The following is a 56,036-nucleotide window of genomic DNA, read 5'->3' on the forward strand; positions in this document are numbered from 1 at the left end:
AGGAACTCCTGCACACCCTCCGGAAGCTGTGGCCGACCACGCTGCTCCTCAACCGGGGCGGTGCCGATCTCTCCACCCGCGCCAAGGACATCGAAGACGGCCTGGCCGATGTGGTCACCGTCGGCACCATGGCACTCGCCAACCCCGACCTCGTCGAGCGCGTACGCTCCGGCGCACCCCTGAACACCCCGGACCCCGCCACCTTCTACGGCGGCGGCGCGACCGGCTACACCGACTACCCCACCCTCGCCGCCTGACGAAGGACCGCGCGTCCGGGCGAAATCATCGCCCTCGCATGCCTGGAACAGGCCTACGCCGCACGGTGGTGACGACCCGAGGAGTAGCGGGCCGTCACCACCGCGCCCGTAGGCATTCCCCTCGCACCTTCGAGAGGGAGACACACCGAAAAGAGCATGCGGTTACTGGAACCATGGGCAAGAAGGAGGTCCGCCCGGGCTGCCAACTGCGCCTGGTCCAGGGCGATTCGACAGCCCTTGCTGACAACGGCGCCGACGGCCCGCACCGTGCCCGTGTCGTGGAAATGGACGTTGCTGATCCCGCGTGACGCGGCCAAGGAGTCCGACGCTTCGACGACTTCCACCACCACATCGGCCTGTCTGAGGCGTCCCCAGTGACCGTTTCCGGAAGTTGATCTCGGCCGGCATCCCGAAGGCCGTCCCACTGAGCCAGTGGGGCGAAGCATACGTACTCGGCCCCGAGGGTCCCGTCCGGAGAACCGGCACCCGAATGGCCTGCTGATCGTAATATTACGTACATCAGGTCATGGATTAGGCTTGACTGCGAGGCATCGGCCTTACGGAGCGAACGGAGGATGCTCGTGGTGCGCTACGCCAAGGAGCACAAGCAGGCGACGCGGCAACGGATCATCGAGACGGCGGGCCACCGATTCAAGCAGGACGGCATCGACGGCTCGGGCATCTCCACCCTCATGTCGGATGCCGGGCTCACCAACGGAGCCTTCTACGCCCACTTCGCATCCAAGGACGACCTCGTCGCCAACGTCGTGACCGACCAACTGCGCACACAGGTCGCGGGGTACGGCACTCTGCGGCCCGGCCGCCAGGGTCTCGAAGACCTGGTTCGCGAATACCTGTCGCCTGAGCACCGGGACCACCCCGGCGACGGATGCCCCTCCGCCGCGCTGCTCGACGAGATCAGCCGCTGCGGGGACGAGACGCAGCAGGCTTACACCGACGGCGCACGAGACATCGTGGACGAGATCGCCGCCCGCCTGAAGCCTGCGAATCCGCAGTCCGCCCGGGGCAAGGCCATCGGGCTCTTCACCATGATGGTGGGCACGTTGCAGCTCTCCCGAGCCCTCTCCGACCAGAAGTTCTCAGACGAGGTCCTGGCGCAGGGGATCGAGAACGCCCTCTCCTTCATGCGCTGAGGAGCACCGTTCACGGCCTCGCACAACGCCGCCGAGGGCAACGGCCGCGAGGCTGGAAGCCGCCCGATGCGACACGGCCAGCGGGATCACGATCATCGCGGACGGCGGCCATCCAAGGGAAACGCCATCGCCCGCGCCACGAGGCTCGTCCCCGCGTCGACCACGCCCTCGCCCGGCCGACGGACGGGGGCGGCCGGGCGTCCACCAGGCCCCCCGTCTCATACGGCGACCGCACTCATCATGAGCGCCCTGAAACAGAGCTGAACCGGCCGGGGCCGGCTCGTCGACCAGCAGCCGTCGAGGGGACCGGGCTGCGACATGGGCACGGAAACAGGTCCCCCGGTGGAGATCGCCGGAACGGACAGGCGTTCGGCGAGGGACCGAGCCTGCATTCCCTTGCCTGCTCCAGGTGGGCCGATCAGTACGATGCGCACGGGTTCGTTCTCCTGGCTGTGGATGGGGACGGGCGTGGTGAGTTGATGGTCGAGGCGGCGCGGTCGGCAGGCGGACCGAGCCCCCGCCCGGGGAGCCAAGGCACGTACTGGCGGGAGTCTCGGGTGACACGACGACGCCGACTGGGCCTTCGCGATGCATGTGAGCGCCGTTCATCCGGGCAGCACCGCCGCCCTCGTCGGCTGGTCGTCCTCGCGCTCGCACTGTCCGACTCGGCCGGCGAACCGAGCTATGGCTCCGGGCCGGACCGCTTGGTGCGCGAGGCTCAGAGCCTGTCGGGTGGCTGGTTGCGCTGCGATGAGGTCCTCGACGGTCTTGGCTCGGGCGGCGAGCGGCAGCACGATCAGCAGGGGCCATCCCCGCATCGGCCCGCTCGCCGTGGTCCCCGTGCTCTGCAACCGGACCAGCAGCCCAACGAGGTGCGCAGCGGCGCGACGAGCGGCATGTGTACGACTTCGACGCTGCCGTCGGTCACCTTGATGGCGGTCTCGTAGTCGATCGCGTACCCCGGTCGCGGGATCCCGGCGGCCCACTTCTGCGCGTTGGCCATGGAGTTGTCCGGGAGATTCTCGTGGTCCAGGTGCGGGAAGATCGAAAAGTCGACCATGCCCAGCGCACTGTCGCCACCGGTAGGGGGCTTCCAGACGTAGGACTCGGTGAAGTCCTTCCCGACGCTGGGGGCCATCACCATGCTCCCGGCGCTCGCTCCCACATAGACCGTCTCGCGCAGCGACGGCAGCAGGTCGGCCAGCCCGGACTGCCGCATCCAGTGACACAGATACAGGGCATCGCCGCCACCTGCCAGCAGGACGTCGGCCTCTCGGACCGAGGGGAGCCACAGCTCCTAGCCGAGGCTGGGCAGCGCGGTGAGCTCCAGCACCCCCAGCGGCTTCCAGCCCACCTCGCACAGGGAGATGACGGATCGTCCACTGATGAACCGCCGTGCCGAACCGATGCCGCCGGGCATGGCATACGCCGCGGTGGGAATGCACAGGGCGTTGGCCTCGGCAACCGGTTTGCCCAGCAGGTCGACCAGCCCGTCGTGGATGCTCGCGTTCTTGATGCCGGCGGATGTGAGAAGAAGCCGCACGACACCTCCCGATTCGAATGCGATGAAGCGGTCTGACATACAGACCTGGTACCACCGCGAAACTCATCGCTGCCAAACAGGATCCAGCTCCCGCCACAGGCCGCTTGCCGCGCAGACCGGCTCGGGCGCTTGCAGCACGCGCGAACAGCGGCGGGTTCCGGCGAACGCCCCGTGGCAGGCGATCACCTGGTGCCGATCACGCCGCCGACAAGGGCGAGTACCGCGGCCACCGGTCACACCAGACCCCGTGACCAGCGACTTCAGGATGAGACGACCTCAGTCGACGACGTCGCGCTTATGGTGCGTCCTCCGTGGCCGTGTGAGCTCTCACTCGGCTGGGGCGTCGGCAATGCGTGTCGGCGGCTGCTGAGCGCCCGGCGCGCCTGCCGAGCACCGAACCGGCGGTGAGGCCGGAGCCGCCGGGGTAGTTGAACCAGAAGAGCCCGCCGACGAGTTCGCCGGCTCCGTAGAGCCCGGGGACGGGGCGGCCGCTCAGGTCCAGCACGCGCGTGTCGGCGTCGATCCGCAGCCCGCCGAAGGTGAAGGTGATGCCGCAGGTCACCGGGAAGGCGACGTACGGAGGAGTGGTCAGCGGCTGGGCCCAGTTGGACTTGGGAGGGCTGATGCCCTCGGTCCGGCAGCCGTCCTTGACCGTCGGGTCGAAGCGACCGGAGACAACGGCGGCGTTGAACCGCTCAACCGTCTCCACCAGCCGGCCCTCGTCTATGCCGAGTTCCTTGGCCAGGCCCTCCACGGTGTCGGACTCAACCCTGGTGATGCCCGCCGAGGCGTACTCCTCGGGGCGCAGCAGCGGTGCGGACGCCGCGTCGAAGAGCTGGTAGGCGACGCCTGCCGGTTGCTTGAGGATCTCGGCACCGTACTTGGCGTAGGTGTAGTTGCGGAAGTCCGCTCCCTCGTCGACGAACCGGCGCCCCTCGGCGTTGACTACGATGCCGAACGGGTAGCCGCCGCGCGTGAGTTGGTTGGTCAGCTCCCGGTCGCCGGTCGCTCGGGCTTGGCTGTCCCAGGCCACCGCGTGGCAACCGCTCCAGTGGCCGTAGGGTTGCGCGCCGGCCGCCAGGGCCATGCGGATGCCATCGCCGGTGTTGTGCGGGGTTCCGCGCACCAGCGCCAGGTCCCAGCCCGCGCCCAGGTAGCCGGCCCGCATCTGCGGGTTGGCCTCGAAGCCGCCGCTGGTGAGTACCACGCCGCCGGCCTCGATGCGCTGCCCGTCGGCGAGCATCACGCCGCGGACGGACCCGTCGGATCCGGTCGCCAGGCCGGTGACGGGGCTGTCGAAGCGGACTTCGATGCCGCTGCGATCGGCGGCGGCAAGGTGCTGGTCGATCATTCCTTTGCCCCCGCCGACCACGCCGACGGCCAGTCCGCCCCAGAACCGGTAGCGCCCGTCCACCTCGTAAGCCTGCCGGTGGAACATAAGCTCGAATCGCAGGCCGAGGCTGCGCAGCCAGGTCATCGTCTCGCGGGATTCACCGACCAGGATCCGGGCAAGTTCGGGGTCGGTCCTTCCCTGGGTCACCCGGGTCAGGTCGGCGAGAAAGTCGTCGTCGGTGTAGGGGGCGAGGTCGACGCGTCCTGCGCGGCCCGCGGGAAGTGGCTCGACCAGCGAGGTGAGGTCGGTGAGCCCGCCGTGGCTGGTGCGCATCGCCCCGGCAGTGAAGTAGGAGTTGCCTCCTGCCCACTGGCGGGGGGCCTTCTCCAGCAGCAGCACCCGTGCTCCCTGCTGTCGGGCGGACTGAGCCGCGCTGAAGCCGGCGTTCCCGCCGCCGACCACGACGACGTCCCACTGCTCGGTCATGTGTACTCCCACGGGTTCGGACAGCAGTTGCCCGGATCGGAGATCCTTTCGGGGCTGGGGCGTACGGGTCAGGGGCTGTGTGCGTACGCGACCGCAGCATGGATCTCTTTCACCAGGACCCGGTGAGGGGGTCGACGGCTGTGCGGCCCGCCTGCCGGTCGGTACGACGATGCGCCAGCAGCGCCATCAGTACAATCGAAAGAAATTGAAGCTGCTTTCACAAATGGTTAAGGCGGTGGTGATGAGCTTCGACGTACGCCGCATGCTGGTGCTCGCCGAGGTGGCTCGCCGGGGCTCCATCACGGCGGCCTCGATCGCCCTGAGCTATACGCCCTCGGCGGTGTCCCAGCAGATCAGCAGGCTGGAAGCGGAGGCCGGGCAGCCGCTGATCGAGCGGCACCCCCGGGGCGTCACACTCACCGAGGCCGGCCGCACTCTGGCCGAGCATGCTGCACGGATCGATCGCCAGTTGCGGGCCGCACGCCGATCCCTCGATGACATCGCGGGCCTGCACAGCGGGACCTTGCACATCGGTACCTTCCCCACCATCGCCGCATCCCTGCTGCCCCGCGTCGTGCGCGCCTTTCGCACCCGGTACCCGCAGGTTGAGCTGGCCGTGCACAGCGACCGCAACGCCGGCCTGATGGACCTCCTCGAGAGCCGGGAGATCGAGCTGTCCTTGATGTGGGACTACCCGTGGCGGCGTCTGGACGAGACCAACCTCGATGTCATCCATCTGCTGGACGACCACACCTGCCTGGTCGTCGCCACCAGCCACCCGCTCGCCGCCCGGCACTCCGCCGGTTTTGAGGAGCTGGCCGAGGAGAACTGGATCGTCCGGGGCGATCACCCGGTCGCCGAGCTGCTCAACCGTAGCTGCCGTGCCGCCGGCTTCGAGCCGAAGATCGCCTACCGGGCACACGACTACCAGGAGGCCCAGGCCATGGCGGCGGTCGGCCTGGGCATCACGCTCGCCCCCAGGTTCGCCCTGGCCGGCCTGCGGGATGACGTCACCACCATCGACCTGGGCCCCGCGGCCCCGGTTCGCCGCATCCTGCTCACCCGGCTGCGCGACACTCCACCGACACCGTCAGCCAAGGCCATCGCGGAACTGTTCATCGAGACCGCCGGGACCCTGTGTGCATAGACAGGCGTTCCGCGGTGTGACTGCCGGCGACGGCGGCCGTCCCGCGGGGCATGCCCAGGAGCCGTGGCCGCCGAGCTGCGCGAGCGGACGCAGGAGCAGCCGCAGGCGTCGCCGTTGAGGCCGGCATTCCCTCCAGCGCCAGGCGGGGACGGCCTTTTCACTGGTGAGGTATGGCGTAGGCGACTCCGTGGGAGTGGTGGCCTGTCGTGGCGTCGCTCCCAGGACGTCGAGGATGCCGTCGGTTGTCGCACTGCTGGAACAGCGCGAGCTCGCTCCCGTCCTCGAGTCGACGGGGTGCGGGAGGAAGTCGACCGCATCCAGGCCGCCGAGGCCGAGGGTGGCAACACCGCCGACTCTTCTCCCACTCCAGCGCCCGGGCCAGATCCTGATAGCGCTGCCGCCCCTCCGGCACATCCGTCAGCTGGACCAGCACCGCGAAGTCGGCAGCCGACAGTTTCGACTGCGTCTGCAGCAAGCGGGACAATCGGCCCCCGAGCTTCTCGTGCAATCGGACCTCACCGGGAAAGGAGCTCACGCGCGTTGACAACCCCGGCCCTCATGGGTGCAGTGATGCTGATTCTTGCCGCTGTACCGAGCATCCGCCGACAGAGGAGTATCGCAATTGAAACTAAGTGGACATTTTTGGGCGATTAACGCTACGCAGTGAGTAGTCGCACTCGCTGTCGCCCTCTCCGGCTCCCCCGAGCGCGAACCGAATGGCCGCACCATGCGGCACTCCACTCTGGCCGACCAAGGGCTGACATAACAGGGCTCTGACCAGCCTCTTTACGGCAATCCTTCCGCCTGAAGGAAGCCGCCGCACGCGGGACGAGGGCACCCCGCCGACAGGGACGGGAACTGCCATGCCGCACATCACCGCTTTTGCCAGGAACCAGTGGTTCATGGCCGGTGACGGAGCCGGCCTTCCGGCGAACACCCGTCTACTCGACGGTGCTGCGCTCAGGTGCTGAGGCAGGGCACCGGCCTCACGTTCCACCCGGGGTTGTGATATGCGTCGGGGAACCCCGCCAGGGTGACGGGGCCCGCCTCTCGCGTCAGATCCGCCCGCCGGTCAGACGAGTGATCGGACCGTGCGTGCGGTGCCCCGCGCGGCGGCCTGCCAGGTATGACGTGGCACCCAACGCGGAAAGGCCCGCACCCACGCCGGCGGCGAGGAGCTTTCGATGGGCGATGATCGTCCAGGCCGTCTTGGCGAAGGCCACGGCCTGGCCCGAGGCGGCGATGACGGCCTGGCGGCCGGCTTGGACACGCTCGGCCGCGCTGTGCCCGACCGCGGTGGTCGTCTCGGCCGTACGCCCGGCCGCGTCCGTGGCTGCTGACGCCACGTCATCGGTCTTCTCGGCTGCCTGGTCTGCTGCCCGCGACGCCGGAGCCGTCGCCTTCGCCGTGGCCCGCCTGGCCTTGGAGGCCGCATCCCGAGTAGATACGGAATCTTGATTGGCGCCGCTGTTCGATTGATTCATGAACTTCGCGTTGCCGCTTGTTTCATCGGCAAACACGTTCTGCCAAGACGGCATACGCCGACCCCGGGCAGACCCGGTGCACGATCCCCGGTCGCCCCCTGAGCACCACAGGCCACTCGCAGGTGAGAAGCGTCGAGGAATCCGCGGTCGTCGCCGGCTCCCGCGCCAGACCTCGAATGCGCGCTCTCCGGCGGGACAACGCTGCCGCGTTGCCCCTCGGGTGAGCCCTGCGGAGCCCGCATCACTCCGACATTTGCGGGCTGCGTACGAAGCCTCTGCGCCCGGCACACGCACCGTGCGCATCCCGGAGCCTCACCGGACCGGGAGCGCGGCACCACGCGACCGGCGCCGAAGCAGAGCAGGCCTGTGAACCCGTCGTTCACCAGACTTTGCGATGTCTCGTGAGACACACTGGCGGTCTCCCTCTCGCGTGGCGTGTGCCCTGTCGACGCGGATCACGATTGCTGATCGGCGGGCGGCTGACTCAGGGACTGCAAGCCGGAGGTCGCGACGCCGTGGTGTGGCGCTTGGCCTCGGCGGTGATGATCTGCAGTGCTTCGGCGATGCGGTCGTGGTGGGTGCGGTGGGAGACCACGCACACGCGCAGGGTGTAGCGGCTGTCGACAATCGTGCTGGAGAGCACGATGCGCCGGTGGCTGTTGATCCGCTCCAGCAGGCGGCGGCTTGCCTCGCCGGCCCGCTCGACGCCGGCCCGGCTGCCGTCGGCGGGGCGGAGGCGGAAGATCACGGTGGACAGGTCCGGGCGCTGCGGGACCTCCAGCTCCGCGACGCCGGACAGCGTGTCGTGGACGTGTTCGGCCAGGTCGAGCTTCTCGTCCAGCGCCTCGCGGAAGGCGTCCACCCCGTGCAGGTGCAAGGGAAGCCAGGCCCGCACACCGCGGATCTCGTGGGTCAGCTCGGGCCCGAGCCGGCCGGAGTCCGGGACGCTCCCCGCCGCCCCCATGTCCTGAAGGTAGCTGCCGGTGCCGTCGTGCGCGGCGTGCAGGGCGGCGACGTCGCGGACGACCAGGGCGCCGGTGCCGAACGGCATGAACAGGGTCTTGTGCGGGTCCAGGGTGATCGAGTCGGCCTCCTCGAAACCGGCGAGGCGCTCTGACCCGCGTGCGGTGAGCCGGAAGAAGCCTCCGTAGGCCGCGTCGATGTGGAGCCACACGTCCTCGCGGCGGGCCAGGTCGGCCAGCTGAGGCAGCGGGTCGACGGTGCCGGTGTCGGTGGTGCCTGCGGTGGCCACCAGCAGGAACGGCCGCAGCCCGGCTTCCCGGTCGGCGCGGATCATCGCGGCGGCGGCGTCGGGGTCCATCCGCAGGTCCGGGGTGTGCGGCACGGTCCGTATGTGGGCGGCGCGGATCCCGGCGAGGCGGGCGGCCTTGGCGACGGAGTGGTGGGCGAAGGCGGTGGTGTAGACGGTGCCGCCGGCGAGATCCTCGCCGAGCCGGTGGTGGCGGGCGGCGACCGTCGCGGAGAAGGTGGCCATCGAGCCACCGCTGGTCAACAGGCCGCCGCTGCCCTCCGCCAGGCCGCACACCTCACGGGCCATCCAGCGGATGACACTCTCCTCCAGCGCGGCGAGGGCCGGGGCAACCGAGGCCAGGCCGCCGTAACGGTTGACGGCACGGTTGTAGAACTCGGCGAGCGCGGCCGAATACAGACCGCTGCCCGGGATGTACGCCAGGTGTCCGGGCCCGGCCGTCTCCAGAGCACAGTCGGCGGCCTCGTCCAGGCGCGCGAGCAAAGCCTTCAGGTCACCGCCCCGGTCGGGCGGCGGTGCCAGGAAGGACTCCACCAGCTCGGCCTCGGCCTGCGGCGACAGGGGGCTGCTCGCGGGGCGGGCCGCGAGCTGGTCGGTGCGGTCGACGACACGGTCCAGGACGAGACGGCCCATCTCCGTCATCGCGGCGCGGTCGGGTTCCAGGGGGAAGGGGTGCATGAGGCAGTCCGATGGCGGTGAGAGGGGGTACGGAGGTGGCAGCGGGACCGGCTTCGTGGCCGCGGCGCGTGACCAGAATGCGCCGCCGAGCCCGGCACACGATGGCGTAGTGAGTGCCTGTACGGCGCCACGGTGCAGGATTGTTCGCCGATGTAGCCGATACGCTGCATTTCATGCCACGCCCCCTGTACGACCGCATCGACCGGGCGATCCTGGACCACCTCCAGCGCCACGGACGCACCCCCAACGTCGACCTCGCCGAGGCCGTACGCCTGTCACCCTCGTCCTGCCTGCGCCGCACCAAGGCGCTGGAGGAGGACGGGGTCCTGGCCGGCTACCGGGCCGATCTGGACCGCGAGCGCCTCGGCCTTGGGCTGACGGTGTTCCTCTCCCTCAAGGTCGAGCACTCCCGCACCACCTCCCAGGTGGTCGAAGAGGCACTGAAGGCGATCGACCACGTGGTCGCCTGCCATGTGGTCTCCGGCGACGCCGACTTCTTCGTCGAGCTCGCCGTACCGGACCTGCGCACCTTCGAAAAGGTGCTCACCGACCAGATCCTGGCGATCGGTCCCGTTCGCGACGCCCGCAGCACCTTCTGCATCCGCACCGTCATCGACCGCGGCCCGCTCCCTCTCAACTCCTGGCCCGCCCCGCGTGCATGACCGGACGCCACGGTTTACCTGAACCGCGGCGCGCGGACACGGAGATCCGTCGCTCGACCGCGAGATACAGACTTGTTCGCCTGGTCGATGACGACACGGGGCACATCTGAGTATCTGGAGAACCGTCCCACTTCGGCTCGGCGGCCAACACGGCTCAGGTCGGCGAGTCGCGGGGGCGGTCGCCGGCGGTTCCGGCGGCGTCCACGTCACCCGGCATGCCTTCCGCCGGGCGCCTGCCGCGTAGGGGTGCCACCGCCCGCACGGCGGTGTGGGCCACAGCGCCTCCCCCGGCAGCGGGCAACGCCGCAAGATCAGACGACGACCGCGGCGGCTGCTTCCGCGCCCGCCTAGCGATTGACCGCTCGCATCCCCGCCTCGTCATACCGCTCCCCCGCCGCCTCGGGCAGCTCCGCGTCAATGCGGGCCAGGTCGTCCTTGCTCAGCACGATGTCGACCGCGGCGGCGTTCTGCTCCAGGTAGGTGCGGCGCTTGGTGCCCGGGATCGGCACCAGGTCCTCGCCCTGGGCCAGCACCCAGGCGATGGCCAGCTGGGCCGGGGTCACGTCCTTCTCGGCGGCGATCTCCTTCACCTTTGCCGCCAGCCGCAGGTTCGCCTCCAGGTTGGCGTCCTTGAAGCGCGGGTTCTCGCGGCGCCAGTCGTTCGCGTCCAGCTCGTCCGGCGAGGTGAACCGCCCGGCGAGAAAACCGCGGCCCAGCGGCGAGTACGGCACGAAGCCGATGCCCAGCTCCCGGCACGCGGGCAGCACCTCCGCCTCCACGTCCCGCGACCACAGCGAGTACTCGCTCTGCACGGCGGTGACCGGGTGCACCGCGTGGGCGCGCCGGATGGTCTCCGCGCTCGCCTCGCTCAGCCCGATGTGCCGCACCTTGCCCTCGGCGACCAGCTCGCCCAGCGCGCCGACCGTCTCCTCGATCGGCACGTTCGGGTCGACGCGGTGCTGGTAGTACAGGTCGATGTAATCGGTCCCCAGACGCTGCAAAGAGCCGTGGACCGAGCTGCGGACGTGCTCGGCCGAACCGTCCTGCGGGCCGACCGTGCTGATGTCGCCGGGTACGGCGTCATCCATCCGGTAGTTGAACTTCGTCGCGATCACATACGCGTCGCGATGCCCCCGGATCGCCTCGCCGACGAGCGACTCATTGGTGAGCGGCCCGTACATCTGCGCGGTGTCGAGGAAGTCGATGCCAAGGTCGAGAGCGCGCCGGATGGTCGCGATCCCCTCCTCCTGATCGGTGGATCCGTAGAAGGCGGACATGCCCATGCACCCGAGCCCGATGGCCGATACCTGGAGGTCCCGCAGACTGCGCTTCTGCATACCGTGTCCCAGCCTTTCCTACACACACGTTGGTCGATCGGACGCCACCAAGCCCCTCCTCCATCTGGCGACGAATTCCGCCGCCCGGCATCCTGTGGGGCCCACCGGACGAGGGGCTTGGTGCGCCACGGTGTCTGCGACGCTACGACTTGGAGCGCACTCGAACGCAAGTCAGCCGTCCGGGCGGGCCGGCAACCCGAACAGACGTGCAAGGTTCGGCTTCAACAGTCGAACACCGACCAGCAGATGTCGTTGCGCAACCGCTGGTCATCAAGTACGAGCTCGCGGATCGCCTCCGGGAGCTGTTCGCGCTGCCACCGGCACTCGAGGCGTCCCGCGGTCTCGCTCTCGCCTTGCGGTGCCGCTGCACGCACAGCCTTGATCGCGTAGGCAGCCGCGCCGAGCTCGTGCGCGGCGACGTGGGGGACGGCCCCGGCCTGGCCGGCGGCGTACGCGGCATGCCGTGCCGCCCCACTCAGGTCTCTGGCTGCGCCCATCGCATGGCCACCCGCCGCGCGAGCCTCCATCATCTTCACCTCGCCACGCACCCAGGCCCGCGCATGCTCGATCGCCTGGCGTGGTCGCGGGTCCCGGGGCCGGGCCGACGCGAAGAGGCCAAGGACGTGCTCTGCACACGAGGCAGCCCAGAGAGCGAGGAGATGGTGATCCGCATCGGTGAGGGTTCCACCACGGCGGATCGTCACGAAACGAGGGTCACGGACCTTCGGGAGGATCATGACTTGCACTCCTCTTGCGTCTTCCCGGTCGGCGTCTTGGGACAGTCGGTCAGGCGCTGCATGGCGCCAGGGTCAATGGAACACGACGGTCGTTCAAGAAGCCGGGACGGGGAGGTGCGGCTCAGGTGTCCGGGCTGGCGTGCATGCGGGCGGTGAGCAGGGAGCGTTCGGGCGGGTTCGCGGCCGACATTGCTGGTCAGGCACAAGGTCGTCAGTCAGCCAGGGCCGAGGCGAGTTCTTCGGTGGCGTTGACGAGTTCGGCATCCCGCTCATTCAGGAGCCGTGGGATGGCGCCGCTGTGGGCATGCACGGCGCGGCGGGCCGCGTCTTCCCAGGCGACGTAGTCGCTGTGGCCGCGGCACGCTTTCGGGTAGGCGGCGGCCGCGGTCTCCCACTGGTGGGCCCCGGCGATGTTCCGCAGCAGGTGGAGGATTTGGGCCCGGCAGGTCACCTGGGGGCGCTCGGCGAGGTCCCACAGGAAGGGGACCGTGACGGCTGTGGCCTGGTCGACGACGAAGCCGTACTGGCAGATCCGGTTGCCCAGTCTCTCCAGAGCAGTGTGGGCGGCGGCCGCATCGCCCGAGGCGAGGGCAGCGAGCAGGAAGGGGATGGCCGCCGCGGAGCCGGTGGCATCCTGGAGCTCGCGCCAGGGCACGTGCGAAACGTGCCCGAGTGTTGATGCCGGCGGGTCGTGTCTCACCCGGCTGCTCATCGCTTCAGATCTCAGCGCTGTCCTGCCCGGCGCCGCGTCGGGTGGACAGCATGGCCCAGACGGTCTTGCCCGTGGGGGCGGAGCGGGTCCAGCCCCAGTGTTCGGACAGGGCCTCCACGATATGCAGACCGCGGCCGTGCTCGTGGAGCGAGCCAGTCGTCCGCGGGCAGATGGGCAGGGTGCTGCCCTGGTCGGTGACGGCACATACCAGGTGAGCGGGGCGCACGGTGAGCTTGAGCCACACCCCGGGCTCGCCCTCGTCGGTGGGACTGCCCGGCCGGGCGTGCAGCACGGCGTTGCCGACCAGCTCGGAGACGATGCTCAGCGCATCGTCGCGGCAGTGGTCCAACTGCCAACGGCTGAGGGCGCCTTGGGTGAAGGCACGGGCCTGAGCGCACTCCTGGTCCGTGCCGGACAGACGCAGGGTCGCGGTCGTGGGTGCGCCGCGCAGCGGCGCGACAGGGGGTGCGGTCCGATCCGGCGTGCTCACAGTCGGGCCGAGCCTGGCTGCTTGGTGCGCGGACAACGACACGGCGTCTCCTGAGGTGACGTCAGGACGGGGCGTCAGCGTGGCGGTTGACGCCTTGGCTATTATCCACGCCGACAGCAACTTCGTGCAATTTCACGGGAAATTGCGCGAGTCGAAAGGGAACACCGGCGCCGTGCGCGTCGGCCTGCACCCACGGGGCGACAGGCCGGCAGTGTGGCGGAACACCTGCAAGGAGACTGCCGTGCCGTCAGCTCAGAACGGGATGCGGGCGAGTTCACTGGGCGTGAACTGGATCAAGAGCCGCCACAGCAACGCCGAAGGCAACTGCGTCGAGGTCGCCGCCCTGGCCGGCGGAGGCGTCGCCATGCGCAACTCCCGTGACCCGCACGGGCCGGCACTGATCTACACACCGGCCGAGGTGGCCGCTTTCCTGGCCGGCGCGAAGGACGGCGAGTTCGACCACCTCGTGTGACGCGGTCGCCGGACATCCGATTGTGCCGACGCATGCGCCTGCAGGCTGCGCAATGCGATAATGCAGCCTGTTGTCGCCTGTCCACCGGGAGTCAGGATGCCCTCCGAGTCACCTCGCATCTCCCGCCTCGAACCGTATCTGCATCGCACCGAGCCCGCTCCGACCTTGCTGAAGATGCTGGTCGGGGTGCAGCTCGCGGGTATCCGCGAAGACGCCGGTCTCGCACAGGAACAGGCAGCCCGCGCCGTGGGGTTCAGCCCGGCGAAACTCTCACGCATCGAGGCGGGCAAGGGCCGCCGCCCTCCCACCGAGAACGACGTCCGAGCCCTCCTGGATCTGTACAAGACGGAGGACTACGAGACATCGGTGCTGCTGCAGCTGCTGCGGCGCGCCGGGGAACCGGGATGGTGGCAGCGCTTCGACAAGCGACTGATGCCCGAGTGGTTCGACCGGCTGGTGGGCCTGCAGGAAGCCGCGGAAGCGATCCGTACGTTCGAGATCCAGTACGTTCCCGGACTGCTGCAGACTCCGGCCTACACCCGCGCCGTGGTCGAGCGCGGCCTGCCGACGGCACCGGCCCGCGAGGTCCAGCGCCGCGTCGAACTCCGCACGCGACGACGGGAGTTGCTGCAGCGCGCAGACGCGCCCCAGCTGTGGGCGGTCATGGACGAATCGGTGCTGCTACGCGTCCTGGGCAGCCGTGAGGTCATGCGCGAACAGCTGGAGCACCTGGTCACGATGGCGCAGCTGCCTCATGTGACCGTCCAGATCGTTCCCTTGGACGTCACGAACGCCTCCGCACCGGCCATACCCGTCACGTACCTGCGCTTCGGCGGCCTCGACCTGCCCGACATCGTCTATCTCGAACACATCAGGAGCGCCACGTTCCTGGAGGACCGCGACGAGACGGAGGAGTACCGGGTGGCGCTGGACCGGCTGGCCGACGAGGCCCTCAACCCTCGCGAGTCGCTGGCCCTCCTGCGCGACACCGCCGCTGGGCGGTACCCGGCAACGTGATCTCCGCCTATGGCTACCGGATTCGGCCCACCCCGCCGAACTCGATCCACTCCTGGGTGAGCTGACGCGGCGCCACGTCGCTGTCCGGCCTCCAGGTGGACACCTCCACCAGGCCCGGCTCGAGGATGTCCATGCCCTCGAACCACTCCGCGACGTCCTTCTCCTGCCGCACCCGGCCCCAGTGCCCCTGGGTCGCCTGATCCATGAAATTGGTGACGAAGTCCCGCACCTCCGGGTCCTCGCTGACCAGCTGACACATCACCAGGTAACTGCCGGGGGCGAGTTGTTCGGCCACCCGCCGCACCACCGCCGACGGCCCTTCGCTGTCGCTGTCCGGAATGCAGTGGAACACCGAGTTGAACAGCACCGCCACGGGCTGTGAAAAGTCGATCAACCGCTGGGTGTCGGCGTGGGAGAAGATCGCGTCGGTCTCGCGCAGGTCCGCCTGAATGACGGTGGTGCGCTCGTTCTGCTCCAGCAGGGCCCGGCCATGCACCAGGACCATCGGGTCATTGTCGACGTAGACCACACGCGACGCAGGGTCGATCCGCTGCGCCACCTGATGCACGTTGTTCTGAGTAGGCAGCCCGGACCCGTGGTCGAGGAACTGGCGCATGCCGTACTCCTGCGCCAGGGTCCCGACCACCCGCTGCAGAAAACGCCGGTTGTTGAGGGCCAGTGCCCGCGTGCTGGGCACCACCTTGTCGAGTTCCTCGCAGGCAGCGCGGTCGACGGCATAGTTGTCCTTGCCACCCAGATAGTGGTCGTACATGCGAGCGGCCGTCGGAACCGTCGCGTCAATCTTCGTCGACATCCGCTTCCCCGACTCCATCGTCTCCCCCACTCCCGCGCCGTACTCGGCGCACCTGCACGCCAGGCAATACATCCTAGAGACACCGCACTTGGCCAACCACCCACTTGATCGAACCTCTCACCGCCACGGCTCCGCCCGCACATGGTGTGCGGCCGTGGCGCCGTCCCGCGGGGTGGGGCTCCTCGGGTCGCCATCCCATTCGAGGGTGAGATTTCGAAGTTCTCCGGCGTCAATTGCGCGAAGTCCTCGACAGGGAAGGGCAAGTGCCGTCGGGCGTCGCATCCCCTCCCTCCGGAAGTCGACGGCCCCTCATCCCGGTGAACCGGTGCTACTCAGCCGAGGCGGTTGAGGAGCCATGTCACCGCCCACCGCACGAACGCACCAAACACGGCGGCCAACGCCACCTTTCCCGCCTTGCCCGCGATACGGCGAGGCTTCCCGGACTCACGCTCAGGCTCGCCAACTCCCTTAGTTATCCCGAGTGTTGTGTATGTATAGTTGAGTGCATGGAGTTGCTGCGCATGTCGAAGGCTGCGAAGCGGCTCGGGATACACCCAATGACGCTTCGTCAGTGGGCGTTGGACGGAAGAATCCCGTTCACGTGGGTCGGCCGTGAGCGCCGGTTCTCCTCGGTGAACGTGGAGAACATGAAGCGCGGCAGTGACTCCTCAACTTCCCGTCCGCGCCTGGAGTTGCTGTATGTGCGCGTCTCGGGCTCGTCCGGGCAGGAGTCCTCTCTGGAGGCTCAGGAGACCGAACTGCGGGGCACCTCTACGGGCGACATCGTCAAGGTCGTGAAGGATCGCGGCTCGGGTCTGAAGGAGAACCGGCCGGGCCTGAACCGGGTGTTGGCGATGGTGTCGGACGGCTCCGTGACTGTCGTGCGTGTGACGCATGAGGATCGACTGGCCCGCTTCGGTGTCGGCTGGCTCAAGCGACTGTTCACTGTGTATGGCGTCACCGTGGAAGTGCTGTACCCGAAGAAGCTCGGCGGCCGGGATGAACTCCTCGAAGACTTCGTCTCCCTCGTGACGACGTTCGCCGGGCGCCTGTACGGGATGCGTAGTGCGGAGAACCGCAAGCGACTGCTGGCCGAGTCCGGCCAGTGCAGCGACCAGGACCGTGCCGCGTGAGCCGGAAGCTGCCTCTGGCTGACGGCGAGACCTCCCGCACCGCGTGCGCCCGCGCCCTCATCCGCACGGGCGTGGACGAGAAGACCGGCGAACTCCTCACCGCTGCTGCTCTGATGGAGCGTGTGGGCTGGTGCACCGGCCTGGTGGCCCAGATGACCGGCACGCTGCTGGCCGAGCACTGGAACACCACCGACGTCGATGTCCTCGCAGCCGGGCAGGATGCGGGCGGTAGGAAGGTGCCGTCGAATGCGTGGATGGCGCTGCGGCGCCTCGGCTGGACCACCGCACCCGACGAGGGCGTGAAGGTCAACGACCGGATCGTCCGCATGGCCCAGGAGCAGGCCGGGCGCGCTTTGCGCTCGGTGAAGTGGCGGGCCGACGTGGTGGACGGTGTGCTGGCCGCATGGCCTGCCGACCCGAAGAAGCGCACCCCCGAGGAGTGGGACCACGTGCGGGCCGCGATACCGGGCGGTGAGTACCTGCCGTCCAGCATCATCCGTTCCCGCACCCGCCAGATCACTGCCTTCGAGCGTAAGCACGGGCGTCTGGCAGCCGACCTCTTCGAGCTGGAGCCCACCCCGCGGGTGCCACGCATGTTGCTGCTCGCCGCGTGCGACAGGCAGCAGGCCACCATCGAACGCTTGGCGACCGAGCCGACGAAAGCCCTCCTGCGGCTGCAACTCCCCACCCGGCCCGACCCGCAGATGTACGCGGACTGGACGTGGGTGGAGTGCCCAATCGCGCTGCCGCCCACGGTTCCGGGATGCGCAGTGATCCACCTGCCGACGCTGCGCATCGCGGGCGGCCAAGTACGCGCCGACCTCGCCTACACCCACCCCGTCCCCAAGACCCAGCGCACCGGGCACACGGTCGCGCTCGGCGTGGACTGGGGACTGAACACCCTCCTCAGCGCGGGCGCGGCCCGACTCCACGACGACGGACGTGCCACCGCCCTCGGCTCTGGAGCCCAGTTCCGAGCCGCCGGAGTGCTGGCCAAGCAGTACCGGCTGCGCCGCATCAGCGAACGCCTCCACGCCAAAACCGACCACTACGTGCGGCTCGCCGATCCCGCCCTGGACGGCAAGAACGCTGTGCTGGCGGAGGAGATCCGGCGCGTCTCGGAGCGCCGGTCCAACCTCAACGACGCGTTGGCGTGGGCTGGGGCCCGCTGGACAGTCGATCAGGCCGCTGCAGTCGGGGCCACGGTCATCTACCTGGAAGACCTTCGGTCGATGGAAGCTGGGGGCATGGGCCGCACCCACAACACGCGCATGTCCCAGACCGTGCGCGGTCAGATCGCCGACCGTATGCGGCACCTGGCAGCCGAGGTTGGCATTGCGGTCGTGACGGTGCCGCCGAGGAACACCTCGAAGCACTGCCCGCACTGCCTCACACCGCTCAGGCACCGCAAGGCACCCGACCGGCCCACCACGCCGGGCTGGAAGTGGGCCATCTGCCCCAGCCGTGACTGTGGCTGGCAGAGCGACCGCGACCAGGGAGCCTGGCGGCGGATCGCCGCACGCGGCCTCGCCCACCAGACCAAGACCGTCGTGGACCGCGCCAGCGGCACCATGGTGATCCGCAGGGTGGTGGACACCATGGAGGCCAAGGCCCTCATCACCGCCACCCCGAAGCCCAGCCGGACGGACCGGTCGAAGACTGGCCCCACTCGGCCGCGAACCAACCACCTCATGCCCAGGCGACGTGAGGTTCCCTCCCCGGTACGCCCTTCGGGCTGCGCCGGCCAGCGTCCGGAGGGACACGCACCAGCGGACCGGCGTCGGCTGCCCCGCGCAGCCCACCGGCACCAGGGCGTGACCACGATCAGCACACCCACCACCGGCCACCAGCCACGCGGAGCAGCACTCGGCGCGGGATTCCATCTCCACGCTCATGCTGCCCCACCACGGTGGGCAGAACCCGTGTCAGACCTTACGGTTCGCATAGGTTCGCTCAGCTGAACAGAGACGCTCCCTCATCCGCCCTCCATTCAGTGAACAAATGGAAACTCACTGACCAGGCTAAGGAAGGATCGGCAAAGACCGGCCGGGCCGGATACCACTCAACTCCCCGACTTTCTTGGCCACTTCCCACAAGTCCGACGTGTCTGACGCCGCGAACCTGTGGCTTCGGTGGGGGCATCCGTTCATACCCCGCGGACAGTGTGAGGCAGCGCGGGCAGGACGCTTCAGTGCCGGGTATGGCGTCGTCTGGTGGAGTCATGGCCGTGCCAGGCAGTCACCCCAGAGTGCGGCCAGCCGGGCCGGGATCTCGGCTATGGCGGCGCAGCCTTGAGGATCGCGTGGGAACCCGTCACCCGCTACAAAGGTCCATGCGCCGTCCTTGGCCTTGGTGAAGTACTTCTCCGTGCTCCCCTCGTCCTGGAGCTGGACCAGCTCGTTGTCGGTGGCGTCGGCCGTCGCGGTAAAGGAGGTCCCCGCGTAGAAGACGCCGTCGCACTCGCCGTAGTAGAAGGTGCCCTGGACCGGGGCGATGTGCACGAGGCCCGGCTGCGCTCGCTGGTACGCCTGGGTCACCGCGTCCTTGACCTCCTGCGGCACCAGCAGGGAACGGCACGTCGGCGACCCGGGTGAGGAGGGCGTGGCCGCCGGGTGGTCCGGCGCCGCGCTGGGGGTCTTCGACGTCGCCGTCGGCGGGGTGGTGGACGTGGCCGGAGTGGTCGGGCTCACGACCGCCTCGGGCGAAGGGGCCTCGTCGGAATGGCCGGTGACGGCGAAGGCACCTCCGCCTACCGCGGCCGCTACGGCGACGGCCAGTGCGACGGTGGCCATCCGGCGACGGCGCCGCAGGTCATCCCCGCGGGCCCGGATTGCGGCGGCGGGCCGGGCGCCGGTTCGTGCGGCGAGCTCCTCAGACCCTGCCTGGAGGATGGCGTCGAAGTCCTCAGTCATGGTGGTGCACCTCCTGGTCGGTGAAGCCGAGGACGTCGGTCACGGCAGTGGGAGCACTGCTGGGTGGAGAGAGGGCCGGTCGCACGCCGGGGGTCCGGGCGCCATCGCCCGGGCCGTCGCCTGCGATGTCGGTCAGATGGGGCGCCATCATGTGGCGGCCGCGTGACAGCCGGGCCTTGACCGTTCCCGGCGCGACGTCGGTTTCCCGTGCCGTCTCCTCGACGGACAGGCCGACCAGGTGATGCAGCACGATCGCCCGCCGTTGCTCGTAGGGGATGCGCCGCAAGGCCGCGACGATCGCCACGTAGTCGGGGCTGAGATCGGGGACCTGGTCGGGTATGCCGTGGCGGCGGTGGGCCGTGAGCCGGTTGACGGCCTTGCGCCACACGCTGACCCGGAGACGGCAGGCCACCGAACGTACCCAGGCCTCCGGGTCCGCGTAGCGGGACACCTTCTCCCAGTTCTGCCAGGCCCGGGCGAAGGCCTCCTGCACCAGGTCCTCGGCCTCGGCGAGGCTGCCCGTCATCGCGTACATCTGGCTGGTCAGCCGGCCCACATGGCCGGCGTAGAAATCATCGAAGACACGCGCATCACGCATTGCCCCCTCCACATCACAGTTTTGAGGGGTCGCGCCCTCACCACTTGTCACGCCCGAGGGGGGAGACAGGTTGCACGCCCGCAACCACACCGACCGCACCCGCACCCGCACCCGCACCCGCACCCGCACCCGCACCCGCACCCGTGAGCACCGCACAGGCCGAGCTACCCGCCGTCCTGTCGGCGACGGCTTGACGGTGAGCCGGCTGGGGCCGCAAGAGCAGGCGCTGTTCGCGCTAAGACCAACTCCATTCTGATCGATTGATCGCTATCATGGCCGCATCGCGCGAAACCGATCGTGCGAGCCCCCGCACGATCCCACGCGGGCGGCGCGAGCGACGCGGACGAGAGCGGTGGGGACATGCGGGAGCCGGCGCAGCAGCGGCAGGACCGGATCGCGGAGGTGGTGCGGGAGCGCGGCGTCGCGCGCATCACCGATCTCGCCGACGAACTCGGCGTCTCCGTCGTGACCGTGCGCCGGGACGTCGAGGAGCTCGCGCAGCGCGGGGAGGTGCGCCGCGGGCACGGGGTGGCGCGCTCACTGCGGCCGATGCCCGAACAGACCGCCTCCGGGAGCGAAGCGATCGCCATGATCGTGCCCGAGAGCAACACGTATCTCACCGAGGCCGTGCAGGGTGCGCGTGAGGCCGCGGAGAAGGCCGGTCTGCGGCTCGCCCTGCACATCACCGCCGGCTACGGCGGGGCGGAGGAGCGCCAAGCGGTGCACCAGGCCTTGGACGCCGGAGCCCGCGGACTGCTGCTGTCGCCGCACTGGCGCACGCAGGAGGAGGCCGACGCGGACCAGTCGTGGCTGTCCGATCTCGACGTTCCCACGGTGCTCGTCGAACGGCGCCCCTCGCGGACCAGCGCCATCTATTCCGTGGACTGCGTGCGCACCGACCACGCCTACGGGGTCCACCTGGCCCTCGGCCACCTGGCCGACCTCGGACACCGCCGGATCGTCCTGGCGGCGCGCGACGACAGCCCGACCGCGCGGGTCATCCGCGCCGAGTTCACCGCGCAGTCCGCTGCCCGGGGGCTGGCCAAGGGGTGCCGCGCGATTCTCAGTTCACCCACGGCGGGGCCCGATCCGCGCGTCGCCGACCCGCGGGCACTCGACCTGGCCGAGACGGTCGTAGACACCCGTGCCACTGCGGTGGTGATCCACAGCGACATGGACGCGCTGGTTCTCGTACGGGGGCTGCAGGCGGCGGGGATCTCCGTAGCCGGAGACTGCTCGGTGGTCGCCTACAACGACGTCGTCGCCGACATGGGTCCGGTCCCGCTGACGGCCGTCGCCCCGCCCAAGGCCGAGCTCGGCCGCATGGGAGTCGATCTGCTGCTGCGTCGGCTCGAGGCGGCGCGGGGCGGATTGCGTCCCGGTCCCACCCGTCACCTGGAGTTGCTGCCCGCCCTGGTCGTCCGGGGGTCCACCGCCTCGGCGGCCTCCTGATCCACTGGCGGTCGCCACCGTGGTCGTACCGCAGGCACGCCAACCTTTGAGCGTTTGGCCGTTTCAGTTTCTTTTGTTCGATGTATTGACGCCTTTTTCTTCGGCCGAACAGGATGCCCGTAACCCAGCAACGACGCGGGAGGGTGCATGCCTGGTCAACGACGCCCGGCGAACAGTCGATTGGTACGTACGTCCGGCGTGGCGCTGTTCACGGTCCTCGCCCTGCTGCTGACGGCCTGCTCCGCCTCCGGCGGCAGCACCGCTGCCACCTCCGGAGGGCCGGTCCACCTCACCTTCTGGTCGGCCCTGCGCGGCACCCAGGAGGTCGTCGACGAGTACAACCGGATCCAGAACAAGGTCAGGGTCGACTTCCAGCAGGTCCCCTCCGGCGCCCAGGGCGGCTACGCCAAGCTCAGCAACGCCGCCCGTGCCGGCAACGCCCCCGATGTCGCCACCATCGAATACCCGCAGCTGCCCGGATTCGCCATCGACGGCGTGCCCCGCGACCTGACCGGGCTGCTGCCCGACTCGGTGCGCCGCAAGATCCTCCCGCAGGCGCTGGACCTCACCACCCTCGGCGGGCACACCTACGCGGTGCCGGTGGACATCGAGCCGATGATGTTCTTCTACCGCAAGGACGTGTTCACCAAGTACGGCATCCCCGTCCCCAAGACCTGGGCTCAGTTCGAGAGTTCGGCGCGCAAGCTCAAGAAGGCCCAGCCGGGCTCCCGTATCGGCAGCTTCTTCACCAACGGCTCCCTGCACATGGCCGCCTTCGCCTGGCAGGCCGGCGGACAGTGGTTCAAGACCTCCGACGACACCTGGCGTATCTCCATGGCCGACGCCCCGACCCGCAAGGTCGCCGCGTACTGGCAGCACCTGGTCGACGAGGACCTGGTGCGCGTCGAGCCCGTGGACAGCCAGCAGTGGCGGGCCCACCTGCAAAGCGGCGAGACCGTCGGCTACACGGCGGGCGCCTGGGCGGCCGGCTCGCTGATGAACTCCACCCCCGACGGCAAGGGCAAATGGGCCATCGCCCCGCTCCCCCAGTGGGACCCGGCCAAGCCGTCACTCGGCACCCAGGGCGGATCCACCTTCGTCGTCACCAAGGACAGCCAACACCCCACCGAGGCACTGGACTTCATCACCTGGATGGTCACCAGCCCGGACGCCCTGCGCGCCAAGCTCTCCAGCGGCATCAGCAGCGCGTATCCAGCCGTGCCCTCCCTCGTGCCCGTCGCCCGCAAGGAGATGGACACCGGCTACTACTCCGGCCAGGACATCTTCGGCCTCTTCCAGCAGCAGGCCAAGCTCATCTCCCCGAACTGGAAATGGGGGCCGCGCATGACCTCCACCATCACCTCCGTCGAGGACGGCTTCGCGAAGGCCGGAGCCGGCAGCGGCACCATCATCGGCGCCCTCCGTGAAGGAGAACGCCGCACCCTGCCCGATCTCAAGAGCCTCGGCCTGTCGGTCACTACCCACTGAGGTGCACCCGTGAGCACAGTCATCTCCCCAGGGAAAACGGGAAAGCGGACCGCCACAAAACCGCACGCCACCAGCCCGTCCCGCCCCCGCTCCCCCGGACGCCGCCAGCAACTGCTCGCCTGCGTCACGCTCCTGGCCCCCTTCACGGCCCTGCTCGTCGCCGTGTTCCTCGTCCCCGTCGGCTACGCCATCGGCCTCAGCCTCTTCTCCGAGGACCACAAGGGCCTCGGCTTCGGCGGCGGCACCACCGTCTTCACCGGACTGCGCAGCTACCTCGCCGTGCTGGACGACCCGAGCTTCCTGTCCGGGTTCGGCGTCATCGGCCTCTACTGCGTGATCTTCGTACCCGTCGTCGTGATCAGCGCCCTCGCGCTCGCCCTGCTGCTGGACTCCGGACTCGTCCGGCTGCGCCGCACCGCGCAGATGCTGCTCTACCTGCCGCACGCCGTGCCCGGCATCATCGCCGCCGTCATCTGGCTCTACCTCTACACCCCCGGCCTCAGCCCGGTCATCAAACTCTTCGCCCAGGCCGACATCACCATCGACTTCCTCGGCCTGCACACCGTGCTGCCCTCCATCGTCAACATCGCCCTGTGGAGCGGCCTCGGCTACAACATGGTGATCTTCTACGCCGCCCTACAGGCCCTGCCCCGCGAGGTGATCGAGGCGGCACGCATCGACGGCGCCGGCGGCATCCGCACCGCGCTCATGGTCAAGGTGCCCATCATCAAGGGCTCCGTCGTGATGGTCTGCATGTTCGCCCTGATCGGCGCGCTCCAGCTGTTCACCGAGCCGATGCTCATGAACCAGGCCACCCCGATGGTCAACTCCCGCTTCACCCCGAACATGTACATCTACGACGCGGCCTTCCGCCGCAACAACTACGGCCTGGCCTCCGCGGCCTCCGTCATCCTCCTCGTCGTCACCTGCGCCCTGTCGTACGGCGTGACGCACTGGGCCGGCCGCAGGGAACGGAGCCCGCGATGACCACCAACACCCCGACCACCGCACCCGGGCCGACGACGAGCAGGCTCACCAGCCGGACCGCCGTCAACACCGTGGTCCTCATCGCAGCCCTCTACACCCTGCTGCCCGCCCTGTGGCTGCTGCTGGCCTCCACCAAGAACGCCGACGCGCTCTTCGGCAGCGACATCCTCTCCCTCGGCAACTTCTCACTGGGGCACAACCTCACCGACCTGTTCACCATGGAGGACGGCGTCTACGGCCGCTGGTACCTCAACAGCCTGCTGTACGCGGTGCTCGGCGCTCTCGTCGGCTCGCTGATCAGCGTGGCCGCCGGCTATGCGTTCGACAAGTACGACTTCCCGCACAAGGAGAAGCTGTTCGGGCTCGTCCTGACCGGTGTGATGGTCCCGCCGACCGTCCTTGCCCTCCCGCTCTACCTGGTGGCCTCCGACATCGGCCTGGTCAACACCTTCTGGGCGGTCTTCATCCCCGTCCTGTTCAACCCGTTCGGCGTCTACCTCGCCCGCCTGCTCTCCAGCGGCTACGTCCCCAACGAGGTACTGGAGGCGTCCCGCGTCGACGGGGCCGGCGAACTGCAGACCTACCTCCGCGTCAGCCTGCGCATGCTCGGCCCCGGCTTCGTCACCGTCTTCCTCTTCCAGCTCACCGCCATCTGGAACAACTTCTTCCTGCCGATGGTGATGCTCTCCAACCAGCACCTGTATCCGCTCAGCCTCGGCCTCTACACCTGGAACAGCTCCGCCACCGTCTCACCCGAGTACTACCCGCTGGTCGTCATCGGCTCGCTGCTCGCCGTCGTCCCGCTGATCGTCGCGTTCCTCACGCTGCAGCGCTACTGGAAGTCCGGTCTGACGGCAGGGAGTGTCAAGTGACCCACCCCGACGGCCTGTTGCGCCGCCCGCGCGCCGTGCTCGCCATGGCGCACAGGACCGCACAGCAGGTCCTCGCCCCGGACGTACGGGCCCGGCTCGCCGACCTCACCGACATCGACCCGCACCTCGTCCTGGACGACTTCACGACCCCCACGGCACACCGGGCGCTCGCCGACGCCGAGCTGCTCATCACCGGCTGGGGCTGCCCGCCCGTCGACGCCGCGGCCCTGGACGCCGCGCCCCGGCTGCGCGCGGTCGTGCACACCGCCGGGACCGTACGCCACCACATCACCCCCGCCTGCTGGGAGCGCGGCCTGATGGTGTCCTCGGCCGCTGCGGCCAACGCCGTGCCGGTCGCCGAGTACACCCTCGCCATGATCCTGCTCGCCAACAAACGCGTCCTGGACACGGCCCGCGTCTACCGCGCCGAGCGCCGCCGCATCGACTGGAACGAACGCCACCCCGACGCGGGCAACTACCGCAGGACCGTGGGCATCCTGAGCGCCTCGATCATCGGGCGCCGCGTCATCGACCTGCTGCGCCACCACGAACTGAACGTGCTGCTGCACGACCCCTATGTCTCGGACACCGAGGCCCGCGAGCTCGGGGCGGAGCCGGTCGGCCTGCCGGAACTGTTCGCCGACAGCGACGTGGTCAGCGTGCACACCCCACTGCTGCCCGAGACCCGCGGCCTGGTCAGCCGCGAACTGCTCGCCAAGCTGCGCACCGGCGGCACCCTCATCAACACCGCGCGCGGCGCCGTCGTAGACCAAAGGGCCCTCACCGACGAGGTGGTCTCCGGGCGCCTGAACGCGATCCTGGACGTCACCGAGCCGGAGGTACTGCCCGCCGACTCACCCCTGTTCGACTGCCCGGGCGTCCTCGTCACCCCGCACATCGCCGGCTCCAAGGGCGGCGAACTGCGCCGCCTCACCGACCTGGCGCTGACCGAGGTCGAGTCGTACGTCCGCGGCCGGCCCTTCGCCCACCCCGTCCGCCCCGAAAACCTGGCCCGCCTCGCCTGACGGCGCCGCAGCCGCGACGGAAACCATCGCCATGAACAGGAGCCGTGGCCCTGCCATGCCCCACCACCCGCTCGACCTCCCCCCGGAAGACCGCGCCCTCAGCCCGCACACCGGCTACGCCCGCGCCCACTGGGAAGCCACCGCCGACCAACTGCTCACCGCCGCCCTCCGCTACGCCACGCCCGGCCACGCCCTGATCGACCTGCCCGGCCCGCCGTCCAAGTCCGGAGTGCGCTCGGACGGTCTGGAAGGCTTCGCCCGTACGTTCCTGCTGGCCGCGTTCCGTACCGCCGGGGCATCCGGCAAGGACCCGCTCAACCTCCTGGAGCGCTACACCGCCGGCCTCGCCCACGGCACCCGCACCCCCGGCCGTGACGACGCCGAGTCCTGGCCGCGCATCGGCCACCACGGCGTCCAGGGCCAGCCCATGGTGGAATCCGCCTCCGTGGCGCTGGCCCTGCGCCTGACCGCACCCTGGACCTGGGACACCCTCCCCGCTGCCGACCAGGACCGCGTCGAGCAGTGGCTGCGCGGCGCGCTCAGGCACACGCCCGCGCCCAACAACTGGTACCTCTTCCCGCTGACCGTCGCGGGCTTCCTGGAATCCGTGGGCCGCGGCGACGCCGAAACCCGGTTCGCCATCGAGCGGGGTCTCGGCCTGCTGGAGGGCTGGTATCAGGGGCAGGGCTGGTACTCCGACGGCGACGGCCGCGCCTTCGACCACTACAACGGCTGGGCCCTGCACTTCTACCCGCTCCTGCACGCCCACCTCACCGGTGACCGGACCGTGCTCGATCAACTCGGCCCGCGGCTACGGGAGTTCCTCGACGGCTTCGCCCTCCTCTTCGACGCCGACGGCGCCCCCATCCACCACGGCCGCTCCCTGACCTACCGCTTCGCCGCCGGCACCGCGGTGGCCCTGGGAGCCCTCACCGGCCAGACACCGCTCGCCCCCGGCGTCACCCGCCGCATCCTCAGCGGAGCGCTGCGGCACTTCCTCGACCGCGGCGCGCTCACCGGCGACGGCATCCTCAGCCTCGGCTGGTACGGCCCGCACGCGGCGACCCTCCAGAACTACTCCGGACCCGGCTCCCCATACTGGGCCTCCAAGGGCTTCCTCGCCCTGCTGCTCCCGCCCGAACACCCGGTGTGGACGGCCACCGAAGAGAAGGCACCCGCCGAGGGACGCGACCGCGCACTCGCCCTCCCCGCCCCCGGCCTGCTCATCCAGGCCACTGGCGCGGACGGCCTGACCCGCCTGCACAACCACGGCAGCTACAAGTACGACTCCCGCGAGCCGGAGCGCGCTCCCGGCAACCCCCTCTACGCCCGACTCGCCTACTCCACCCGCACCGGCCCGACCAGCGCCGCCAACGCCCCCGACAACCACATCGCGATCGAAGCGCGCGGCACCCGCAGCGCCCGTATCCGAATCAACCCCCTTGCCGACGGCTCCGATTGGCTCGCCTCGTGGCACCGGCCGGTCTTTCCCGAGGGCGGTCCCGCCCTGCCCTCGGCCCGGATCGAGAGCCTGACCCTCGTCCGCGGCAGACTCGAACTGCGTGTGCACCGCACCGTCGGGATACCGCCGGGAACGCCAATCCACCTCAGTGGCTGGGCAGTTGCCCTGCCACCCGAGGCCGCAGCAGAAGCCGAGCAAACGACAGAGATACGGCTCGACGGACCCGAGGTGACGAGTCAACTGCTCGGCCTGCACGGCTGGCAGACACACCGCGCGGTCCGGGCACCGCAGGGCACGGCCTTCGGCCCCTGGGCCCTCGTCCCCGAACTCGCCGGAACCGTCGGCGAGTCCGCCACCGGCACGGCGTTCGCCGCGCTCGCCTCCCTCACCGGCGAACCTGACCCGGCGCCCCTCTCCGGGCAGGCGACCGCCGAGGCGAACGGCCTCGCCATCACGGTCCGCTGGGCCGACGGAGCGCGTACGGTCGTCGATTTCGGCCTCGACGGCCCCTCGGTCACCGTAGAGGAGCCGTCATGACGCTTCGCCTGGGCCTGTGCTCCGTCACCCTGCGCCACCTCGACGTGGCCGGCGTCCTCGCGGCTGCGGTCGAAGCGGGCCTGGAGTGCGTCGAGTGGGGCGCCGACATCCACGTACCCGCGGGCGACGAGGCCGTAGCCGCCGAGGTACGTGCCGCCACCGAGAAGGTGGGCCTGGCAGTCGCCTCCTACGGCTCCTACTACCGTGCCGGACACACCGACCCCGCAGCCTTCGCCGACGTCCTGCGCTCGGCCGTGCTGCTCGGTGCGCCCCGTATCCGCATCTGGGCGGGCGCGACGGGCACGGACGAGACGTCGCCCAGGGCGAGGGAGGCCGTCATCCGGGACACCCGGCGCGTGGCGGCATTGGCGGCCGAGGCGGGGGTCCAACTCGCGTACGAATTCCACCGCAACACCCTCACCGACGGCGCCGACCGCGCGCTCCGGCTGCTGAGCGAAGCAGACCGCCCCGACGTCCGTACCTACTGGCAACCGCCACTCGACGTACCCGACGCGGAAGCTCTCGACGGGCTCGGCACCGTGATCGGCCACGTGGCCGCCGTCCACGCCTTCTCGTGGTGGCCCGGCACCACCCGGCACCCGCTCTCCGCCCGCACCGACCTGTGGCGCCCAGCCCTGGCCCGCCTACGTGCGCACGGTCAACCCCTCGACGTCCTCCTGGAGTTCGTCCCCGACAACGACGAGAAGGTCCTGGCCCGCGAGGCCCGGACCCTCCGATCACTGGCAGGTCTGGCGTTGCCCGGGCTTGAGGAGCAGCAGCATCCGTGACAGGCGCAGCTGCAGAGTCAGCGCGACGTCACGGCTCGGTCCGGGTGACACGGGCGCCGGCCCGGATGGCCTTGGGGATCTCGGCGACCTCGTCCACGGTTTCGAGCAGCCGCTCCAGGTCAGCGGGGGTTGCGGTCGAGTCCAGAGCCACGGAGTAGGTGATGCCGGTGGAGGTCCAGTTGTCGGTGTCGAAGCCCCCGGCCGCGGTGACACGCACGCCATCGAGCGCAATGCCCATGCCTGCGGCCTCGCGGTACAGGTCATTGAGCACGCAGCCCGCCGCGGCGAGATGAAGCAGGTGCGCCCCGGTGAAGTCGGCCTCGACCGCCACGCCTTCCGGCGTCCACCGATGCGCAAAGTGGACCGCGCGCTCGTCATCGGACCGGAGGTTCCCGGCACTGACCACGACATTGAATCCGTCAACCATGCCCGGTCCTCCGGCAGTCGTCAGGCGGCGGCCGGGGCAGTGAACGCCGCTCTGCGCCATTCAAACAGACAACGCAGCCGCGCTCGTCGCACCCGCGTGTCCATGTGCGCCTGTCGGTGTATACCACTCGACACATCGGATCTCTCCCATCGCATTGACGCGCTTCATCCCCGACTCTATGTTTCATCGCTGGATAGCTCCGATGAATCGCTGAGCCTGCCTGGAGGCACCGTGCCCTGCCCCTCCGTGCCCGACCCGTCCAGACGTGCCGTCCTCGCCACCGGATCCGCCCTGGGCGGCGCGCTGTTGGCCTCCGGCCTGACCACCCAGGCGAGCGCGGCCGATCAAACCGCGGCCGAGGTGTCCTCCGACGACCCCTGGCGGACCGTGCTCGAGGACGCCGACATGGTGTGGCAGCAGATGCCGGCGGCCTGGTACGAAGGCCCGTTCCTCGGCAACGGTTACCTCGGCTCCGGGATCTACGCCGAACCCGGCGCCACCTCGACCGCTGTGCGCTTCAACGTCCAGCACTCCGAAGTACAGGACCACCGCCCCGAGTTCGGCTCACTCTTCGGCCTCGCCCGGCTGCCCATCGGATACTTCACACTTGAGCCGGCGGGCGCGATCACCGGGCTGGACTGGCGACTGTCCCTGCAGAACGCCGAGTTGACGGGCACGCTCACCACCGACAAGGGCACCCTGGCCCTGCGCGCGCTGGTCCACAACGACCGCTCGGTCCTTGCCGTGGAAGTGACGCCGAGCGAGGGCGAGCGCGGATTCCGCTGGGTGTTTCACCCGGCCGAAGCGATCAGTCCGAGGGCCGCGTTCAAGCCACTGCCGAACGGCTACCGGGGCAACCCGCCCGCCCAAGTCGCCGACCACGACGGGGTGATGGCCGCCGTGCAGCCGCTGCTGGCGGGCGGACAGCACGTCACCGCGTGGCGGGAGCGCACCAGGGGCCGGACGCGGACGCTGTACGTGCACGTGGCGCACTCGTACCCGCAGAACACGGCCCTGGACCGGGCCCTGAAGGCCGTCCGCGCCGCGGACCGGCTGCCCTACTCCGCCCTCGCGGCGGACCACCGCGCCTGGTGGCACGCCTACTACAGCAAGAGCTTCCTGTCCCTGCCCGACGCCCGGATCCAGCGCTTCTACTGGATCCAGCTCTACAAGGCCGCCTCCGCCGCCCGCCGCGACGCCCCCGTCATGGCGACCAGCGGCCCCTGGCTGGAGCCCACCCCGTGGCCCAACACCTGGTGGAACCTCAACGCCCAGCTGGAGTACTGGCTCATCCACGGCTCCAACCACCTCGAACTCGACGCGATCACACGGGCGTTGAGTGAGTTCCGGGACAACCTCGCCACGGAGACGCCGGCGCCGTACCGCGCCGACTCGCTCGGCATCCCGCGCACCACCGATCCGCACCTGGTCAACGGCGCGGCCGACCCCCTCATGGGCTACGGCGTCGGCGTCCCGGGCCAGGACCCGCCGACCCCCGAAGTCGGCAACCTCACCTGGGCGTTGCACAACGTCTGGCTCAGCTACCGCCACACCATGGACGAGTCGATCCTCCGCGACGTCCTCTTCCCCCTCCTCCGCAAGGCGATCAACTACTACCTGCACTTCCTCGAGCCCGGCCCGGACGGCAAGCTGCACCTGCCCGCCACCTTCTCCCCGGAGTACGGCGGCGACTCGCGCGACTGCAACTACGACCTGATGCTCCTGACCTGGGGCTGCCGCACCCTCCTCGAGTCCGCCGAACTCCTCGGCATCGACGACCCGTTGGCACCCCGCTGGCGCGAGGTGCTGGCGAAACGGGTGCCGTACCCGACGGACGCGAACGGCTTCATGATCGGCGCGGACAGCCCCTTCGCGAAGTCGCACCGCCACTACTCGCACCTGCTCGCCGTCTACCCGCTGTACGAGGTCACAGGCCGCACGCCCGACGAACGCGCCCTGATCGAGAAGTCACTCGCGCACTGGGTGGGCTTCGAAGGGGCCCTCCAGGGCTACACCTTCACCGGCGCCGCCTCGATGTCCGCGCTGCTCGGCAAGGGCGAGGACGCGCTGAACTACCTCGGCGAGCTCATGACCCGCTTCATCAAACCCAACACCATGTATCTGGAGTCCGGGCCGGTCATCGAGACGCCCCTGTCGGCGGCCCAGTCCCTGCACGACATGATCTGCCAGTCCTGGGGCGGGATCATCCGGGTGTTCCCCGCGCTCCCCGCCGCCTGGGCGGACCTGGCTCTGCACAACTTCCGTACACAGGGCGCCTTCCTGCTCAGCGCGCACCGCCAGGGCGGCGCCACCCGCTGGGTGCGGCTGGTCAACGAGGCGGGCGCGCCCTGCGTCGTACAGCACGGAATCGCGGGACCGGTCGAGGTACGGGACGGGCGGGGCCGGCCTCTCCGATACGCCGACGCCGGCCACGGCACCATCCAAGTCGCCCTCCGCAAGGGCGAGTCGGCGTTGATCACCGCCAAGGGCGACCGGCCCGACCTGGCCGTTGCACCCGTACGCCCCAATGCGGAAGCGCCCCGATGGGGGCTGCCCCAGACCTGACTCGTCACTCCACGCGTGCGTCGATATCACCGTTGACCGTGATCAGCGTCATGTCACGGCCCTGGCTGTCGTCCCGTGTGGGGACGGCCGTCGTGGCGCGGCCGTTGTCGGTGTCTGCGGTGACCCGATACGCGGGGGCGCTATGCGGGACGGTGACGTCGACCGAGCCATTGGCGGTCGTGGCGGTGACGGTCGACGGGGCGGTGGCGCAGGCCAGGACCACGTCCCCGTTGGTCGTCGCCGCGTACAGCCTGTGCGCGGCGAGGGCCGTCGCGCGCACGAAGCCGTTGCGAGTGGACAGCCGTACGGCGGCATTGTCGCGTCCGGAACGGGTCACCGTCACGTCGCCGTTGACGGTCGTCAGGTCCAGCGCGGCATCGATGCCCGCCGCGTCGACGCCCGCGTTACGGGCGCTGACCGTGACATTCATACCGTCCGGAACCTTCACATACGGCATGCGGGGGCACGTGGCGCTGCGCCGGTCCTGGTCGCGACAGGAGAGGTCGAGCGTCCATGTCCGGCCCCTGTGGGACCAGGCGGCCTCGATCCGGTCGTCGACGGTGACTCGATGCCCGTCCGTTGGGCGCAGCCGCAGCCCGGTGTCGGTCGTGATGACAAGCCGGCTTCCAGATGCGCCAGTTGCGGGGGCGTCAGCCGCGGCCGGGACCTTGGACTCGGCGCGTCCGTGGTCACTGCAGGCCGTGCCGACGGCGAGGGCGGTCAGCACAACGGTCAACGCCATCAGTCGACTTGTCGGCATCGCCTTCATGCAGCTACGAGTGCCCAGGCTCGGCATCATCATTGCCCCGGACCGCGCACTGCCGAGGGCAGCACACCGGACCGGTGCGAGTGGCGGGCCCCCTGCGCACCGAAGCGCCGGTCACAGAGTGACGGTCTTGTACTCGACGTACTGCGTGAGCCCGACCGCGCCGTACTCACGGCCGATCCCGCTCGCCTTGAAGCCACCGAACGGGCCGTCGAAGGCGATGGACGCCCCGTTGACGGTGACCGTGCCGGTGCGCAGGCGGCGGGCGACGTCGAGTGCGTGGTCCGGGTCCGCGGACCATACGCCGCCGGAGAGGCCGTATTCGGAGTCGTTGGCGATCCTCACGGCGTCGTCCTCGTCGTCGTAGGCGATGACGACGAGGACCGGGCCGAAGATCTCCTCCTGCGCGATCCGCATCGAGTTGTCGACGTCGGCGAACACGGTGGGGGTGACGTAGTTGCCCTTCTCGAGTCCCGGCGGGATCTGGGGTCCGCCGGTGACGAGCCGGGCGCCCTCCCTGATGCCGAGTTCGATGTAGTCCCGTACGCGCTGCTGTTGGTCTTTGCGGACCATCGGGCCGATGAAGGTGTCGGGGTCGTTCGGGTCACCGGTCTTGAGCGACTCCACGAGGTCCTTGAGGGCGGCGACGACCTCTTCGTACCGGCTGCGCGGCGCGAGGACACGTGTCTGCGCGATGCACGACTCGCCGTTGTTGAGCAGGGACGCGAACTTCAGCCCCTGCACCGCCTGTTGGAGGTCGGCGTCGGGCAGGATGAGGGCCGCCGACTTGCCGCCCAGCTCGAGGCTGACCCGCTTGAGCTGCTCGCCCGCGATGGAGGCGATCCTGCGGCCGGCCCGGGTCGAGCCCGTGAACGCGATCTTGTCCACCCGGGGATGCGACACGAGGTACTCGCTGGTCTCCCGGTCGGCGGGAAGGACGCTGATCACCCCCTCCGGCAGACCGCACCGCTCCAGCAGCTCGGCGAGGAAGCCCATGCTCAGCGAGTTCTCAGGGGACACCTTGAGCACGACCGTGTTGCCGGCCAGCAGCGCGGGGATGATCTTGGCCATGGCTGCGGAGAACGGGGAGTTCCACGGAATGACGGCGGCCACGACACCGACGGGCTCCCGGCGCACCACGCTCCGGGTGGAGGAGGCGGAGTCGGAGGGCGTCAGCGTCTCCTCCCAGCCGAACTCCTCGGCCGCCTTGAGATAGGCGGTGGCCTGGCGGGTGAGTCCCGGCTGTCCGGCCAGCGTGAACCACTTCGCCGAGCCGTTCTCGGCGGAGATGAGGGCGGCGATCTTCTCAGCGTCCGCCTCGCGCAGGACGTTGAGCCGCCGGATGACGGCAATGCGCTCCGCCGGCGCCGTACGGGGCCAGGGGCCCTCGTCGAAGGCGGCACGGGCAGCGGCCACGGCCCGGTCCACGTCGGCGGGCCGAGCCTGCGCGGCACGGCCGATGACCGACTGGTCGTGCGGCGAGAGGAGGTCGAGCAGGTCCGGGCTGCTCGGCGTGGTCCAGGAGCCCGCGATGAAGAGCCGGTCGTAGGTGATCATTTGCGCTCTCCCAGGAGTCTGAGGGGTCGAGTCCCACCCTTATCTGTCACATCAATGTAGCACTTATATGGTTCATCGACTCATCCTTGAGGCAGTAAGTGGGTCAGGTTCCACACAGCGAGCTATGATCGCCGCGTGAGAGCAGACGCAGCGCGCAACCTGGAAGCCGTCCTGACGACCGGGGCGCGCATGCTCGCCGCTGACCCGGGGGCGAGCATCGCCGCCATCGCCGCCGAGGCCGGCGTCGACCGACGCACCGTCTATCGGCGGTTCGCCTCCCGCGAGGAACTGCTCGCGGCCATCTACCAGGCGCGTTACGAGGCAGTCGAGCGGGCCGTCGAGGACTCCAGGCTGCGCGAGGCTCCCGTGGCCGTGGCCCTGCACCGGTACGTCGAGGAGATCATCGCCGTCAATCGCCGGTGGCCTGTGGAACTCACCCGGCTCCGGGCGGACGACGACATCCGCGACCGGCGTGACGCCCTGATCGGCGAAGTCGACACCTTCCTCGAGCGCGCCGCCGGCGAGGGCTTCCTCAGGACCGACATCCCCGTCGCATGGGCGAGTTCACTGCTGCCCCAGCTCATGCACCTGGCTTCGCAGCAGATGCCCCATCTCAGCCCCGCCCAGGCCGCCGACATGGTCGTCGACACCTTCCTCAACGGACTCGGCGCGCAGTGACCCCGAGCAACTGATCACCCCAGCAGGGCAAGTAGCGGCGCTGCGGGCAGCGGGTGCCGCGTGTCCCCGCCCGGGCCCGTGGTCGTGGTGGCCATCAGCAGTGAGTTGAGAACGGCCTCCTCCACCGCGTCCAGCACGGCGATGAAGAGGGGGTCGAGCTCGGCATCGGGCAGCACGGCAGGTCCGGCGGGCGTGCCCAGGGGGCGGGTACCGAAGGCGAGGCCGTAATCGCCGCTGCCGTGGCCGTACCCGGCGCCGACCCTGGCCAGCGCATAGACCGCGCGCCGGGCGAGACGGGTCAGCTGCCGGGCGTCCGTGGGTGCGTCGGTGGCGACCACGACCATGCAGGAACCGGCCTCCGGGCCCGAGTCGGGGGTGGGAAGTCCGACGTCGGCGGGGGTGGCGGTGCGGCCCCGCACCCGCAGCGTGCCGTCGAAGTTGGCCTGCACGAGAACCCCGAGGGTGACCTCATGGCCCGCGAGCGGCACGCGCCGCGACGAGGTGCCGATGCCGGCTTTGAAGCCGAGCGCGGTCGTCCCGGTGCCCGCGCCGACCGAACCCTCGGCCACCGGACCGCCGGACGCGGACTCCAGCGCGGCACGCACGTGCTCCTCACCCACCGGACGCGACCGGATGTCGGACAGCAGCCCGTCGTTGCACTCCCCCACCACGGGGTTCAGACTCCGCGCGGTCGCCCCCTCCGGCCGCTCCAGCATCCAGCCGACCAGCGCATCCGCGACCCGGAACGCGGACAGGGTCGAGGTGAGCAGGATCGGGGTCTCGATCGCGCCGAGTTCGGCGATCTGTGTGGAGCCCAGCAGCTTGCCGTAGCCGTTGCCCGCGAACACCCCGGCGGGCAGTGGGCTTGCCGGACCCACGCCGTCCGGCACGATCGCGGTGACACCGCTGTGCACGCGCGGCGGGCGGATCAGTGTGGTGTGTCCGACACGGATGCCGGGCACGTCCGTGAGGGCGTTGTGCCACCCCGTGGGCAAGTCACCGACGGCGAGGCCGAGTTCGCGGGCACGGCGGGGCTCGACGGGCGAAAGCGGATCAGGCATCGGCGCGCGCATGACCAGCACCGTACCGCCACCACTGATCACCACAAGGTGAGCCCGAGTTCGGCGACATCGAATTCGTTTCCCCTGATGAGCCGATCGATGATCTCCGGCAGGGTCCCGCGGTCTTCATCGTGACGCCGACGCCGTCGGGCTCTACGGTCGGGTCGAAGAGCGCCCGTGTCGGGTCGTAGTGGAAGCACCCGAAGGTGGGAGCGAGGCGGCTCCGGTGGTCTTCTGCCTGGATCGCCGCTCTCGAATGGTCATTCTTGTCGGGCGTCGGCCAAGAGCGCGAGGACTTTGGGCCAACCTCGCTCCCGCGCAGTTGCGTTGGCGGCACGGCTGCCGCGAGGCCGCTGGCCAACGCACCGATCGCCCGCACGCTGTTCTTCTGCGAGCTCTTGGAGCTCGTCACACGATCATGCGACCCAGTCCCAGTAGTCGTGTCGTGGTGGAGCGTGGGAGCGTGGCCCGGGATCGTGGGCGATGACCTGTGTGGGGAAGAGGGGCTGGATGAGCGTGGTGTGGGCGGCGACGTCGCCGGAATCGGGACTGTTCCATCCGGTTGAGAGACGTTCAGAGGTGAAGGATCTGTCAGACCGCTTCAACGACCTGCGTTCCCGTGGTCAGGGGTACGTCGAGGTTCGGTCGCCGAATAGGGATTTCCCGGTACTGATCCTGGCCTTCCGAGATGATCACGCGGTCGTCCATCTGATGAGTGACTCCGAGCGGATGTCTCTGCTCGTGGGAGACGGCACCGTGCCCTCGGGTGCCGAGGTCGAAGTCCCGATCATGGACGACCTTGCTGCGTTCACGGGCGACTTCGTCCTGGATATCGATCGGGCGTGGGACCTACTGCACGATTTCACCCAGACGCGGGCGGCCGGCCCTCTGGGTGAGTGGTGTGAGTTGTAGCTCTATGTGGATCAGTCAGTGGCGGTCATAAGGGTCGCTTCGAGGACGCCGCGGGACACCGCTGGGCGGTGACGGTAGCTGGGGTTGCAGTACCTGGCTGCTGTACAGCAACATCCGGGCTGGAGGTGATGCGTGGAGCGGGAACTGCTGGAACGCCTGCTGGTCGGTGAGGACGAGACGTCCTTCGCCGCCCTGGCGGCACTCCGCAGCGGCGCTTCCTACGTTGTCTGGGACGGAGCCACTTCTGCCGAGTCGCTCGCCCGAGTCTATGAACGTCGGCTGAGGCACACGCGCCGAAGGGGCATCGAGACCTCTGGACTGGAACGCGCCGTGCAGCTCCTCGGCCAGCATGACCGACCGGTGCGCCTCGGCCAGATCAGGGCTGCCGATGGGGTCTGGGTCTTCATGCTCTTCCTCACCGACGACGGCAGCGCCCTGGTGGCGTGCACCGGTGTGCGGCGGACAGATAAGTGATCAACGACAATCGGTAGCGGCTCCTGCGTCAGTGGTCAGGACCTGAGCAGGACCTCTCGCAACTGCGCCGCCCCGGCCGGTGAACTCCGGCCGGGGCGGCGCCGTGTGCGCCGTTCATTGTTCGCTTATCGACGGTCAGGTGGCCCTGGTGTCGTCCACCCGCTCGCCCTCCGCCTGGGACGGCTCGGTCCTGGGGACGTCCGGGTGCTGCTCCATGGCCGCGCTCTCGGCCGGTCCGTCACGCTCGCCCTCGGCCTGGGAGGGCGTGTGAGAGTACAGCCAGCGGTCGTAATCCGAGGCTCCGGTCTTCATGGCGGGCCTCCCTTGCTCGCTCAACTCCCATGCTCCTCCCTCGACCGCAGCCAGGGCGAGAGCGCGGTGCAGAGGGGCGCGGGTGTGTTCGCTCAACCGATAGATGACCACGCTGAACAGGGCCAGCTAACGCCGGGTGCCCGGGTAGCTGGATCACAAGATCACAGGCGAGGTCCCCCTCCTCGATGGACTCATAACTCGAACACATGCATGAATTTGTGCATGCGACCGTTTCCCGCCGACCTCGCCCAGGCGCAGCAGGAGTGGAGCGCCACCTACCGGCAACTTGCGAAGCAGCCCGGCCGTACCGAGTTGCGCCGACGTTGCGCCAGCGTAGCGCCAACGCCCGTCACCCCGATGTGCTCGCCACCCAGCGCAGGGAACGCGCCCGCATCCGCAGCGAGAAGGGCATCCGCTGGGGCGGAACAGCGGCCAGGCTCTTCGCCATGACCCGCTCCCTGCCCACGCCATCGGGCAGAAGATCACCGGGCTCACCCGTGTCCGTGAAACCGTGCCGCTCATAGAGCGCGGTCGCCTTGCGGTTGTCCGGCATGACGGACAACCGCATCGTCGTGGCACCGCGCTCCGCCGCCCACCGCTCGATCGCCTGGATCAGGTGGTCACCCACGCCCTTGCCCCTAGCCGCGGGATTGACCCACATCGAGATCAACTCCACGTTCCCTGCGCCCTCGCCCGGCACTCCGCCGGCCATGCCTACCGGGAGGTCGTCGAGGAGTACGACGAGGTCGTGCGCGCCAGGAATCGACAGACGAGCACGCCAGCGTTCCTCTCGGTCGCCGGAGCCCTGCCACTGGGCCAGTGTCGATCCGAACGCGTAGGGCGCCTCAGCAAGCGCGGCCAGTCGCAACTCCCGCCACAGGGGCCAGTCGTCCGATTTCAAGGTGCGTAGGTCAAGCATGATCCAGACCCTGCCCGCCCGCCGGGCTGGTCAGCAAGTTGATTACAGCGATGCAAACGAGATCGTTCCGCCTTGCGACCAGCCAAAACCGGGGAGCAGCGGTCACTCGCGCACCCGCAGGCCACGAGACCTCGGTGAACCTATCCGGTCACGGCACTAGCTGGCTGATGACCCATATCCGCCGCAGTGGCCGCTGTTGAGACACCTTGGCCCCCCATCGCCCGAGGAATGATCCACTACACCTATTGATGGCCGCGAGAGTCAAGGGGCATGAATCCCGGGCGAGTTGGCCGGTCGACGTCAACGGGTCCTGATGGCTGCCTGGCGGCTGCCCAACGTCGGCGACTACTCGGCGGGCAGCGCCTCCCGCAGTGCCCGTGCCGTGGTGGTCGGGTCGTAGTCCTCCGGCACGCCTGGGACCAGGATGATGTCGCCCTTGATGTGCCGTGAGCGCAGGGGTGCGATCTCCTGGTAGGCGGATGAGTCCCACCACGCCTGCGCCTCGGCGAGCGAGGGGAAGCCGATCACCACGACATGACCGGGCCAACTGCCCTCCTTCACCTCGTGTTGCGCGCCGTGCACGAGGAAGCGGCCGCCGTAAGGAGTGAAGGTCGCGGTGATGCGCTCGATGTAGTCGGCGATCTCCGGGTGCGAAGCAGCCTCTTGCAGGTGACCGATTACGTAGGCGGACATGGCTTCCCTTCGTCGTGTCCTTCGGGGCGGGCTCTGTACGCCGACGATCGTGGCATCGGGGCGCGACGCGGTCGATTACCTCACAGGTAAGTCCGGCACACCCCTCTGACCTGGCCTAACGAAGGTCGAAGCGGCTGTGACCTGCCAGAACGGGTTGCAGAGGCGAATGGAGGCAGTCAGAGGCCCGCGCGAGCACGCGTGGCCGCTGCAGGGCCGCACCGGCTCGGCGGCTGCCGCAGAACGGGTAAAACGCGGCTCTCTGGTTTTGGCCGGCGTGATCGGTCGCGGTCCCCTTCGCCGCCAAGACCCGCATGCTCGCGCTCACCGACCACTTCGCCGCCCGCAACGCCGACCTCGCCCGTTTCATCCACGACGGCGTTCGCCCGCGGCCGCCCCCGAACTCATCAGAGTCACCTCCCTCTCCACCGGCTGCCAGCGCAACCGATCTCACACAGGCAATGGGCAGGTACGCCATATCCTCGTCGCCATGCTCAGCAATGAGCCTCCGCCAACTTGAAGGCGCAGGGCGAAGGGCTCTCCTTAGAGCTCCGGTCTTCTTGAGGCGTGTGCAGCAGATGAGGCTGCAAGCCAACGAGACGAAGGCGTCGTGGAGTTCGATACGTCGTTCCCAGCGGACCGCGAGGCGTTTGAACTGGTGGAGTGGTGGAGCAGAGCGAAGGTCTGCTCGGCGACCGGCGGAGCTTGCCCAGGCCCTTGATGTTCGGGAGCCCTTGCGGGAGATCAGCGCCTGGATGCAGCGGCGTCGCAGCTCACCGCTCACAGCTTTCGAGTCGTACGCCTTGTCGCGGGTCGTCGGCGGTGCGCGCCCCGAGGGCGCGATGTCCTTCGGGGCGCGCAGCAGGGGTTCGGGTTCAGGCGTTGTAGCCGCCGTGGGCGTCCAAAACCGCGCCCGTGACGTACGACGCGGCGGGGCTCGCCAGGAAGGCGATAGCCGCGGCGATTTCGTCGGGGTGACCCACGCGTTGCAGGGACAGCGAGCTGACCAGGGCCTTGAGGGTCTCGGGGCCCGGCCCTTCCATGCCGCCCTCCATCAGTCCGGCTTCCACGACGTTGGCGGTGATGTTCCGGGGCCCGAGGTCGCGTGCGACGCCCATGGTGTACCTCTCGATCCCGGACTTGGTCGCCGAGTAGTCGGCAAGGCCGGGGGCGCCGACCCGGGAGCCCAGTCCGGAACTCACTGTGATGATGCGGCCGCCCGTGCGCAGCACTCGGGAGGCTGCCCGGATGACGGCGATCACTCCGAGGTAGTTGGTGGCGTGCATCCGGTCCAGTGCGGCGGTGTCGGCGTCCGGGTCGTCCACCGTGCGGCCCTGCTCCACCGAGATCGCCGCGTTGTTGACGAGGATGTCCAGGCCGCCGAAGTGCGCGACCACGTCGTCGATCAGCGCCGGCGCCCGGCTCGTGTCTGCCTGGTCGGACTGGAAGGCGACGGCCTTGGCTCCGTTGCCGTGCACCTCGTCGACGACGGCCTGCGCCTGCTTCTCGGAGCTGACGTAGGTGAAGGCGACGTCGGCGCCCTGCTCGGCCAGCAGCCGTACGGTCGCGGCTCCCAGTCCGCGCGACCCCCCGGTGACCAGGGCGACCTTGCCCGTGAGTGGCTTGCTCATTCTTCTCACCTCGTTGATTGACCCTTCCGGCAGTCGCAACGCTAATTGTTACGACAGCCTGTTGCAACCTTAGCTGTTACGACTACGCTGTCGTAACATGAAGCGTTGCAGCCGAGAGGAGGGGTTCATGAGCGCCAACAGCAGGCTGACCATCGCCGCCCACGCGCTGGCCTGGATCGGTCTCTACCAGCGCCAAGGCCATGAGGTCGCCACCTCCGAACAGATCGCGACCAGCGCGAACACCAACCCCGTGGTGATCAGACGGCTGCTCGGCGAGCTGCGCAGGGCCGGGCTCGTGGAGTCCCGGCGGGGCGTTGGCGCGGGCTGGTCGCTGGCCCGCGAGCTGGAGTCGATGACCCTGCTCGACGTGTACGAGGCAGTGGAACCCGGCCCGCTGTTCGCCATGCACCGCACCACCCCGGACCAGGGATGCGTGGTGGGTCACGGCATCCAGCCGGCAATGCAGAGCATCTACGAGGGCATCGAGGAGACCCTGAGACACGAGCTGGCCCGCGTCACGCTCGCGAACGTACTCCGGGACGTGCTCGCGGTACCTCGCTAGGCCGCGTATCGAGTCGTGATCATCGGGTGGTCCTGGTGAGGTCTTTGATCCGGATCATCGAGGCGTGCAGGTGGAGACTGGCGAGGTAGCTGTCGGGAGTCTTGTCGTATCGGGTGTCTCACCGTCCCAGTTCCGGCCTCCTGGTACGTCACGCTCTGGGGCGGGTGAGGCACGTGGAGCCGACGTGAGCCGACCGGTGCGCTGATGTCCGGGCGGGGACTCATGGGACATGGCCCGGCACCCGGCTCAGGTTCCGGGGAGGATACGGCGCGTTTCGTAGGCCCACATCGCGATCTCGACCCGGTTGCGGGCGCCGAGTTTGGCCATCAGGCTGGCCAGATGCGTCTTCACCGTGCTGAGGCTGATGTGCAGTGCATCGGCGATCTCGGTGTTGGTCAGCCCGCGAGCGACGGCGAGGAGCACCTGCTCCTCGCGGGCGGTGACGGGGGCGACCGGCTGGGCCGCGGGCCGGCCGGCGGGCAGGTCCGCGAATGCCTGGAGCAGACGGACGGTGACGCTGGGCGCGATGAGCGCCTCCCCGTCGGACGCCGACCGTACGGCCTGGGCGAGAAGGTCTGGTCCCGTGTCCTTGAGGAGGAATCCGCGGGCGCCGGCACGTAGTGAGCCGTAGACGTACTCGTCGAGGTCGAACGTGGTGATGACGACCACGACCAGCGGGTCGGCGACGCCCGGGCCGGCGACCAGCCGGGTGGCCTCGAGCCCGTCGATCACGGGCATGCGGATGTCGAACAGGCAGACGTCGGGGCGCAGTTCGCGGGCCAGACGTACCGCTTCCCGCCCGTCGGCGGCCTCGCCGATCACCTCGATGCCGGGCTGGGCGTTCAGTATGATCCGCAACCCGGTGCGGATGATCGTCTGGTCGTCAGCGACGAGGACGCGAATGGACACCGCTCTCGCTCCTCGCTCTCGGCAGTTCGGCTTCGACACGCCAGCCCCGGTCGGTACCCGGGCCGGCGCGTAGTGTGCCGCCGAGCAGGGTCGCGCGCTCGCGCAGTCCGGTAAGTCCGTATCCGTCGCGACCCCGGCCGGTGCGCCGGCCGTTGTCGTGCACGCTCACCCGTACCGTGTGCCGTTCCGTGGCCACCCGAACGACGAGCTCGGTCGCGTCGACCGCATGACGCAGCGCGTTGGTCACCGACTCCTGCACGATCCGGTAGACGGCCGCGTCCACGGCCGGGGGCAGCGCGTCCAGTTCGCCGTCGAGCCCCAGGTCGACCCTGAGGCGACCACCCGGGGTGCGCACCAGGCGCTCCAGGTCCGCGACTCCGGCAGGGGGCGCCAGCTCGGCGCCGACCCCGCGGTCGCGCAGCGCGGCGACCATGGCACGCATTTCCTCCAGCGTGCGCGCCCCTTCCTCCTCGACCCCCTCCAGCGCCTTGACGGCGGCAGACGGGTCGGCGCCCGCGAGCACCCCGCCCGCCTGGGCGATGATCACCATGGCCGACACGTGGTGGGCCACCGTGTCGTGCAGTTCCCGGGCGAGCTGCTCGCGCTCGCGGGAGCGCACCTGCTCCAACTGCCGCTCGCGAGCGGTCACCCAGAACCGCACGGCAGCCCCGAACACGCCGGGCAGCAGCAGGAAGACGAGGCCCACGAGGTTCTCGACGACCGGCGTCTCGTCCGTGACGGAGCAGAGCGCGCCGGCCGTGAGGATCACCGCGCCGCCCAGCACGATCTCGCGTCCCGATCCCCACCGGGGCAGCGCGTACACCAGCACGAGCATGACCGCGCCGGTGTACAGGCCGACGGGCTCGCGCGGAGCGGCGACCAGCGAGGCCACCTGAAGCAGGATCACCGAGCCGAACGCCAGCGTGACCATCGCCAGGGGGCGGGTCCGGCGCCACAGGGGCAGCAGGCACAGCCATACGGCGAACACCACCGCCACCGGCCGCCACACGACGTTCTCACGCAGGGTGGCCTCCAGCACCACACCGCCCAGGCCCGCGGCGAGCAGCACCCAGTCCCGCCACACCCGGGCGGGCGCGTCGGGCGGACGGGGTTCGGTCCACAGGGTTCGCAGGTCTTCTCGCAGCACGGTTCTCAGCGTAGAGACCGCGGCGTGCCGCGCATCGGCCGAAAGGACGGTTCGTCACTCCGCCCCGGGGCCGACGGATCCGCGGCCCGCGGACCGATGCCGCGGAGCGCCGCGGCGACGAGCCTCGGCATCGGCGGCCGTACAAGGACGGCCGACGAGGTGGTTGGAGGACCCGATGCTCTCGAAAGCCCTGTTGCGCCTGGGCGCAAGCGCCGCCCGCCATCCCTGGCGGGTGATCGCGGCATGGCTGATCGCCGCCACGCTTGCCGTCCTCGCCGCGATCGCCTTCGGCGGGCGGACCGCGGACTCGATGACCGCTCCGGGGCTGGACTCCCGACGGGCCGCGGAACTGATCGAGCGGGCCGGCACCGGCCAGGAGGGGATGACCGCCCAAGTGGTCGTCACCCCCCTCGACGGCGGTGCGACGTTCTTCGACGACGATGGCGCGCGCACCGCTCTCAGGCGGCTGCGGGCCGAGGTGAAGCGGCTGCCGCACGTGCTCGGCACGAGCGACCCGGCGGGGGCGCTCGACGCGGGCGGGAACACTGCCGTGCGCGGCGGCCTCGTTTCGGCCGACGGGCGGATCGCGGTCGTCCGGGTGCAGTACCCCGACCAGAGCCGGCTGTCGGCCGAAGACCTAGACGCCCTCGTCGATCTCGGCGACCGGCTGCGCGCCGAGCTGCCGTTGCGCATCGAGATGGGCGGGAACCTCTTCTACGTCTTCTCCGACCCCGACGGCGGCGCGAGCGAGCTGATCGGCCTCCTCGCCGCGGCCGCGATCCTGTTCCTGGCGTTCGGTTCGCTCGTCGCCGCCGCGCTGCCGATCGGCATGGCGGTCTTCGGGCTGACCGTCGGGGTCGCCACGATGACGGTACTGGCGGGGGTGACAGAGGTCCCCACCTTCGCACCGGTCCTGGGCAGCATGGTCGGACTCGGAGTGGGCATCGACTACGCGCTGTTCGTGCTCGCCAGGCACCGGGAGTACCTCGCGTGCGGGCTCGATCCGCAGGCGGCGGCCGGACGAGCGGTGGCCACGGCGGGGCGGCCGGTGGTCTTCGCCGGCGGCACCGTCGTCGTGTCGATCCTCGGCATGGCGGTCGCGAACGTGCCGTTCATGACGGTGGGCGGACTTGCCGTCTCGATCGTCGTCCTGACCATGGTGCTCGCGTCGGTGACGCTGCTGCCGGCCTTCCTCGGCGCGGCGGGCCCGCGGCTGGGCCGGGCCAGCCGGATCGGCCGGGCACTTCGGGCCGGGCGGTCGGGCCGCCTCGGCCGACGGCGGGACACGGCGGCGGGCGCCGTCCCCGCCGTCGGGTGGCGTCGCTGGATCGGGCACGTCGGCCGGCACCCGGTGCCGTACGCGGTCGGCGCCGCGGCGCTGCTGCTGGCCGCGACGCTGCCCGTGCTCGGCCTGCGCGTCGGCCTGCCCGACGACGGCTCACTGCCCCACAGCCGTACCGAGCGCCGCGCCTACGACCTCGTCGCCGAGGGATTCGGCCCGGGCACCAACGGTCCCCTCGTCATCTCCGCGGACCCCACCGGTGATCCGGGAGTGCTGGACCGACTCGTCGGGGCGGTCGCGGCGGATCCGGGCATCGCATCCGTCGCGCCGACGCACATCGATCGGGCCACCGGCATCGCGACCCTCGTGGTTTTCCCGACCACCAGCCCTCAGGACAAGGCCACGGCCGACACCATCGCCCGGCTGCGCACCGACGTGCTGCCCACGGCGATCGGGCACGGCCCGGCCAGGGCCCACGTCGGCGGCGCCGCCGCGAGCCTGTCCGATGTGGGCCAACGCACCAGCCAACGCCTGCCGGTGTTCGTCGCCGCCGTGCTGGCGATGTCGTTCCTGCTGCTGATGCTGGTCTTCCGCTCGATACTCGTACCGCTCAAGGCGGTACTGCTGAATCTGCTGAGCATCGGCGCGGCCTACGGCATCATGGTCGCGGTCTTCCAGTGGGGCTGGGGAGGCGCACTCATCGGGCTGGAAGCGACGGTTCCGATCGTGTCGTTCATCCCGATGTTCCTCTTCGCCATCCTGTTCGGCCTGTCGATGGACTACGAGGTGTTCCTCCTCTCCCGCGTACGCGAGGAGTACCTGCGCACCGGCGACAACGGCACGGCGATCGTTGAGGGCGTCTCGGGCACCGCCCGGATCATCACCTCGGCCGCCCTCATCATGGTGGCGGTCTTCCTGTCCTTCGCCGTCGCCGAGGACCCCTCCACCAAAATGTTCGGGCTCGGCCTGGCCACCGCGATCTTCATCGACGCCACGGTCGTACGCATGGTGCTGGTACCGGCGACCATGACACTCCTCGGCCGGACCAACTGGTGGCTGCCGAAGTGGCTGGACTGGATGCTTCCCCGCGGCCCGGTCGGCACCGACGACACCGACGCGGAATCCACGGGTGAGGCCCCGCGTCCACGGCTGGTTGACCGTTGACTCAACTCCTGCCCGCCCTTGGCGTCCGGCACCTCAGCGCGTCACCTAGCTAGTCCGGTTCGGCGCCGTGGCACCCGCAGGGGCCTCGGCCGCCACCCGGACCACCTCGGCGCGGAAGTCCGCGTCCCAGATGAAGCCCGTCGTGCCTCCGGCATAGCCGACCCGTCGGATCACCAACCCCCCGCCCCTTCAACCTGTTCACGTTCATGAGGAGAGAGCACGGATGCTGGCTGCACTTGGCCTCGACCACGGCCACTACCTGTCGGTCGAGGAGGTCGACCCCCGCAAACCGGCCCGCACGACATCGTCGTACGAGTCGGCGCCAGCGGGGTCTGCCACACCGACGTCGCCGTCCTGGGCGGCCACCTGCCGATGCCACTGCCCCTCGTCCTCGGCCACGAGGGCGCCGGAGTGGTGGCGAAGATCGGCTCCGAGGTGACCTCCGTCGCCGTCGGCGACCGGGTCATCGGCACCGTGGGCGCTGTGTGCGGCACCTGCTGGTACTGCGTCCGCGACATGACCCACCTCTGCGACAACAGCATGGCCATGACCTCGGCGCCGCGCGTCAAAAGGACCGACGGCACGGAGGTTCCAGCCTTCGTCGGCCTCGGCACCTTCGCCGAGGCGATGACCGTGCACGAGGCAAGCGTGGTCCCCGTGACCACGGACCTGCCGGACGAACAGCTCGCACTGATCGGATGCGCCATCACCACCGGCCTGGGGGCGGTGTTCAACACGGCTCAGGTTAAGCCGGGTTCGAGCGTCGTGGTCATCGGCTCCGGCGGTGTCGGTCAGGCGGTGATCCAAGGCGCGCGGATCGCCGGCGCCGCCCGGATCATCGCTGTCGATCCCCTGGAGAACAAGCGGTCGGCCGCGCTCGGTTCCGGCGCGACGGACACGATCGACCCCACGAGCGCCGACCTGGTCGACGAAGTCCGGCGTCTCACCGGCGGACGCGGCGCCGACTACACCTTCGAAGTGGTGGGCAACCCCACGACCATCACCCAGGCGTGGGACACCGCCCGCCGCGGCGCGACGGTCGCCCTCGTCGGAATGCCGGCCGCCGACGCAATGATCACCATGCCCGCGTTTTCCCTGGCCTCGGACGACAAACGGCTGTGCGGCAGCCTCTACGGCGGTACGCAGGCCCGGCGGGACATTCCGCTGATCGTGGAGTTGGCGGAGACAGGGCGCCTCGATCTCGCGTCGATGGTCACGCGCCGCGTACCACTGCACGAGGTGAACGACGCCATTCGAGCGTTGGAGGCGGGTGAGCAGATCCGCACCGTCGTCGTATGACCCTCTGAAGTCAATCCAACCGCCATGGAGGCCAGCGCCGCACGCGGAGCTGGCCTCCGGGCTTCTTCCCCTCACCCACAAAGAGGAACACCTGTGCCCTACGACGCGTCGCTGTCCCCCACGTACTGCTTGTCGGAGCTGGAGCAATGGGCGTCATAACCGGATACCAGCTGCAGTTAGCCTGCGCCGAAGTGATGTTCCTGGTACGGCCGGCACGCGTGGAGAAGCTGTCGCGACCCCAGACGCTCTACTCCTAGGACGGCGCGACCGTGAATCACTCCGCTGCCTACCGGGTGATTTCGGATGTCTCGGAAGTCGCCGACCAGACCTATGAGTACGGCATCGTCACCCTCGACGGCGCCTCCTCGTACTCCGTTGAGGGCACCACACTGCTGAACCACCTTGGCGACGCCGTCCGTGGAAGCTCTGCCACCGTTGTCATCGGAGGCGTCGTGGTGCCGAGAGATCGGCTGGCAGGTCGACCCCGTTGGGCATCGGCACCCGTAGCTCCCGCTGGACCGCGACATCCCGGGTCAGAGTGGGGGACAGCTTCAGCTGGCGCTCGATGAGATGGCTGATCAGGTTCACCACGGATGCTTCGTCCGTCAGCGCGGTCCTTTCCGGACGCCGGATCGAGCGGCAAGAAGAGGAGCGTACGCCCGACATCCTCGAGATCACGTCGGCGGCCAGGCAGTCCATGTTGTCGATACGTCCTGACAAACCTCTTGACATCGCCAGCAGGGCATTCAATAGTACGGGCATCTAGAACGTACTAGTAGCACGTTCTAGAGGCTGCCGAGCCGCACACACCCATTGGCTGCCGCAGACGACACCTTCCGCCGCACACGGCGTTCTCATCAACCGCTCGCCCGCGCCACTCGGCCGGGCGCGGGCCTCCCGAGGCCGGAACCCCATTCCCACCCTGATCAGCACAGCGAGGTGCAAGGGACATGCACAGACAGCACAGAGCCGCCGCACTGGCCGCCACCGTTCTCACCGGTGCTCTTCTCGCCACCGGCTGCTCCAGCAGCTCAGGCGGCAAGAAGTCCGAGGAGACCGCGAACGGCGCGTCGGCGGGCAAGGCCACCACGCCCCGCATGACCGTCGCGCTGGTCACCCACCAGGCCCCCGGCGACACCTTCTGGGACACCGTCCGCAAGGGCGCCGAGGCCGCCGCGGCCAAGGACAACATCAAGCTCGTCTACTCCGCCGACCCCAACGCGGGCAACCAGGCCAACCTGGTGCAGAACGCGATCGACCAGAAGGTCGACGGCATTGCCGTCACGCTGGCCAAGCCGGACGCCATGAAGTCCGTCCTGGCCAAGGCGGAGCAGGCCGGCATACCCGTGACCGGCCTCAACGCCGGCCTGAGCCAGTGGAAGAGTCTGGGCCTCCTGGAGTACTTCGGCCAGGACGAGACCGTGGCGGGCGAGGCGTTCGGCAAGAAGCTCAGTGAAATCGGCGCCAAGCACGCCGTCTGCGTCGTCCAGGAACAGGGCAACGTCGCGCTGACCCAGCGCTGCGACGGCGTGAAGAAGACCTTCCCCGGCAAGACCGACGTCCTCTACGTCAACGGAACCGACATGCCGTCGGTGAAGTCGACGATCACCGCCAAGCTCTCGGCAGACAAGTCCATCGACGAGGTGGTCACGCTTGCCGCGCCGATCGCGCTGACCGCCACGCAGTCGGTCTCGGACGCCGGCAGCAAGGCGAAGGTCGCCACCTTCGACCTCAACAAGGACCTCATCAAGGCCATCCAGGAGAACTCCATCCAGTTCGCCGTCGACCAGCAGCCCTACCTCCAGGGCTACCTGGCCGTCGACGCGCTGTGGCTCTACAAGAACAACGGCAACTACAGCGGCGGCGGTGAGCAGCCCGTGCTGACCGGCCCGGCCTTCGTCGACAAGTCCAACGTCGACAAGGTCGCCGCCTTCGCCGCAAAGGGAACCCGGTGACGAGCATGACCCAGCACGCCGAGCCGGCGGTGACCACACCGCCGGCCCCCGGCCCCAAGGACACCGACGGGCGCACCGCCGAACGGTCCATGATCGTAAGGCTGTTGGCCCGCCCCGACGTGGGCGTCTTCCTCGGTGCCGTGGCCGTCTACGTGTTCTTCCTGATCGCGGCGCCGCCGGTGCGCGACGCCAGCTCGATGGCGAACATCCTCTACCAGTCCTCCACCCTGGGCATCGTGACCGTCCCGGTGGCACTGCTGATGATCGGCGGCGAGTTCGACCTGTCGGCCGGCGTCGGAGTGATCACCTCGGCGCTGACCGCGAGCATGACCGCCTACCAGCTGAGCATGAACGTCTGGGTCGGCGTCATCGCCGCCCTGATCGTGTCACTGGCGATCGGCTTCTTCAACGGCTGGATGGTCGTCAAGACTGGCCTGCCGAGCTTCCTGGTCACCCTGGGCAGCTTTCTGATCCTGCAAGGGGTCAACCTCGCGGTGACCAAGCTGGTCACCGGCAACGTCGCCACCGACGACATCAGCAACATGGACGGCTTCGACCAGGCCAGGAAGGTCTTCGCCTCCAGCTTCGACATCGGCGGCGTCCAGGTGAAGATCACCGTCTTCTGGTGGCTGCTGTTCGCGGCGATCGCCACCTGGGTGCTGCTGCGCACCAAGTACGGCAACTGGATCTTCGCGGCCGGCGGCAACAAGGAGTCGGCCCGGGCCGTCGGTGTGCCGGTGGCCTTCACGAAGATCTCGCTGTTCATGCTGGTCGGTTTCGGCGCCTGGTTCGTCGGCATGCACCAGCTGTTCTCGTTCAACACCGTGCAGTCCGGCGAGGGCGTGGGCATCGAGCTGATCTACATCTCCGGCGCGGTGATCGGCGGCTGTCTGCTGACCGGCGGCTCTGGTTCCGCGATCGGCCCGGTCTTCGGCGCGTTCATGTTCGGCATGGTGCAGCAGGGCATCGTCTACGCCGGCTGGAACCCCGACTGGTTCAAGGCCTTCCTGGGCGTGATGCTGCTCGGCGCCGTCCTGATCAATCTGTGGGTCCAGCGCACAGCGACCCGGAGGTGACCCGAATGACAACCAACGAAACCGGCACCCACGGCGCTGTCCTCGCGGACAGGGCCCCCGAGAAGGACTCCCCGGTCGTCGAACTGCGCAACGCGGGCAAGGCGTACGGCAACATTCGTGCCCTGCACGGGGTGAGCCTGACGGTGCATCCCGGCCAGGTCACCTGCGTGCTCGGCGACAACGGCGCCGGCAAGTCCACCCTGATCAAAATCATCTCCGGGCTGCACCAGCACACCGAGGGCGAGTTCCTCGTCGACAACACCCCGGTGCGCTTCTCCACCCCGCGCGACGCGCTCGACAAGGGCATCGCCACCGTCTACCAGGACCTGGCCACCGTCCCGCTGATGCCGGTGTGGCGCAACTTCTTCCTCGGCTCCGAGATGACCAAGGGCCCCTGGCCCCTGCGCCGCCTCGACATCGAAAAGATGAAGAAGACCGCGGACGAAGAGCTGCGCAACATGGGCATCATCCTGGACAACCTGGAACAGCCCATCGGCACCCTGTCGGGCGGCCAGCGCCAGTGCGTGGCGATCGCCCGTGCCGTCTACTTCGGCGCCCGCGTGCTGATCCTGGACGAGCCGACCGCCGCACTCGGCGTGAAGCAGTCCGGCGTTGTGCTGAAGTACATCGCCGCAGCCCGCGACCGCGGCCTGGGGGTCATCTTCATCACCCACAACCCGCACCACGCCTACATGGTCGGCGACCACTTCAGCGTGCTGCGCCTGGGCACCATGGAACTCTCCGCCGAGCGCAGCCAGATCACGCTCGAGGAGCTGACCAACCACATGGCCGGCGGCGCCGAACTCGCCGCGCTCAAGCACGAGTTGTCGCAGGTCCGCGGCGTCGACGTCGAGGAACTCCCCGAAGAGGCCGACCTCACCGCACCCGTAGCAGTCACCAAGGAAGCCGCCTCCTGATAACCGTGGCGGCCGGCCCCGCCCACACGTCTCCGCCACCGACGGGCGCAACCAACTGAGACGCCAAGTCCACCTCTCCACCCCCGGAGTCTCCGGAGCGAAGGGAAATCAGTGTTATGCCGTTCGACGTGCTGACCATTGGCCGCGTGGGAGTGGATGTTTATCCACTTCAGACCGGCGTGGGGCTGGCGGAGGTCACCTCGTTCGGCAAGTATCTCGGGGGTAGCCCGACCAATGTGGCGGTGGCCGCGACCCGGTACGGGCACTCCTCGGCTGTGATCACAAAGACGGGCAGGGACCCGTTCGGGGACTTCGTCCGGCAGGCACTGGAGAGCTACGGCGTCGACAGCCGGTTCGTCGGTACGTCGGACATCGCACCGACGCCGGTGACCTTCTGCGAGATCTTCCCACCGGATGACTTCCCGCTGTACTTCTACCGGCTCCCAAAGGCCCCCGACCTGGACATCACCGCTGGTGAGCTGGACCTGGGGGCAGTACGGGACGCGGCGGTCCTCTGGGTGACAGGTACCGGGCTCAGCGAGGAGCCGAGCCGCTCGGCCACGCTGGCCGCCCTCGCTCACCGGGCCAAGGCGGGGACAACAGTCTTCGACCTGGACTGGCGGCCGATGTTTTGGGCCGACCCGAACCAGGCGCGCGGGTTCTACGCGCAGGCCCTGCGGCACACGACGGTTGCTGTGGGCAACCTTGAAGAGTGCGAGGTGGCCACCGGCGAGCGTGAGCCGTATGCGGCGGCGAAGGCGCTACTGGCCGCCGGAGTGGAGCTGGCCATAGTCAAGCAGGGCCCCAAGGGAGTCCTGGCCATGGACCGGGACGGTTCTACCGCCGAGATCCCGCCGGTTCCGGTGGAGGTCGTCAACGGGCTCGGCGCCGGAGACGCCTTCGGCGGCGCGCTGTGCCACGGCCTGCTGTCGGGCTGGGACACCCGCCGCACCGTGATCTTCGCCAACGCCGCCGGCGCCATTGTCGCGAGCCGACTTTCCTGCTCCGACGCGATGCCGACCGAGGCCGAGGTCGACGCCAAGCTCGGCGAGGCGGCCGGAACATCCACCAACGACTCCCAGCAAGAGGTGTGACGACGTGCTGTCCGAGAATGCGAGCCGGATCGTGAACGCCCGGGTGGGCGACCCCGGCGCCGTCGCGGCCGCCGCTGCGCGCCGGGTGAAGGCTCCCTCCCTGCTCGGCGAGCATGGCAAGGCGATGATCATCGCCGCCGACCACCCTGCCCGCGGCGCCAACGGCGTCGGCGGGGACCCGAATGCGATGGCGGACCGGTTCGAACTGCTGGAGCGCCTGTGCATCGCGCTGGAACGGCCCGGCGTGACCGGTGTCCTGGGAACCGCGGACATCCTCGAGGACCTGCTGCTGCTCGGCGTGCTGGACGGTATGAGCGTCTTCGGCTCCATGAACCGGGCGGGCCTGGCCGGGTCGGTGTTCGAGATCGATGACCGGTTCACCGGCTACGACGCCCACACGATCGCCGCGATGGGCTTCGACGGCGGCAAGATGCTCACCCGCATCGCGCTGGGCGACCCCGCCACACCGGCCGTCCTGGAGAACAGTGCCCGAGCGATCGATGAGCTGAATGACCGTCAGCTCATCGCGATGGTCGAGCCGTTCCTGTCCGCCTGGCAGGACGGGAAGATCCGCAACGACCTGTCCACCGATGCCGTCGTCAAGTCCGTCACCATCGCCTCGGGGCTCGGCCGGCGTACCGCCTACACCTGGCTCAAGCTTCCGGTGGTGGAGGACATGGGACGGGTGCTGGCCTCTTCCACCCTCCCGGCGCTGCTGCTGGGCGGCGAGGTCAAGGACGCGGACGCGGCCTTCGCCTCATGGGGCAAGGCGTTGCAGCAGCCGACCGCGCAGGGGCTCGTCGTGGGCCGGTCTCTGCTCTACCCCTCGAACGGTGACGTCGCCGGCGCGGTGGACAAGGCGGTGAGCCTGCTGTGAGCAAGTACCACCTGCCGGCAGGGACTTCCGCCGACGGCCCCTATGACCTCCTGGTCACGCCGGAATCGGCGGGCTGGGGATACTCCGGCCTGAGGATCCTGACCCTCAAGCCGGGCGAGGCACACGCCCTGTCCACCGGCGACTCCGAGTTCCTGGTCCTGCCACTGACGGGCTCCTGCACCGTCACCACGGACGGCAGCGTCCTCGAACTCACCGGCCGGACAGGCGTGTTCGCCTCGGTCACCGACTTCGCGTCCCTCCCCCGCGAGTCGGAGGCCCTGATCAGCAGTGCGGCCGGCGGCCGGTTCGCACTGCCCAGCGCCCGTACCGGGCGGAGCTCACTCTCCGCCCGGTACGGGTCCAAGGAGGACGTGCCCGTCGAGCTGCGCGGTGCCGGGGCCTGCTCACGGCAGGTCAACAACTACTGCCTGCCGGGCACCTTCGAGGCCGAGCAGCTGCTGGTCTGCGAGGTCCTCACACCCGGCGGGAACTGGTCCTCGTACCCCCCGCACAAGCACGACCAGGCCCGCACGGACGACGACGGCAATCCGGTCGAGTCGGAGCTGGAGGAGATCTACTACTTCGAGGTCTCCGGCGGCGAGAACGGCTTCGGCTACCAGCGGGTCTACGGCACCGAAGAGCGGCCCATCGACGTGCTGGCCGAGGTGCGTTCCGGGGACACGGTGCTGATCCCGCACGGCTGGCACGGCCCGTCCATCGCCGCGCCCGGCTACGACCTGTACTACCTCAACGTCATGGCCGGCCCCGGCGCAGACCGTGCCTGGCTGATCTGCGACGACCCCGCCCACGGCTGGGTGCGTTCGACCTGGGACGCCCAGGACATCGATGACCGGCTGCCGTTCGCGGCCGAGGAGACCGACTAATGCAAACGATCAGGCTGACCACCGCTCAGGCCCTGGTGCGTTTCCTGGCGAACCAGTACAGCGAGCGCGACGGCCAGGAGCAGCGCCTCATCCCCGGGGTGTGGGGCATCTTCGGCCACGGCAACGTGGCCGGCATCGGCCAGGCGCTGCTGCAAGTGGCGGTGACCGGCGAGGCCGACCTGCCCTACTACCTCGCCCGCAACGAACAGGGCATGGTCCACGCCTCCGTCGCCTACGCCAAGATGCGCGACCGGCTGGCCGCCTTCGCCTGCACCGCCTCCACCGGGCCCGGCTCCACCAACATGATCACCGGCGCCGCCCTCGCGACGACGAACCGGCTGCCCGTCCTGCTGCTGCCCTCCGACATGTTCGCCACCCGCCCCGCCGACCCCGTCCTGCAACAGCTGGAGGACACCCGCGGCGGCGACGTCACCGTCAACGACGCCTTCCGCGCCGTATCCAAGTACTTCGACCGCATCTCGCGGCCCGAACAGCTCATCCCGGCCGCCCTTGCCGCGATGCGAGTGCTCACCGACCCGGTCGAGACAGGTGCCGTCACCCTCGCGCTGCCGCAGGACGTACAGGCCGAGGCCCACCACTGGCCGCTGGACTTCTTCAAGCGGCGGGTGTGGCACGTGGGCCGCCCGGTGCCGGAGGCGGCCGCCGTCGAACGGGCCGCCCGCCTGCTGCGCACCGCCCGCAAGCCGCTGATCGTGGCGGGCGGCGGGGCCGTGTACTCCGGCGCCGAGACCGTGCTGCGGGCGTTTGCCGAAGCCATCGGGATCCCGGTCGCCGACACCCACGCCGGCAAGGGCGCCGTCCCCTGGGACCACCCCTACGCCGTCGGCGGCATCGGCTCCACCGGCTCGTATGCCGCCAACGAACTCGCCCGCGAGGCGGACGTGGTGCTCGGCATCGGTACCCGCTACTCCGACTTCACCACCGCCAGCCACACCGTCTTCGGCAATCCGGACGTCACCTTCGTCAACCTCAACGTGGCCCGCCTGGACGCCGTCAAGCACTCGGCGGAGCCGTTGGTCGCCGACGCCCGGCTCGGCATCCAGGCCCTCGCCGGAGCGCTGGACGGCTGGGAGGTCGAGGAGACCTACCGCCGTCACATCCGCCAGCTGATCGCCCGGACGCGGGAGATCGAGGACGAGTGCTTTGCTCCCGAACGGAACACCGGTGATCTGCCCGCCCAGACGCAGATCCTCGGCGCCCTGAACGAGGTCCTCGACGACCGCGCCGTGGTCATCAACGCGGCCGGCTCCATGCCCGGCGACCTGCAGCAGCTGTGGCGCGCCAGAGACCCGAAGGCTTACCACGTCGAATACGCCTATTCCTGCATGGGCTACGAGATCGCCGCCGGTGCCGGTGCCAAGATGGCCGACCCGACCCGCGAGGTCGTCGTGCTGGTCGGCGACGGCTCGTATCTGATGATGGCCCAGGAGATCGTCACCATGGTCTCCGAGGGACTGAAGGTCATCATCGTGCTTGTCCAGAACCACGGCTTCGCGTCGATCGGTTCGCTGTCGGAGTCACTCGGCAGCCAGCGCTTCGGCACCAAGTACCGCTTCCGCGACGGCGATTCGGGCCTCCTCGACGGCGACGTCCTCCCGGTCGACCTCGCCGCCAACGCCTCCTCCCTCGGCGCGGACGTCCTGCACGCCACGTCGGTGGAGGAGTTCCGGGCGGCGATGGAGAAGGCCAAGGCCGCCACCCGCACCACCGTCGTGCACGTCGAGACCGATCTCTACGGCCCCAACCCGCCCGGCCACGGCTGGTGGGACGTCCCGGTCAGCGAAGTCTCCGCCCTGGAGAGCACCCGCGCCGCACACGAGACGTACGCCGCGAACAAGCGCGCCCAGCGGCACTACCTGTAACTCCCGTCCCCGCAAAGGAAACCCGCACCGTGACCACCATCCAGCACTGGATCAACGGCGCTCCCGTCCAGGGCACCGCCACCGCCACCCAGCCGGTCTTCAATCCGGCCACCGGCGCCGCACAGGCCCAGGTCGTCCTCGGCGGCGC

Annotated in this window: 55 protein-coding genes and 3 pseudogenes (2 of these 58 cut by a window edge); 33 read left to right on the top strand and 25 right to left on the bottom strand. The window is 69.4% G+C overall.

Annotation, left to right across the window (positions count from 1 at the left end; all coding sequences use genetic code 11):
* The 3 genes from ACFY1L_RS49035 to ACFY1L_RS49045 form a co-directional block, all read left to right on the top strand.
* A protein-coding gene (locus ACFY1L_RS49035; protein ID WP_388841109.1) for an alkene reductase crosses the window boundary here: on the top strand, positions 1-257 show its final stretch. It extends 811 nt beyond the left edge of the window; only the last 257 of its 1,068 coding nucleotides appear in the window; its start codon lies beyond the left edge, outside the window; its stop codon occupies positions 255-257.
* A 173-nt stretch (positions 258-430) separates the two neighbouring features.
* A complete protein-coding gene (locus ACFY1L_RS49040) occupies positions 431-565 on the top strand; it encodes a hypothetical protein (RefSeq protein WP_388841112.1) in 135 nt (44 codons plus the stop codon).
* 273 nt (positions 566-838) lie between these two features.
* Positions 839-1,411, top strand: coding sequence for a TetR/AcrR family transcriptional regulator (locus ACFY1L_RS49045; RefSeq protein WP_388841408.1), 573 nt, complete (start codon positions 839-841; stop codon positions 1,409-1,411).
* Positions 1,412-1,722: 311 nt separating this feature from the next.
* Here the strand turns inward: ACFY1L_RS49045 and ACFY1L_RS49050 are convergent.
* The 4 genes and pseudogenes from ACFY1L_RS49050 to tcuA form a co-directional block, all read right to left on the bottom strand.
* A pseudogene (locus ACFY1L_RS49050) lies at positions 1,723-1,845 on the bottom strand (nucleoside monophosphate kinase); the annotation flags it as partial.
* Positions 1,846-2,207: 362 nt separating this feature from the next.
* Positions 2,208-2,705 carry a Type 1 glutamine amidotransferase-like domain-containing protein gene (locus ACFY1L_RS49055; RefSeq protein WP_388841411.1) on the bottom strand — a complete coding sequence of 166 codons (498 nt, stop codon included), beginning with the start codon at positions 2,703-2,705 and terminating at the stop codon, positions 2,208-2,210.
* A 3-nt stretch (positions 2,706-2,708) separates the two neighbouring features.
* Positions 2,709-2,954 (bottom strand): hypothetical protein, encoded by a 246-nt coding sequence (locus ACFY1L_RS49060; RefSeq protein WP_388841114.1) that lies wholly within the window; start codon positions 2,952-2,954, stop codon positions 2,709-2,711.
* A gap of 295 nt (positions 2,955-3,249) precedes the next feature.
* A complete protein-coding gene (gene tcuA, locus ACFY1L_RS49065) occupies positions 3,250-4,773 on the bottom strand; it encodes an FAD-dependent tricarballylate dehydrogenase TcuA (RefSeq protein ID WP_388841117.1) in 1,524 nt (507 codons plus the stop codon).
* Between the two features lie 241 nt (positions 4,774-5,014).
* Between tcuA and ACFY1L_RS49070 the strand changes: the two genes are divergently transcribed.
* Positions 5,015-5,920: a LysR family transcriptional regulator gene (locus ACFY1L_RS49070; RefSeq protein WP_388841121.1), complete on the top strand. Its 906-nt coding sequence runs from the start codon at positions 5,015-5,017 to the stop codon at positions 5,918-5,920.
* Positions 5,921-6,975: 1,055 nt separating this feature from the next.
* Here the strand turns inward: ACFY1L_RS49070 and ACFY1L_RS49075 are convergent.
* Both ACFY1L_RS49075 and ACFY1L_RS49080 read right to left on the bottom strand, forming a co-directional pair.
* Positions 6,976-7,266: a hypothetical protein gene (locus ACFY1L_RS49075; protein WP_388841124.1), complete on the bottom strand. Its 291-nt coding sequence runs from the start codon at positions 7,264-7,266 to the stop codon at positions 6,976-6,978.
* A 622-nt stretch (positions 7,267-7,888) separates the two neighbouring features.
* Positions 7,889-9,352, bottom strand: a complete 1,464-nt coding sequence (locus ACFY1L_RS49080; RefSeq protein WP_388841126.1) for a pyridoxal phosphate-dependent decarboxylase family protein — start codon at positions 9,350-9,352, stop codon at positions 7,889-7,891.
* A 173-nt stretch (positions 9,353-9,525) separates the two neighbouring features.
* Between ACFY1L_RS49080 and ACFY1L_RS49085 the strand changes: the two genes are divergently transcribed.
* Complete coding sequence (locus tag ACFY1L_RS49085) at positions 9,526-10,014, top strand: Lrp/AsnC family transcriptional regulator (RefSeq protein ID WP_355434740.1); 489 nt, start codon at positions 9,526-9,528, stop codon at positions 10,012-10,014.
* Positions 10,015-10,168: 154 nt separating this feature from the next.
* On the opposite strand, the gene ACFY1L_RS49090 is transcribed toward ACFY1L_RS49085, so the two are convergent.
* The 5 genes from ACFY1L_RS49090 to ACFY1L_RS49110 all read right to left on the bottom strand — a co-directional run bounded on the left by ACFY1L_RS49090 (position 10,169) and on the right by ACFY1L_RS49110 (position 13,290).
* On the bottom strand, positions 10,169-10,291 hold the full coding sequence (locus tag ACFY1L_RS49090) for a hypothetical protein (RefSeq protein ID WP_388841131.1): 123 nt from the start codon (positions 10,289-10,291) through the stop codon (positions 10,169-10,171).
* A 70-nt stretch (positions 10,292-10,361) separates the two neighbouring features.
* Entirely contained in the window at positions 10,362-11,351 is a 990-nt protein-coding gene (locus tag ACFY1L_RS49095) for an aldo/keto reductase (protein WP_388841134.1), read from the bottom strand.
* A gap of 221 nt (positions 11,352-11,572) precedes the next feature.
* Entirely contained in the window at positions 11,573-12,088 is a 516-nt protein-coding gene (locus ACFY1L_RS49100) for a putative immunity protein (RefSeq protein WP_388841137.1), read from the bottom strand.
* Positions 12,089-12,299: 211 nt separating this feature from the next.
* On the bottom strand, positions 12,300-12,743 hold the full coding sequence (locus ACFY1L_RS49105; RefSeq protein ID WP_388841139.1) for a hypothetical protein: 444 nt from the start codon (positions 12,741-12,743) through the stop codon (positions 12,300-12,302).
* A 61-nt stretch (positions 12,744-12,804) separates the two neighbouring features.
* Entirely contained in the window at positions 12,805-13,290 is a 486-nt protein-coding gene (locus ACFY1L_RS49110; protein ID WP_388841142.1) for an ATP-binding protein, read from the bottom strand.
* Between the two features lie 241 nt (positions 13,291-13,531).
* Here ACFY1L_RS49110 and ACFY1L_RS49115 point away from each other — a divergent pair, with 241 nt between their 5' ends.
* On the top strand, positions 13,532-13,762 hold the full coding sequence (locus ACFY1L_RS49115) for a DUF397 domain-containing protein (protein ID WP_388841145.1): 231 nt from the start codon (positions 13,532-13,534) through the stop codon (positions 13,760-13,762).
* A 96-nt stretch (positions 13,763-13,858) separates the two neighbouring features.
* Positions 13,859-14,779, top strand: a complete 921-nt coding sequence (locus ACFY1L_RS49120; RefSeq protein WP_388841148.1) for a helix-turn-helix domain-containing protein — start codon at positions 13,859-13,861, stop codon at positions 14,777-14,779.
* A gap of 13 nt (positions 14,780-14,792) precedes the next feature.
* Here the strand turns inward: ACFY1L_RS49120 and ACFY1L_RS49125 are convergent, their stop codons facing one another.
* On the bottom strand, positions 14,793-15,611 hold the full coding sequence (locus tag ACFY1L_RS49125; protein WP_388841414.1) for an SAM-dependent methyltransferase: 819 nt from the start codon (positions 15,609-15,611) through the stop codon (positions 14,793-14,795).
* Between the two features lie 488 nt (positions 15,612-16,099).
* Between ACFY1L_RS49125 and ACFY1L_RS49130 the strand changes: the two genes are divergently transcribed.
* Both ACFY1L_RS49130 and ACFY1L_RS49135 read left to right on the top strand, forming a co-directional pair.
* Positions 16,100-16,726, top strand: coding sequence for an IS607 family transposase (locus ACFY1L_RS49130; RefSeq protein WP_388841150.1), 627 nt, complete (start codon positions 16,100-16,102; stop codon positions 16,724-16,726).
* Positions 16,723-18,687: a zinc ribbon domain-containing protein gene (locus ACFY1L_RS49135; RefSeq protein WP_388841153.1), complete on the top strand. Its 1,965-nt coding sequence runs from the start codon at positions 16,723-16,725 to the stop codon at positions 18,685-18,687. The genes ACFY1L_RS49130 and ACFY1L_RS49135 overlap by 4 nt, the downstream gene beginning before the upstream one ends.
* A 258-nt stretch (positions 18,688-18,945) precedes the next feature.
* Here the strand turns inward: ACFY1L_RS49135 and ACFY1L_RS49140 are convergent, their stop codons facing one another.
* Positions 18,946-19,638 (bottom strand): hypothetical protein, encoded by a 693-nt coding sequence (locus ACFY1L_RS49140; RefSeq protein ID WP_388841155.1) that lies wholly within the window; start codon positions 19,636-19,638, stop codon positions 18,946-18,948.
* On the bottom strand, positions 19,631-20,236 hold the full coding sequence (locus ACFY1L_RS49145; protein ID WP_388841158.1) for a SigE family RNA polymerase sigma factor: 606 nt from the start codon (positions 20,234-20,236) through the stop codon (positions 19,631-19,633). The genes ACFY1L_RS49140 and ACFY1L_RS49145 overlap by 8 nt, the downstream gene beginning before the upstream one ends.
* A 360-nt stretch (positions 20,237-20,596) precedes the next feature.
* Here ACFY1L_RS49145 and ACFY1L_RS49150 point away from each other — a divergent pair, with 360 nt between their 5' ends.
* The 7 genes from ACFY1L_RS49150 (at position 20,597) to ACFY1L_RS49180 (ending at position 28,847) form a co-directional block, all read left to right on the top strand.
* Positions 20,597-21,688: a LacI family DNA-binding transcriptional regulator gene (locus tag ACFY1L_RS49150; protein WP_388841161.1), complete on the top strand. Its 1,092-nt coding sequence runs from the start codon at positions 20,597-20,599 to the stop codon at positions 21,686-21,688.
* A gap of 147 nt (positions 21,689-21,835) precedes the next feature.
* Positions 21,836-23,176, top strand: coding sequence for an ABC transporter substrate-binding protein (locus tag ACFY1L_RS49155; protein ID WP_388841164.1), 1,341 nt, complete (start codon positions 21,836-21,838; stop codon positions 23,174-23,176).
* A gap of 9 nt (positions 23,177-23,185) precedes the next feature.
* Complete coding sequence (locus ACFY1L_RS49160) at positions 23,186-24,163, top strand: carbohydrate ABC transporter permease (protein ID WP_388841167.1); 978 nt, start codon at positions 23,186-23,188, stop codon at positions 24,161-24,163.
* Positions 24,160-25,035, top strand: coding sequence for a carbohydrate ABC transporter permease (locus tag ACFY1L_RS49165; RefSeq protein ID WP_388841169.1), 876 nt, complete (start codon positions 24,160-24,162; stop codon positions 25,033-25,035). The genes ACFY1L_RS49160 and ACFY1L_RS49165 overlap by 4 nt, the downstream gene beginning before the upstream one ends.
* A 44-nt stretch (positions 25,036-25,079) precedes the next feature.
* Positions 25,080-26,060: a hydroxyacid dehydrogenase gene (locus ACFY1L_RS49170; protein ID WP_388841417.1), complete on the top strand. Its 981-nt coding sequence runs from the start codon at positions 25,080-25,082 to the stop codon at positions 26,058-26,060.
* Between the two features lie 55 nt (positions 26,061-26,115).
* Positions 26,116-28,059 carry a DUF2264 domain-containing protein gene (locus ACFY1L_RS49175; RefSeq protein ID WP_388841172.1) on the top strand — a complete coding sequence of 648 codons (1,944 nt, stop codon included), beginning with the start codon at positions 26,116-26,118 and terminating at the stop codon, positions 28,057-28,059.
* A complete protein-coding gene (locus ACFY1L_RS49180; RefSeq protein WP_388841175.1) occupies positions 28,056-28,847 on the top strand; it encodes a sugar phosphate isomerase/epimerase family protein in 792 nt (263 codons plus the stop codon). The genes ACFY1L_RS49175 and ACFY1L_RS49180 overlap by 4 nt, the downstream gene beginning before the upstream one ends.
* Before the next feature lie 28 nt (positions 28,848-28,875).
* On the opposite strand, the gene ACFY1L_RS49185 is transcribed toward ACFY1L_RS49180, so the two are convergent.
* Positions 28,876-29,274: an OsmC family protein gene (locus tag ACFY1L_RS49185; RefSeq protein WP_388841178.1), complete on the bottom strand. Its 399-nt coding sequence runs from the start codon at positions 29,272-29,274 to the stop codon at positions 28,876-28,878.
* Positions 29,275-29,505: 231 nt separating this feature from the next.
* Here ACFY1L_RS49185 and ACFY1L_RS49190 point away from each other — a divergent pair, with 231 nt between their 5' ends.
* Entirely contained in the window at positions 29,506-31,839 is a 2,334-nt protein-coding gene (locus ACFY1L_RS49190) for a Tat pathway signal sequence domain protein (protein ID WP_388841181.1), read from the top strand.
* Between the two features lie 4 nt (positions 31,840-31,843).
* Here the strand turns inward: ACFY1L_RS49190 and ACFY1L_RS49195 are convergent, their stop codons facing one another.
* Positions 31,844-32,581, bottom strand: a complete 738-nt coding sequence (locus ACFY1L_RS49195; RefSeq protein ID WP_388841184.1) for a DUF4097 family beta strand repeat-containing protein — start codon at positions 32,579-32,581, stop codon at positions 31,844-31,846.
* Between the two features lie 138 nt (positions 32,582-32,719).
* Complete coding sequence (locus tag ACFY1L_RS49200) at positions 32,720-34,162, bottom strand: aldehyde dehydrogenase (protein ID WP_388841187.1); 1,443 nt, start codon at positions 34,160-34,162, stop codon at positions 32,720-32,722.
* Between the two features lie 189 nt (positions 34,163-34,351).
* On the opposite strand from ACFY1L_RS49200, the gene ACFY1L_RS49205 reads away from it, so the two are divergent.
* Positions 34,352-34,840: a TetR/AcrR family transcriptional regulator gene (locus ACFY1L_RS49205; RefSeq protein ID WP_388841420.1), complete on the top strand. Its 489-nt coding sequence runs from the start codon at positions 34,352-34,354 to the stop codon at positions 34,838-34,840.
* 14 nt (positions 34,841-34,854) lie between these two features.
* On the opposite strand, the gene ACFY1L_RS49210 is transcribed toward ACFY1L_RS49205, so the two are convergent.
* The gene (locus tag ACFY1L_RS49210; protein ID WP_388841190.1) at positions 34,855-35,913 is read right to left on the bottom strand and encodes a P1 family peptidase; all 1,059 of its coding nucleotides are present in this window, start codon (positions 35,911-35,913) and stop codon (positions 34,855-34,857) included.
* A 498-nt stretch (positions 35,914-36,411) separates the two neighbouring features.
* Here ACFY1L_RS49210 and ACFY1L_RS49215 point away from each other — a divergent pair, with 498 nt between their 5' ends.
* Positions 36,412-36,813, top strand: coding sequence for a hypothetical protein (locus ACFY1L_RS49215; protein WP_388841193.1), 402 nt, complete (start codon positions 36,412-36,414; stop codon positions 36,811-36,813).
* 132 nt (positions 36,814-36,945) lie between these two features.
* A complete protein-coding gene (locus tag ACFY1L_RS49220; protein WP_388841196.1) occupies positions 36,946-37,287 on the top strand; it encodes a hypothetical protein in 342 nt (113 codons plus the stop codon).
* Between the two features lie 135 nt (positions 37,288-37,422).
* On the opposite strand, the gene ACFY1L_RS49225 is transcribed toward ACFY1L_RS49220, so the two are convergent.
* On the bottom strand, positions 37,423-37,599 hold the full coding sequence (locus ACFY1L_RS49225) for a hypothetical protein (protein WP_388841199.1): 177 nt from the start codon (positions 37,597-37,599) through the stop codon (positions 37,423-37,425).
* 323 nt (positions 37,600-37,922) lie between these two features.
* On the opposite strand from ACFY1L_RS49225, the pseudogene ACFY1L_RS49230 reads away from it, so the two are divergent.
* A pseudogene (locus ACFY1L_RS49230) lies at positions 37,923-38,033 on the top strand (IS630 family transposase); the annotation flags it as partial.
* A 65-nt stretch (positions 38,034-38,098) separates the two neighbouring features.
* Here ACFY1L_RS49230 and ACFY1L_RS49235 read toward each other — a convergent pair.
* The 3 genes and pseudogenes from ACFY1L_RS49235 to ACFY1L_RS49245 all read right to left on the bottom strand — a co-directional run.
* A pseudogene (locus tag ACFY1L_RS49235) lies at positions 38,099-38,518 on the bottom strand (GNAT family N-acetyltransferase); the annotation flags it as partial.
* A 345-nt stretch (positions 38,519-38,863) separates the two neighbouring features.
* Positions 38,864-39,211 carry a DUF1330 domain-containing protein gene (locus tag ACFY1L_RS49240; RefSeq protein WP_388841201.1) on the bottom strand — a complete coding sequence of 116 codons (348 nt, stop codon included), beginning with the start codon at positions 39,209-39,211 and terminating at the stop codon, positions 38,864-38,866.
* An 872-nt stretch (positions 39,212-40,083) separates the two neighbouring features.
* A complete protein-coding gene (locus ACFY1L_RS49245; RefSeq protein ID WP_388841204.1) occupies positions 40,084-40,839 on the bottom strand; it encodes an SDR family NAD(P)-dependent oxidoreductase in 756 nt (251 codons plus the stop codon).
* Positions 40,840-40,966: 127 nt separating this feature from the next.
* Between ACFY1L_RS49245 and ACFY1L_RS49250 the strand changes: the two genes are divergently transcribed.
* Positions 40,967-41,401, top strand: a complete 435-nt coding sequence (locus tag ACFY1L_RS49250; protein WP_388841206.1) for an Rrf2 family transcriptional regulator — start codon at positions 40,967-40,969, stop codon at positions 41,399-41,401.
* A 246-nt stretch (positions 41,402-41,647) separates the two neighbouring features.
* On the opposite strand, the gene ACFY1L_RS49255 is transcribed toward ACFY1L_RS49250, so the two are convergent.
* Together ACFY1L_RS49255 and ACFY1L_RS49260 are read right to left on the bottom strand one after the other, a co-directional pair.
* The gene (locus tag ACFY1L_RS49255) at positions 41,648-42,310 is read right to left on the bottom strand and encodes a response regulator (protein ID WP_388841209.1); all 663 of its coding nucleotides are present in this window, start codon (positions 42,308-42,310) and stop codon (positions 41,648-41,650) included.
* Positions 42,285-43,457: a sensor histidine kinase gene (locus ACFY1L_RS49260; RefSeq protein ID WP_388841211.1), complete on the bottom strand. Its 1,173-nt coding sequence runs from the start codon at positions 43,455-43,457 to the stop codon at positions 42,285-42,287. The genes ACFY1L_RS49255 and ACFY1L_RS49260 overlap by 26 nt, the downstream gene beginning before the upstream one ends.
* Positions 43,458-43,632: 175 nt before the next feature.
* Here ACFY1L_RS49260 and ACFY1L_RS49265 point away from each other — a divergent pair, with 175 nt between their 5' ends.
* Positions 43,633-45,903 (top strand): MMPL family transporter, encoded by a 2,271-nt coding sequence (locus ACFY1L_RS49265; protein WP_388841214.1) that lies wholly within the window; start codon positions 43,633-43,635, stop codon positions 45,901-45,903.
* 45 nt (positions 45,904-45,948) lie between these two features.
* Here ACFY1L_RS49265 and ACFY1L_RS49270 read toward each other — a convergent pair whose 3' ends face one another.
* Positions 45,949-46,077 carry a hypothetical protein gene (locus ACFY1L_RS49270; protein ID WP_388841216.1) on the bottom strand — a complete coding sequence of 43 codons (129 nt, stop codon included), beginning with the start codon at positions 46,075-46,077 and terminating at the stop codon, positions 45,949-45,951.
* Between the two features lie 129 nt (positions 46,078-46,206).
* On the opposite strand from ACFY1L_RS49270, the gene ACFY1L_RS49275 reads away from it, so the two are divergent.
* From ACFY1L_RS49275 to ACFY1L_RS49320, 10 genes are all read left to right on the top strand, one after another.
* The gene (locus tag ACFY1L_RS49275; protein WP_388841423.1) at positions 46,207-47,202 is read left to right on the top strand and encodes a zinc-binding dehydrogenase; all 996 of its coding nucleotides are present in this window, start codon (positions 46,207-46,209) and stop codon (positions 47,200-47,202) included.
* A gap of 125 nt (positions 47,203-47,327) precedes the next feature.
* Positions 47,328-47,459, top strand: coding sequence for a 2-dehydropantoate 2-reductase N-terminal domain-containing protein (locus tag ACFY1L_RS49280; RefSeq protein ID WP_388841426.1), 132 nt, complete (start codon positions 47,328-47,330; stop codon positions 47,457-47,459).
* A gap of 693 nt (positions 47,460-48,152) precedes the next feature.
* On the top strand, positions 48,153-49,157 hold the full coding sequence (locus ACFY1L_RS49285) for a substrate-binding domain-containing protein (protein WP_388841219.1): 1,005 nt from the start codon (positions 48,153-48,155) through the stop codon (positions 49,155-49,157).
* A 5-nt stretch (positions 49,158-49,162) separates the two neighbouring features.
* Positions 49,163-50,233 carry an ABC transporter permease gene (locus tag ACFY1L_RS49290; protein WP_388841429.1) on the top strand — a complete coding sequence of 357 codons (1,071 nt, stop codon included), beginning with the start codon at positions 49,163-49,165 and terminating at the stop codon, positions 50,231-50,233.
* 5 nt (positions 50,234-50,238) lie between these two features.
* Positions 50,239-51,150 (top strand): ATP-binding cassette domain-containing protein, encoded by a 912-nt coding sequence (locus ACFY1L_RS49295; RefSeq protein ID WP_388841222.1) that lies wholly within the window; start codon positions 50,239-50,241, stop codon positions 51,148-51,150.
* Between the two features lie 116 nt (positions 51,151-51,266).
* Positions 51,267-52,244 carry a 5-dehydro-2-deoxygluconokinase gene (iolC, locus tag ACFY1L_RS49300; RefSeq protein WP_388841226.1) on the top strand — a complete coding sequence of 326 codons (978 nt, stop codon included), beginning with the start codon at positions 51,267-51,269 and terminating at the stop codon, positions 52,242-52,244.
* Positions 52,245-52,248: 4 nt separating this feature from the next.
* Positions 52,249-53,121: an aldolase gene (locus tag ACFY1L_RS49305; RefSeq protein WP_388841229.1), complete on the top strand. Its 873-nt coding sequence runs from the start codon at positions 52,249-52,251 to the stop codon at positions 53,119-53,121.
* Entirely contained in the window at positions 53,118-54,005 is an 888-nt protein-coding gene (iolB, locus tag ACFY1L_RS49310; RefSeq protein ID WP_388841232.1) for a 5-deoxy-glucuronate isomerase, read from the top strand. Before ACFY1L_RS49305 ends, iolB begins: the two co-directional genes overlap by 4 nt.
* Positions 54,005-55,888 (top strand): 3D-(3,5/4)-trihydroxycyclohexane-1,2-dione acylhydrolase (decyclizing), encoded by a 1,884-nt coding sequence (gene iolD, locus ACFY1L_RS49315; RefSeq protein ID WP_388841235.1) that lies wholly within the window; start codon positions 54,005-54,007, stop codon positions 55,886-55,888. The genes iolB and iolD overlap by 1 nt, the downstream gene beginning before the upstream one ends.
* A 29-nt stretch (positions 55,889-55,917) precedes the next feature.
* Positions 55,918-56,036: the 5' portion of a CoA-acylating methylmalonate-semialdehyde dehydrogenase gene (locus ACFY1L_RS49320; protein ID WP_388841238.1), read on the top strand. 1,378 nt of this gene lie beyond the right edge of the window; the window shows 119 of its 1,497 coding nt (coding positions 1-119); its start codon is at positions 55,918-55,920; the stop codon falls past the right edge of the window.

This window comes from Streptomyces sp. NPDC001663 (assembly GCF_042893105.1).
GTDB lineage: Bacteria > Actinomycetota > Actinomycetes > Streptomycetales > Streptomycetaceae > Streptomyces.

Coding starts and splice junctions, on each gene's coding strand:
- ACFY1L_RS49040 (WP_388841112.1), top strand. CDS start 431: ATGGGCAAGAAGGAGGTCCGCCCGGGCTGCCAACTGCGCCTGGTCCAG.
- tcuA (WP_388841117.1), bottom strand. CDS start 4,773: ATGACCGAGCAGTGGGACGTCGTCGTGGTCGGCGGCGGGAACGCCGGC.
- ACFY1L_RS49070 (WP_388841121.1), top strand. CDS start 5,015: ATGAGCTTCGACGTACGCCGCATGCTGGTGCTCGCCGAGGTGGCTCGC.
- ACFY1L_RS49080 (WP_388841126.1), bottom strand. CDS start 9,352: ATGCACCCCTTCCCCCTGGAACCCGACCGCGCCGCGATGACGGAGATG.
- ACFY1L_RS49085 (WP_355434740.1), top strand. CDS start 9,526: ATGCCACGCCCCCTGTACGACCGCATCGACCGGGCGATCCTGGACCAC.
- ACFY1L_RS49095 (WP_388841134.1), bottom strand. CDS start 11,351: ATGCAGAAGCGCAGTCTGCGGGACCTCCAGGTATCGGCCATCGGGCTC.
- ACFY1L_RS49100 (WP_388841137.1), bottom strand. CDS start 12,088: ATGATCCTCCCGAAGGTCCGTGACCCTCGTTTCGTGACGATCCGCCGT.
- ACFY1L_RS49120 (WP_388841148.1), top strand. CDS start 13,859: ATGCCCTCCGAGTCACCTCGCATCTCCCGCCTCGAACCGTATCTGCAT.
- ACFY1L_RS49125 (WP_388841414.1), bottom strand. CDS start 15,611: ATGGAGTCGGGGAAGCGGATGTCGACGAAGATTGACGCGACGGTTCCG.
- ACFY1L_RS49130 (WP_388841150.1), top strand. CDS start 16,100: ATGGAGTTGCTGCGCATGTCGAAGGCTGCGAAGCGGCTCGGGATACAC.
- ACFY1L_RS49140 (WP_388841155.1), bottom strand. CDS start 19,638: ATGACTGAGGACTTCGACGCCATCCTCCAGGCAGGGTCTGAGGAGCTC.
- ACFY1L_RS49145 (WP_388841158.1), bottom strand. CDS start 20,236: ATGCGTGATGCGCGTGTCTTCGATGATTTCTACGCCGGCCATGTGGGC.
- ACFY1L_RS49150 (WP_388841161.1), top strand. CDS start 20,597: ATGCGGGAGCCGGCGCAGCAGCGGCAGGACCGGATCGCGGAGGTGGTG.
- ACFY1L_RS49155 (WP_388841164.1), top strand. CDS start 21,836: ATGCCTGGTCAACGACGCCCGGCGAACAGTCGATTGGTACGTACGTCC.
- ACFY1L_RS49165 (WP_388841169.1), top strand. CDS start 24,160: ATGACCACCAACACCCCGACCACCGCACCCGGGCCGACGACGAGCAGG.
- ACFY1L_RS49170 (WP_388841417.1), top strand. CDS start 25,080: ATGGCGCACAGGACCGCACAGCAGGTCCTCGCCCCGGACGTACGGGCC.
- ACFY1L_RS49175 (WP_388841172.1), top strand. CDS start 26,116: ATGCCCCACCACCCGCTCGACCTCCCCCCGGAAGACCGCGCCCTCAGC.
- ACFY1L_RS49180 (WP_388841175.1), top strand. CDS start 28,056: ATGACGCTTCGCCTGGGCCTGTGCTCCGTCACCCTGCGCCACCTCGAC.
- ACFY1L_RS49185 (WP_388841178.1), bottom strand. CDS start 29,274: ATGGTTGACGGATTCAATGTCGTGGTCAGTGCCGGGAACCTCCGGTCC.
- ACFY1L_RS49195 (WP_388841184.1), bottom strand. CDS start 32,581: ATGGCGTTGACCGTTGTGCTGACCGCCCTCGCCGTCGGCACGGCCTGC.
- ACFY1L_RS49200 (WP_388841187.1), bottom strand. CDS start 34,162: ATGATCACCTACGACCGGCTCTTCATCGCGGGCTCCTGGACCACGCCG.
- ACFY1L_RS49205 (WP_388841420.1), top strand. CDS start 34,352: ATGCTCGCCGCTGACCCGGGGGCGAGCATCGCCGCCATCGCCGCCGAG.
- ACFY1L_RS49210 (WP_388841190.1), bottom strand. CDS start 35,913: ATGCGCGCGCCGATGCCTGATCCGCTTTCGCCCGTCGAGCCCCGCCGT.
- ACFY1L_RS49215 (WP_388841193.1), top strand. CDS start 36,412: ATGAGCGTGGTGTGGGCGGCGACGTCGCCGGAATCGGGACTGTTCCAT.
- ACFY1L_RS49225 (WP_388841199.1), bottom strand. CDS start 37,599: ATGAAGACCGGAGCCTCGGATTACGACCGCTGGCTGTACTCTCACACG.
- ACFY1L_RS49240 (WP_388841201.1), bottom strand. CDS start 39,211: ATGTCCGCCTACGTAATCGGTCACCTGCAAGAGGCTGCTTCGCACCCG.
- ACFY1L_RS49245 (WP_388841204.1), bottom strand. CDS start 40,839: ATGAGCAAGCCACTCACGGGCAAGGTCGCCCTGGTCACCGGGGGGTCG.
- ACFY1L_RS49250 (WP_388841206.1), top strand. CDS start 40,967: ATGAGCGCCAACAGCAGGCTGACCATCGCCGCCCACGCGCTGGCCTGG.
- ACFY1L_RS49265 (WP_388841214.1), top strand. CDS start 43,633: ATGCTCTCGAAAGCCCTGTTGCGCCTGGGCGCAAGCGCCGCCCGCCAT.
- ACFY1L_RS49285 (WP_388841219.1), top strand. CDS start 48,153: ATGCACAGACAGCACAGAGCCGCCGCACTGGCCGCCACCGTTCTCACC.
- ACFY1L_RS49290 (WP_388841429.1), top strand. CDS start 49,163: ATGACCCAGCACGCCGAGCCGGCGGTGACCACACCGCCGGCCCCCGGC.
- ACFY1L_RS49295 (WP_388841222.1), top strand. CDS start 50,239: ATGACAACCAACGAAACCGGCACCCACGGCGCTGTCCTCGCGGACAGG.
- iolC (WP_388841226.1), top strand. CDS start 51,267: ATGCCGTTCGACGTGCTGACCATTGGCCGCGTGGGAGTGGATGTTTAT.
- iolD (WP_388841235.1), top strand. CDS start 54,005: ATGCAAACGATCAGGCTGACCACCGCTCAGGCCCTGGTGCGTTTCCTG.